Raw genomic sequence first — 56,090 nt, forward strand, 5'->3', positions numbered from 1 at the left:
GTGCCACCGTTGGCCAGCTCGAAACGCCCGGCACGGCTGGTGATGGCACCGGTAAAGGCGCCCTTCTCGTGGCCGAACAGTTCGCTTTCCAGCAGCTCGGCCGGGATCGCGCCGCAGTTGACCGGCACGAACGGCGCATCGCGGCGCTTGGAGTGGTAGTGCAGGTTGCGCGCCACCACCTCTTTGCCGGTGCCCGACTCGCCGAGGATCAACACGCTGGCATCGGTGTCCGCCACTTGCTGCATCATCTGCCGCACATGCTGGATGGCGCGGCTGGTGCCGACCAAGCTGCGGAACAGGTTCGGCTCGCGCTGGCGCCCGCGCTCGCGTGCCTGGTCGTACATCTCGCGATAGACCTGGGCACGGTGCAGCGAATCGAGCAACTGGCTGTAGCTCGGCGGCATTTCGAGGTTGGAGAGGACCCGACGGCGAAGCTCTTCCGGCAACTCTGCAGAAGAAATTTCACCTAAAAGCAGCACCGGAAGGAACTCATCCCACCCGGCCACTGTCTTAAGGAGCCCAAGGAGATTGCCCGGAGCATTCACGGCACCGACAAGTACGCACAGCACTTCCCGGCTCGAAGACAACGATTCCACCGCCTGCTGCCAGTCCTGGCTCGAGCACGCGAGGTTTTCTTCGCCTAGAAAATTCAGGACCACCGCCAGATCGCGGCGGCGGGCGCTGTCGTCATCGATCAGAAGAATCTTGGTTTCACGCCACATGCAATAGCAACTTCCCTAGTCATATCGGCGCCCTGTGGGGCGTGCTCGACATCATTCCGACTGAATGGTCAGTGTTCGGACGTCTGAAATTCGAAAACAGCCACTAGTAAAGTCAAAAACTTAGAAGCAGTCAAATTTATGGCGCCGAGCTTTGCGTTCTGCTCAGCGTCAGCTGAACAGATGGTATACCTTTGTGGCCTGTTTCGCTTGATTGATATTGGACATTTGCTGGACTAAAGATTGACGTTCGTCACTTGCAACGTCGATTAGTTGGCGATAAACGTCCATCAGCGCTTCGAGGTTCACCCGAACCGCCGCCTCATCCTCCACCGCCCCTTGCAGCAATTCGTCCATCTGCGCCCTGCAGGCCAGGTCTAGCTCGCCAATGGCGGCCCAGTCGCGCGCTTGCAGTGCCTCGTTCAGGGCCTGACGGGTGTCTTCGATTCGCTGCAACGCGTTCATGTGGCCTCCTGGCGTGTCACTGCTCGGCTGTGGCGATGGCATCCCAACCGCTTTTCACGGTGATCATCAGCTGGGCGACTTCGTCGATGATGGCGGGATCGCTGTCCAGGTTGGCCTGGATCAGACGGGTGGCCATGTAGGCATACAGGCTATCGAGACGGTCCAGTTCGTCTGGGTTGTCGGTCTTTTCCTTGTCCAGCCCTTCACGCAGGCCACCGATGATGTCGATCGCCTTGCCCAGCATCACACCCTTCTGCGCCACGTCGCCGCGGCTGATCGCGCCCTTGGCCTGGGCCATACGGTCCAGCGAACCTTCCATCAGCATCTGCACCAGGCGGTGCGGGGTCGCTTCGGAGATCTGGGCGTGGGAATTGACCTTCTGGTACTGGCGAAGGGCTCTCATCGGGTGCATGGGGGATCCTCAGTGAACGGGGCAGAACAGTGGCCGTATACCTAGGTAATCGGCCCTGAGCTGGATTTCTTTAGGCGATCAATCGTCGCTGTTGGACTTGTTGAGCGCGTTTAGCGTGGTCATCACGCTGTCGCTGGTCGCCTTGAGCTTGGCCACCAGGGTGTCCATGGCGTTGTACTTCTTGGTCAGGGTGTCGGTCAGCGACTCAATACGGCGATCAAGCGCGGTCTGCGACTCTTCCAACTGCTTGAGCTGGGTGGTCAGGCTCGCCTGGCGCGACGCGAGGATACCCCCTGTCTTGGCGTACTCTTCAGTGGCCGCGGTCATGCGGCTGAGCAGGCCTTCCTTACCGACGAACAGGCCACTGATGTCAGCGCCCATCGTTTTGACTGCGGCATCCCACTTGTCGTTGTTGAGCTCAAGCAACCCCGTCTTCTGTACGGTATTGATGCCTAGCTGCGACAGCGTACGCAGGCCACCGGTACCCACACTGCGGGTGAGCTCGCTACGGATTGAGCTGACCAGCGAACGCATGGTCGCATCCCCTGTCAGCGATGCACCCGAGGCGCTGCTGTCGTCGGCGCCCGTGGTGACCTTGGTCTGCGCATTGATGGTCGTCATCAAGGCGTTATAAGCGGTCACGAAGGACTGCACCGAGGTTTTCAAGGTGTCGTTGTTGCTCGCCACCACAAGGCTCGACTTGCCTTCTTTGACCAGGGTGATGTCCACGCCACTGACCGCACCGGTTACGGTGTTGGAAGCCGATTCCAGCTCGAGGCCGTCGAGCTTGTACTTGGCATTCTGCGGCTCTGCAATGGTCGTCACACCGGTGGCCATGTCGGCGGTGCCACCCAAGGTCAGCTCGGTGCCATCACCCATTTTGGTCGACGAGAAGATCAGCCGCGAACCACTGGCGTCAGTGACGATGTTGGCCGTGATGCCCTTGGATTGCAGCTGATCGTTGATCGAGTCGCGCGCCTGCTGCAGCGTTGCACCCGCAGCGATGGACACGTTGTGCGTGGCATTGCCCTGGCTAATGGTCAAGGTTTGCGACTCGCCGGAATCGTTGACGATGGTCGAGGTGTTCTTGTAAACCTGAGTCGAAATCTTGGATGCCGTTGCCAGCTGGGTCACTTCAAGCGAGTACGTGCCCGACGACGCGCCATCACCCAATTTGATCTTGGCGATAGCTTCGTCAGACGACGACCCAGACAAACCATTGAAGCTCGCTGCGGTATTAAGCTTGGTCAGCGCCGCGCGGTACGTTTCCAGCGCACTTTTGATCGTACCGATGGCCGACAAGGTGGTGGTGGCGGTGGCGGTCTGATTATTGATCTGGGTTTGCTTGGGGGCTTTTTCTGCACCCGCCAACGCCGCAACAAGCTCGTCGATCTTTAGACCCGAACCCAGTCCGGTAATAGTAGAACTCGCCATCTTCACACTCCTTATCGGTGACCGTCGAAAATCCGACGAAAACGCGTCCGTGCGGCTTTACAACAAAAGCCGTGCCAACTCAGGCCTGGGTATCGAACAACAGGCTGTTGGCATCCTTCAGGTTTTCCGCCAGTTTCAGTGCCACTTCGGAGGGCAACTGGCGGATGACTTCGCCGCTCTGGCGGGCGATGACCTTGACGACCACCTGGCCGGTGGAGTCATCGATCGAAAAATCGAGTTGTCGCTCTGAAGCCTTGACGAAGTCCTGGATGGCATTGACTGCGGTTTCCAGGGTTTCTCGGGCTACAGGCTGGGATTCTGGCTTGGCAGGCTCGTTAGCCGCCAGCTCGTTCTCTTGCCGCTTGCTCGCTGTTGCTTCGGGAGCAGCGGAGGCGGGATAGGACAGGCCCAGTTTCACGCTCATATCCATTTCTGGCACCTCTTGTTCTCGGAAAGACGAAAGGGTACGTCACCGTACCCTTCGTCAAACTACTTAGCGATCAGGATCAGCCCAGCAGTTTCAGTACCGACGACGGCAGCTGGTTAGCCTGGGACAGGATCGCGGTGGAAGCCTGTTGCAGGGTTTGCTGCTTGGTCAGCTCGGCGGTTTCCGAAGCGAAGTCGGCGTCCTGCACACGGCTGCGGGCAGCGGTGGAGTTTTCCGAGATGCTGTTCAGGTTGGCAACGGTGCTGTCGAAGCGGTTTTGCACAGCACCCAGCTGAGCGCGCTGGCTGTCGATCTGAGCGATAGCGGCATCCAGAGCCTGGATGGCTTTCTGCGAATCGGCAGCAGTGGTGATGCTCAGGTTGGAAACGGTGGTTTCCTGGGTGATGGCTACGGTGCTGTTGGTGGTAGCCAGGCCCAGAGCGGCCAGACCGGTACCTTGGCTGCCGTCGGCAACGGTGATGTTTTCTTTCGAGAACAGCTTCAGGGTGTTGTCGGCGTTCTTGCTGGCGGTGACGCCGGTGCTCGCGGTGTTGATCGCCGAGATGATGCCGTCCAGGGTATCGCCCTTGGTGAACTTGACTTCAGTGCCGTTCAGGGAGATGGAGGTATCAGCGACCAGTTTGGCTTCGGTAGTACCGGCAGCCAGACCAACCTTGGCCAGCGCGCCTTGGCCAGCGGCACCGGTGCCGTTGGTCAGGTTGATGGCTTTGCCATCAGCGGAGCTCAGTTGCAGACGGCCTTCGGAGCTCAGGGTTGCCGCGACGCCGGTTGTAGCGGTTTCAGCGTTGATGGCAGCGAGCACATCAGACATATCTTGGCCAGCGGTTGCGCCGATTGCGGTGCCATTGATATTGAAGGAAATGTCGCTGTCGAAGCCCGCTGCAACGGTCGCAGTGGCGGCGAAGCCAGCAGTACCGCCACCGGTGGTGGCTGCAGTTGCAGTGAAGGTTGCCGACGAGCTCATGACGATATCGCCGTTGCCATCGATGGCCGCGGTTACGCCAGTGTTGGAGGCGGTGTTGGCAGCGTTGATCTTGCCGACAGTGGTAGCTGCAGTGTCGGTGTCATCGAGCGCAACAGCAGTGCCGTTCAGGGTCAGCGTAACAGTTTCACCAGCAGCAACGGGTGCGAAGGTTACAGGGTCAGCGCGGAAGGTAGAGGCGCTGGTAGCGACTGCACCCGTAACAACTGCGGACAGGTCAGTAGCAACACCATCAGTCTTGGCTTCGCTGAACGAGCCTTTCAGGCCAGTCGAGCTGATGTCGGTCATGCCGAACGAGATGGTTTCGTTAGCGCTGGAACCGATCTGGAAGCTGACGTTCTGGAACGAACCGTCGAGGACTTTACGGCCACCGAAGGTGGTGGTGTTAGCGATACGGGTCAGTTCGCCCGACAGCGCGGTGAATTCTTGTTGCAGGGAAGTACGGTCGTCATCGCTGTTCGAGCCGTTGGCGGACTGCAGGGACAGTTCGCGCATACGCTGCAGGATGCTGGTCGATTCTTGCATCGCGCCTTCAGCGGTCTGGGCGATGGAGATGCCGTCGTTGGCGTTTTTCACGGCAACGCTCAGGCCTTTAATTTGGCTGGTCAGACGGTTGCCGATCTGCAGGCCGGCGGCGTCGTCTTTGGCGCTGTTGATTTTCAGGCCGGAAGACAGGCGGGACATCGAAGTACCCAGCGCGTCGGAAGCACGGTTCAGGTTCTTCTGAACGCCCAAGGAGGTGATGTTAGTGTTAACGGTCAAAGCCATGACGAATTCCTCGTTGAATGGATACAGCGGCTTCCGGCCCTGGCAACCGCCGGGTGTGGCCTAGAGAACCTTCGTAATGGTTATCGTCGGGTGCGCGGGTTGCTTGAGGGGTTTTTCAAAAAAAAAATGGTGGCACGCTGCCAGCCCAGTGAAATCAGGGGGTTGAATTTTTTTTGGCGTCAAATTGTTGTGGGGCGGGAGGAGTTGAGGCAACGAGAGCCCTGTTTTCAGGCAGGCACAAAAAAAGCGCCGGGCGGTGGCCGCCGGGCGCTTTTTTTGAGGCTGCTGAGGGTCAGTCGCGATAGAGAATCGCCGAGCCCCACGACAGGCCCACACCGAACCCGCTGATCGCCACACGCTTCCAGTTACCGTCGAGCATGTGCTTCTGCAGCAGCAGCGGCACGCTGGACGACACGGTATTGCCGGTCTCGAGCATGTCCTTGACGAACTTCTCCGGGTTTTCTCCCTCGAAGCGGCGCGCCACGGCATCGACAATCGCCGCACTGCCCTGGTGGATGCAGAAGGCGTCGATATCCTTCGAGGTCAGCCCGCTGGCATCGAGCAGCTCATGCAGGTGCGCCGGCACTTTGATCAGGGCAAAGTTGAACACCTGGCGGCCGTTCATGAAGAACTTGCCGTCGTTGACCTTCAGGTGCTCCGCGCCGGAACCGTCAGTGCCAAAACGCGCCTGGCCCAGGTTCCACACTGCATTTTCGCCCATCCAGGTTGCCGTGGCGGCATCACCGAACAGCATGGTGGTGTTGCGGTCTTCCGGGTCGACGATTTTCGAGTACGGGTCGGCAGTGATCAGCAGGCCATTCTTCAGCCCTGCCGCTTCCATGAAGCCCTTGATCGCATACAGGCCATACACATAACCCGAGCAGCCCAGCGACACGTCGAACGCCGCCACGCGGGTCGACAGGCCGAGCTTGCTCTGGACGATGGCGGCCGTGTGCGGCAGGCCTTCTTCGTCACCGTTCTGGGTGACCACGATCAACGCATCGATCGATTGCGGATCAAGGTCAGGATTGGCGGCGAACAGGGCCTGGGCCGCTTCGACGCACAGGTCCGAGGTTTCTTGGTCTTCGGCCTTGCGCGGCAGGAAGGACGCGCCGATCTTGCCGAACATGAACTCTTCGTCCTTGCCGAACTTCGCACCCTGAACGTAGTTGTCCAGGCCAGCGGTGGGCACGTAACTCGCGATGCTTTTGATGCCAATCATTCTGGCTTCCCAATGAAAACAGCCAAAGACCACCACTCGATGAATTGAGGGCGCCAAATACCGGAGCGTCACCCCACAGGGGGCAAGCAAGGCCTGGCAGCCTCGCTCGAATGCAAACCGGTAACAAAATGCTGCAACAGCTGCTGCATAGAATACAGGGAAGATGACCGTTTTGACTCATTGGTCACATTGAAATGCTACGAAAGCCTGGCGGGGGGTGTGGAGACTGGAGGGTTTTGCGGGGGGATTGAGGGATTTGGGGGCGCTTTGCGCCCCCAAAATCTCACAGCAAGATCAAAGCTTGTTGAACAGGCTCAACTGCGAAATCCGCGCAAACGCCAGCTGCGAGGCCTCGAGCATCGCCTGTTGCAGGGTCAGCTGGATGGTCGCCGACGCCATGTCGGTGTCGCCAATGGCGCTCTGGGTGGTCTTGTTGGCCAGGCCCAGGCTGATGTTCTCCTGCTCCTGGATCTCCAGCGAGTTACCGCGCGCACCAATCGAACCGCGGGTAATGTCGATACGCTCGCGGGCACTGGCCAGGTTGGAAATCGCCGAGTCGGTGGCCGTCTTGAGCGCTGCCTGCGCCTCCGGGCTGTCGACTGGCTTGCCCAGCGCCGTGCGCAATTGGCCGAGGCTGTCGAGCACGTTCTGCGTGCGGTGCGTGTTGGCCGTCACCGAGAACTGGTCGCCCTCGCCGGGCGCACTGTCGAGCTGGAAGGTCACGCCCGCCACCGTAACCGCATTACCCGCCCCGACCGTACCGGAGGCCACTGGCTTGCTGTCGGCACTGTACGGCTGCGCATACAGCGAATACTCGGTCGCACTGGTGAACTTGATCACCGCGCCATTGCTAGGGAACGTGCTGCGATAGGCATCGGCATCGGTGATGCTGCTACCGGTAACCTGCGCGGTCGATGGGTTACCCGCACTGCGCGTAGCATTCAGGGTGTCGGGCTTGGCTTCGAGGGTGAACACATGGCCCGCCACCGCCGCGTCGGCATCGTCACCTTCCTGCAGGTTCAGGTTGATCTCGAAATCGACACCGCGCAGCGAAATCATCTTGCCGCCTTCGGTGTTGACGTCGAACTTGCCGTTGCTCGCGGTTTCGCTGGTGATGTCCTTGCCGGTGGCATCCTTGACGCTGTACTCGGTGGCACTGGTGAAGGTGATGGTGTACGGCTGGCCGCCGGCGAACTGGTTGTTGTAGGTGTTCGCCGAGGTCATCAGGCCACCGGACAACAGCACCTTGCCGTCATCCGGGGTCGGCGCCTGCAGGCTCGACTGCGTACGGCTGTTGTTGGTCGCCTGGTCAAAGATGCTGAAACCGCTGTCATTGGTCGCCAGGCTCAAGGTATCGGAAACCTGCAGGCTGAGCTGGGTCTGGTCACCCTGGTAGCTGTAGGTACCGTCGCTATTGCGCACGTAGGGCGGCGTTGACGACTTGGAGCCGCCGAACATGTAGTCGCCATTGGCGTCGCGGGAATTGAGCAGGCCGAAGACGTTCGCCTCGATCTCTTTGATCTCGCTGGCGATCGATGCGCGGTCGGCATCGCTCTTGCCACCGTTACCCGCCTCCAGCGCCAGCTCACTGGCACGCTGCAGGGCATCGTTGATGGTCGAGAGCACGCTCTCTTCCTGCAGCAGGGCATTCTTGACCGTGGTCATGTTGCCGTTGTACTGGTCCAGCAGCGCGCTTTGCTGCTGCAGCAACAGCAGGCGCGCGGCACCGACCGGGTCATCGCCCGCCGTCTGGATACGCGACTTGGACGTGATCTGCTCGGTGGTCTTGGCCGTGTCCGAGAAGTTCTTCGAGTAGGTGTTGGCGCTGGTCTCATAAAACTGAGCAGTAGAAATACGCACGGCCAGCACTCCTTAAAGGGCGTTGATCAAGGTCGAAAAGGTTTCTTGCGCCGCCTTGATGATCTGCGACGACGCGGTGTAGTAATGCTGGAACTTCACCAGGCTGGCCGCCTCGTCATCGAGGTTGACCCCCGACACCGCACTGCGGCTTTCGGCGGCGGACTTGAACACGGCCTGGGTCGCGGTGGTGTCGATGGCGGCCTGGCTGGCCTTGGCCCCCACGCGCTCGACCAGCGAGGCGTAGGCCGAGGTGAAGCTGGTGCCACCGCCAGAGCCGGTGGCCACGGTCGATTTGGTCTGCAGCTCCAGCAGCGAGGTAGCGTTGCGGTTGTCGGCCTTGCCGTCGGCATTGAACGACAGGGTAAAGCTGTCGTTGGCAGACGGGCTGCCGCCGATGGTGGTCTCGACATTGAAACTGCGCGGCTTGCCGTCGCCATCAAGGATCGGCTGGCCAGCGGCATCGAGCATTGGCACGGCGACGGACAATTTGTTGTCCTGCCCAGGCACCACGCTGCCGGTGCCGATCTGCGTGCCCTTGGCATCGAACAGCTTGTAGCCTTGGGAACCGCCGTTGGCGGCGTCGAACACCACACGCACCGGCATCGAGTCGCGAATCGCCTGCTGCACCAGCGCTGTATCGGCACCGCCGTAGATGTCCAGCGAGTCGCCCAACACCGGCTGGGTGATGGTGCCGGTGCCCCCGTTGCCGCTGCCCGCCGTGGCGCTGATCGGCCCGGCAAAGGCCAGCTTGTTGGCATCGGTCATGATGGTCGAGATGTTGCCCGCCGCGGAACGGGTCGGGATCACCTTGAAGCTGTCCCCCGCGGCCAGGCCTCCGCCCTTGAGCGCCAGGCTGAAGCCGTCGATCACCGGGGCCGGGTCGGCGTTCAGGTCGAAGCTGCCCATGTCGGTGCCATCGGAGCGGCGCACGCTGTACTGGTTGGCGCTGGTGAACTTCACTTCGTAGTCGTACGTGGTCAGCGCGCCGCTGTCGGCAATGGTCACATCGAGGTTGCCGGACCCGGCACTGTTGCTCGACGAAGCCAGGCTGCGCTGGGCCAATGCACTGGCGCTGTTGATGCTGGAGAACAGCGCGCTGCCGAATTGGGCGTTGGCATCCAGGCCTTGGCCCAGCTGGCTGTTGATGCTGTCAGCAACCACCAGGGCCACGCGGCCGAGCTCGTTCATCGACGGCATCAGCACATCCTGGCGGTAGCGCAGCAGGCCGCCGATCGTGCCACCGGTCACCACCGAGGTCACGTCAGAGCTGAACGACTCGTAGTTGATGCGCAGGCTGGCTTGGCTTTTGTCAGCCACGCCCGGCTGCACCGACAAGGTGTTGGCCTTGACCCCGGTGACCAGTGACTGGCCACTGCCCAAGTAGACGTCGTAGTTGCCGTCGCGCTCCTGCACCGTGACCCCGACCAACTCGTTGAGCTGGCGCACGGCTTCGCTGCGCGCATCCAGCAGGCTGTTAGGGGTATTGCCGGTGGCGGTGGCCGCGACGATCTGCTTGTTGTACTCGGCGATGTTGCTGGTGAGCTTGTTGACCTGGCCTGCGAGCGTGCCGAGCTGAGAGTTGATCGTTTCGTTCTGCTGGGTCAGCTGCGTGCCCACCGCATTGAAGCGGTTGCTCAGGGTTTGCGCCTGGGTCAGCAGCAACTGCCGCGAGGCGACATCACCCGGTGTGGCCGAAGCGGTCTGCAACGCCGAGAAGAACGCGGTCAGCACCGAGCTGATGCCGGTATCACGGTCGGCCAGCAATTTGTCGACGCTGGTGATCTGGTCCTGGAACGCCAGCGAGTCGGCCTGCAACGAGGTCGCGGTCTGCAACTGATTGTCCAGGTAGGCGCTGTAGATCCGGCGCACATCCGACAGCGTGGTGCCCGTACCCAGAAAACCCGCGCCCATATTGTGCGAGGGGCCCGCAACCTGAACCGCTTGCTGGCGCGAATAGCCACTGGTGGCGGCGTTGGCAATGTTGTTACTGGTTACCGACAGTGCCGCCTGGCTGGCACCCAGGCCACTCAGACCGATCGAAATCAGACTCGACATGTTTTAGTCCTTATAGATTCGTAGTTCTGCCAGCCATGGCGTATTGCGGGGTTGCTTGCATTTGCTGGGCGATGCTGATGATCTTCTTCGCATAGCCCGGGTCGGTCGCATAACCTGCTTTTTGCAGCTCTCTTGCAAACTGCTCAGGGTTATCGGCCGCGTCCAGCGCACCTTGATAGCGGGAATTGCCCTGTAACAGGTTCACCAGGTCATGGAAGCTGTCCTGGTAGGAATCGTACGAGCGGAACGCTGCGGTTTCCTTGACGAACTGGCCATCGCGGAACTCGCTGGTGATCGCCCTCGCCTGCTCGCCCTGCCAGTTGCCACTGGCCTTGATGCCGAACAAGTTGTGGCTGCTGCTGCCATCGGTGTTGCGCATGACCGACTTGCCCCAGCCCGTTTCCAGGGCCGCCTGGGCGACCAAGTAACGCGGGTCGATACCGATGCGCTTGGCGGCCTGCTCGGCCATCGGCAGCATGGTGGCGACAAAGGCGTCGCTGTCGGCGAAGGCCTTGTTCGGCGCCAGCGGCGGCTGGGCCACGGCACGCCCGACAATGCGCAGGCCGTTTTCTGGCACGGCGAAGGCCTTGGCCACTTGCTGGCCGTCACGGGCCGGCACGCTGGCGGTGTTGGTGGTCGCAGCCGACGGCACGATGCCTGCCAGCAGGCGGTCGGTGAGCTTGCTCGGCAAGGCCAGGCGCCGCGCATTGAGGGCCGCGACGTCATTGCGCGTTGCACTGGTCTGGGCGGCATGCGCGGGTTCGGCCACCTTGTTGCCCCACAGCGCCGGGCCACTGCCCTCGCTGCGCGGAAACGGGCTGGTGGCACCAGCCGTGCTCTTGCTCTTGGTCAACTGGCGCACCAGTACGTCCTGCAGGCCGATACCGCCCCCCTCGCGGGACATGCTCACGGCCAACTGCTGGTCATACATGTCGCGGTATTGCTTGACCGTCTCGGTGTTCATCGGGTTGTCGTCGGCCAGCACATCGCTGGCCTTGCGCGAGGCCTTGAGCATTTCGCTGATGAACAGCGACTCGAATTCCTGGGCCACCTTGCGCACGTTGGCTTCGCTGTCGCGGTCGCCGTGCTTGAGCGAACTCAGGCGGTTGAGGTCGGTGTAGGCGCCGCTGTCGGCACTGCCAGACACCAAGCTTTTGCTGTTCATGCGCGGCGTCCTCAGATCACGATCAGGTCGGCCTGCAAGGCGCCGGCCTGTTTCAGGGCTTCAAGGATCGCCATCAGGTCGCCGGGTGCCGCGCCGACCTGGTTCACCGCGCGGACGATTTCATCCAGCGTGGTACCCGGGCCGAACTTGAACATCGGCTTGGCTTCCTGCTCGGCGTTGACCCGCGAACGCGGCACCACGGCGGTCTGGCCGTTGGAGAACGCGCCCGGCTGGCTGACGATCGGGTCTTCGGTAATGGTCACGGTCAGGCTGCCGTGGGTGACCGCCGCCGGCGACACCTTGACGTTCTGGCCGATGACAATGGTGCCGGTACGCGAGTTGATGATGACTTTCGCCACGGCTTGGCCTGGGTCGATATCGAGGTTTTCCAGAATCGACAGGTAGTCCACGCGCTGGCTCGGGTCCATCGGCGCACTGACGCGTACCGACCCGCCATCCACGGCCTGAGCAACACCTGGGCCGAGCAGTTCATTGACCTTGTCGACGATACGCTTGGCCGTGGTGAAGTCCGGGCGGTTGAGGTTCAGGGTCAGGCTGTTGCCCTGGTTGAACCCGCTCGGCACCGACCGCTCAACGCTGGCGCCGCCAGGAATTCGCCCGGCCGACGGAACGTTGACGGTGATCTTCGAGCCGTCACGGCCTTCGGCATCGAAGCCGCCCACCACCAGGTTGCCCTGGGCGATGGCGTAGACGTTGCCATCGATACCCTTGAGCGGGGTCATCAGCAAGCTGCCGCCGCGCAGGCTCTTGGAGTTACCGATCGACGAAACGGTGATGTCCACCACCTGGCCCGGCTTGGCGAACGCCGGCAGGTCGGCATGCACCGACACCGCCGCGACGTTCTTCAACTGCACGTTGCCAGAACCGGCCGGCACCTTGATGCCGAACTGCGACAGCATGTTGTTGAAGGTCTGCAGGGTGAACGGCGTCTGGGTGGTCTGGTCACCCGTGCCGTTGAGCCCCACCACCAGGCCATAGCCGATCAGCTGGTTGGAACGCACGCCAGAGATGCTGGCGATGTCCTTCAAGCGCTCGGCCTGGGCCGCGAAGGCGCAGGACAGTAGCAGGGTTGCGGCAATCAGCTGCCTCACGTTGAACATGGTCATCCGTACTCAGAAAGGCCAAAGCGGGCTGATGAAGAAGCGGTCCAGCCACCCGGGCTGGCTGGCATCGGCAAACGAGCCGGTGCCCGAATAGGTGATGCGCGCATCGGCCACGCGGGTGGACGGCACGGTGTTGTCGGTGGCGATGTCATCGGCGCGGATCATGCCGGCAATGCGCACCAGCTCTTCACCGGTGTTCAGGGTCAGCCACTTCTCGCCGCGCACGGCGATGATGCCGTTGGGCAGCACTTCGGCCACGGTCACGGTGATCGAGCCGGTCAGGGTGTTGCCCTGGGTGGCCTTGCTGTCGCCCTTGGTGGCGCGCTCGCCGTTGTAACCGGCCTCCAGCGACAGGTCACCGCCGCCGAACGGGTTGTTGGTGTTGGGCGTGCTGCCGAACAGCGAGGTCAGGCCGATGTCGGCCTTGCTGTTCTTCTGGATCTGCGAACCGGCGTTCTTGCTGGCCGAGGTCTTCTCGTTAAGGGTGATGGTGATGATGTCACCGACCCGGAAGGCCTTGCGGTCGCTGTACAGGTTCTGTTCGAAACCGGCCTGGTAGATCGAACCGTTGTTGGCCGCCGCCGGCAACGGGGTGCGCGGCAACACCGGCGCATAGTACGGGTCGTTGGGCTTGGGCGTCGGCCCGACGCAACCTGCCAACAACACCGCTCCCCCCAGGGCGAAGACGGACAACAGACGATTCATGACGCTTACCTCACGGTGTATCTGGGCTACGGGGCCGGGATCAGGGGCTTACAGCTGCTGGGTGACGAACGACAGCATCTGGTCGGCGGTAGAGATGACTTTCGAGTTCATCTCGTAGGCACGCTGGGTGGTGATCATGTTCACCAGCTCTTCCACGGTGCTGACGTTGGAGTTTTCCAAGGTCTGCTGCAGGGTGGTGCCAAAGCCGTTCAGGCCTGGGGTGCCGACTTGCGGCGCGCCGCTGGCGGCGGTTTCCAGGAACAGGTTGTTGCCGATTGCCTGAAGGCCAGCAGGGTTGATGAAGTCGGCAGTCTGGAGATTGCCAATGACCTGAGCAGCCGGGTTACCGGCAGTGGTGATCGATACGGTACCGTCCTGGCCAACGGTGAACGTCTGTGCGTCATTCGGCACGACGATCGCAGGCTCCAACGCCAACCCATCGGCATTGACGATCTGGCCATCGGAATTCAGGTGAAAGGTGCCGTCACGGGTGTAGGAAACGGTGCCATCCGGCTGCAGAATCTGGAAGAAGCCACGCCCATTGACCGCCATGTCCAGCGGGTTTTCGGTGGTCTGCAGGCTGCCGGCGGTGAAGTTTTTCTGGGTGCCGACAATGCGCACACCGGTACCCACCTGCAGGCCCGAAGGCAGCTCGCTGTCTTGGGTCGACTGGGCGCCGGGTTGACGCTTGATCTGGTAGAGCAGGTCCTGGAATTCGGCGCGATCACGTTTGAAGCCGGTGGTCGAGACGTTGGCCAGGTTGTTGGAAATGACCGTCAGGTTGGTGTCCTGGGCGGACAGGCCGGTTTTAGCGACCCAAAGAGCCGGAAGCATGCTGTTCTCCTCGTGCGCCTGTTTTACGGCACCCGTTCAAATGTGATTAGCCGATTTGCAAAACCCGAGCCATGGCTTCGTCGCCTTCCTTGGCCGTGTTCATCATCTTGACGTGCAGTTCGAACTGACGGGACAACGCCAGCACCGAGGTCATTTCCTCGACGGCGTTGACGTTGCTGCCTTCCAGGAAGCCCGACACCACGCGCACGTTGACGTCGGCATCCGCCGGTTGGCCATTGGTGGTGTGGATCATGCCGTCCAGGCCCTTGGTCAGGCCTTTGATGTCGGGGTTGACCAGCTTGATGCGGTCGACCTCGGCCATCATGCGCGGGTCTTCGCCCATGGCGCGGATGCTGATGGTGCCGTCTTCACCTACTTCCACCTTTTGCTCCGGCGGAATGGCAATCGGGCCGCCGTTGCCGATCACCGGCATGCCGTTGCCAGCACGCAGCACGCCCAGGGCGTCGATGTTAAGGCTGCCGGTGCGCACGTAGGCTTCGCTGCCATCCGGTGCCTGTACAGCGATGAAACCTTTGCCGGTCACAGTCACGTCCAGCTCGCGGCCGGTCTCGACCATCGGGCCTTCGCTGAAGTCGGTGGCCGGGCGCTCGGTCATGGCAAAGGCGCGCGCCGGAAAGCTGTCGCCAAACACCGGCATCGAGCGCGCCTGCTCCAGGTCGCGCTGAAAGCCGTTGGTGGAAATGTTCGCCAGGTTGTTGGCATGGGCCTTCTGCGCCAGCGCGTTCTGGCTGGCGCCGGTCATGGCCACGTAAAGCATCTTGTCCACAGCATCTCCTATGCGCGTACCTGCCGCGCTGTCACTGAGCAGGGATAAGCAATAATCGAACCAGATCCGCAAACCAACGAATTCAGGGGTTGCAGCGCGCCGAGAGGCAAAAACCGTCAGTTTGTCGGCGGATGTTTGCCGCGAGCGGCAAGGCAGTGTTCAGTACGCGCGGCAACCGGCGTTGTTGTAGGGGCCGGAAAAGCGCATCCAGCCTTGGCCTGGATTGGTGGCCGAGCACATGAAACGGCCGGTGGTCAGGCTTTGCCATTGGTAGAAGGGGGCGGGGGCGGCGGCGAGTAAGGGGGCCATGGCGAGGATGGGGAGAATCGCTAGTAGCAGCAGCCTTTTCATGGGGTAAACCTTTGAAAAATCTGGGGCCGCTTTGCGGCCCATCGCCGGCAAGCCGGCTCCTACAGGGATCGCGTGGCCTGTAGGCGCTGGCTTGCCTGCGATGGGCTGCAAAGCAGCCCCAATTACAGAAAACAACACACCACACTAACCACCATCAGCTCATCTGGATGATGGTCTGCATGATGGTGCTTTCAGTGGAAATGGTCTTGGCGTTTGCCTGGTAGTTGCTCTGCGCCTTGATCAGGTTGACCAGCTCGCCGGTCAGGTCGACGTTCGAGTCTTCCAGCGCGCCGCCGGTGATCTGCCCCAGCGTCCCGGTATCCGGCTGGCCGACAACAGGCACGCCCGATGTGTAGGACTCTTTCCAGGCAGTGCCGCCCACCGGCGTCAGGCCTTGGAGGTTGGCGAAGTTGACCAGCGCGACCTGGCCGATCACCTTGTTCTCACCGTTGGTGAAGTTGGCGAACATGTTGCCGCTGGCATCGATGCTCAGGCCAGACAACTCACCCGTCGCAAAGCCATCCCCGCTCTTGGCGGTAGTCGCGGACGCGGCGTTGTATTGCGTGGTGGCGATCATGTCCAGCTTGACCCCGGAGGCATGCGCGTTGGCGCCGTTGGCCGCCCACACACCTGCAACTGTCTTCTGCGCCGGCACCCAGCCGTCCAAGTTGAAGGTCTTGTCGGCGTTGATGCTGAGCCCACCTGCCACTGCACCTTCGTTCATGAGCGCCGTGTCCAAGGTGCCGTCACTCTTGAATGGCAGCGTGTTTGCCAGCGGGGTGGTCGACGTCGGGTCGGCTGGGTTGCGGCCGTCGATGGTGGTGTACATGGTCCAGGAGTTAGTACCCTCATCCTTCATGAAGTACTGGTTCATCTGGTGCAGGTTGCCCTGGCTGTCATACACATCGGTGTTGAAGGTGTAGTTGTAGGTCTTGACGTTGCCCGGGTCGAACGGCGACTCGGCCGGGGCGGTATCGCTGGACTTGAGGTTGAGCGTCTCCGTGATGCGCCCGGTAGGGTTGGGCGTCAGGTTGGACGTGTCGATCTTCAGGTCAGTCAGCGCGCCTGGGACGACATTGCCATTGCCATCTACACCATACCCTTGCAGCTTGGCGCCCGACGAGCTGATGACATTGCCTTCCTTGTCGCTGTAGAACATGCCGGCACGGGTGTAGATCTTCGAGCCATTGTCATTCAGGGCGAAGAAGCCGTTGCCGTCGATCGCCATGTCCAGGGCTTGGCCGGTGCCGTTGATATTGCCCGGCGTGAACATCTGCGACACCGATGCGGTTCTCACACCAGTGCCGACGACCGTCTTGCCGCCACTGGTGCCGCGAATGGAGTTGGAGTACTGATCCGCGAACTCGGCGCGCGAAGCTTTGAAGCCGGTAGTGGCGACGTTGGCAATGTTGTTGCCAGTGACGTTCAGGGCCTTATTTGCTGCATTGAGGCCGCTAAGGCCGGTATTGAAAGACATGTGCTACTCCTGTCGTTAACTTAGGCCCTAGATGCCAATGGTTTGAACTTTGGACAGCGCGACGCTGCCCAGCCCGGCGAGGTTGAGCGTCATTTCGGCGCCGTTGGTACCCATGGTCACACTGGTGACCGTGGCCGGCAGGTTGGTGGTCATGGCCGTGGACGTGCCATCGATACTGGCGGTCGCCTTGAAGGTGTAGGTACCCGCCTCCAACGCCTCGCCGTCGTCGTCCAGGCCATCCCAGGTGAAGTCGGCCTTGCCGGCGGCCTGGGAGCCCAGGTCCAGGGTGCGCACCAGCTTGTCGTCTTTGTCATAAATGCCGACAGACGTGGCGGTACTCGACGAGGTCAGGTTGACCGACCCTTTCATCTCTTTGCTGGTGTCGACCAAGGCCTTGTCGGTCTGGACGATCACATTGCGCCCAACCAGCGACGAGGCCTGCAACGCCTGCGAAGACTGGAACGACCCGGCGATGTAGTTCACCGTGTCGTTCAGCGTCTGCATGCTTTCAAGGCTGCTGAACTGCGCCAGCTGCGCAACGAACTCGCCGTTTTCCTGCGGGTCGAGCGGGTTCTGGTTTTTCATCTGCGTTACCAGCAACTGCAGGAACGCATCCTTGCCCAGTGCACTGCCGGCAGCGCCGGTGCTGCTGTCGGTTTTGCTGGTCTGCTTTTGCAGCGAGGTCAGGTACGCGCTGCCGACGTCACTGGTGGAATTGGTCGTGGTCATGTCGGCTTCCTATCACTGACCCAAGGTCAAGACTTTCTGCATCATGCTTTTAGCGGTGTTCATCAGTTCGGCGTTGGTCTGGAACGCACGGCTGGCAGAGATCATGTCAGCCATCTCTTCAACCACGTTGACGTTCGGGTAGTAGACGTAGCCGTCCTTGTTCGCCGCGGGGTGGTTAGGCTCGTAGCGCGCCTCCAGATTGCTCTGGTCTTCGACGATGCCTTTGACCTGCACGCCCTGCCCCGCTTCTCCCTGGTCCTCGAACAGCGACTGGCTGGCGCCGCCCTGTGCGTTCTGGAAGGTGGTGGCGAACACCGGGTGGCGGGCGCGGTAGGTCTGGTCGATGCTCGACGACACGGTCTCGGCGTTGGCGATGTTCGAGGCCACGGTGTTGAGGCGGGTGTTCTGCGCGCTCATGCCGCTGCCGGCAATGTTGAAAACACTGGAAAGGGACATGGTTACTCTCCGCGCAGGGCCGAAACCAGCCCTTTGAATTTACTGTTGAGCAAGGTGAAGCTGGCCTGGAAACCGATGGCGTTTTCCGCGTAGTTCGATTGCTCGATCTGGGCATCCACGGTGTTCTGGTCGATCGACGGCTGCAACGGCGTGCGGTACTTGAGCGCCTCGTCGCTGAGGGCCAGGCCGTCGGCCTCGATGTGCCGGCTGTTGGTGCGGTCCAGGGCGAAGCGGCCGCTTTGCTGCTTTTCACTCTCGGCGGCGAGCACCGAAGAGAAGTCCATGTCACGCGCCTTGTAGTTGGGCGTGTCGGCGTTGGCGATGTTGTTGGCCAGCACTTCAGCGCGCTGGGCGCGGAAGCCCAGGGCCTTTTCGTGAATGCCAAGCGCCTTGTCGAAACTGATGCTCATGTCGGGGAAACCTTCGGAGGTTGACCGGAGTGTCGTTGGTCAAGGTATAGCAAGGGCTGTGCCAACCGGCTTAAAGGCCGGAAACACGGGGTTGCAAGGGGGATGCTGGCAGACGGGATGCCAGAAAAGCGGCAAAGTGCTTCCGCTTGGGGAAAGAAAAGCGGCAATCGCCGGGCGGCAAAAGCGGCAAAACAAAATATTGACGTCAGACCATCACAGCCGAATCCAGGCCCGTGTAGGAGCAGCCTTGTGCTGCGAAGAGGCCGGTGATAACAGCGGAGATCTTCGCTGCAGTCACCGGCCTCTTCGCAGCGCAAGGCTGCTCCTACAGGAATCGCGTCTGGCTTTACTTGGCCTGGTAGATGATCCCTGGGCTGCACTGCACCATCTGGTAATGGTCCGGCAACCCGTTCAGCGCCTCCGAGGCGCCCAGGAAAAGGTACCCGCCAGGCTTGAGCGTGCTGTGGATGCGCAACAGGATGTCCTTCTTCACCTGGGCCGAAAAATAGATCAGCACGTTGCGGCAGAACACGATGTCGAACTTGCCCAGGCTCGCGTAGCTGTCGAGCAGGTTGAACGAGCGGAACTCGACGCGGCTGCGAATGGCCGGCTTGACCGCCCAACGCCCCGGCCCTTTGGGGTCGAAGTAGCGCTGCAGGCGCTCTTGCGACAGGCCGCGGGCGATGGCCAGGCTGTCGTACTCACCGGTTTTGCAGTTGTTCAGCATGGTCCCGGACAGGTCGGTGGCAACGATCTGCGCGCCCATCTTCAACTGGCCCAGGTTGCTGCGCTCGAACTCGTCGATGGCCATCGAGATCGAGTAAGGCTCCTGCCCTGACGAGCACGCCGCCGACCACATGCGCAGGCGCTGGCCTGGGTTGTTCTTGATGAACTCGGGGATGACCTTGTTCTTCAACACCTCGAAGGGGTAGCTATCGCGGAACCACAGGGTTTCGTTGGTCGTCATCGCATCGACCACCTGTTCGCGCAAACCGCTGCGCGGCTGGGCCTGGATGCGCTGCACCAGCTCGCCCAGGCTCTTGATGCCCTGTTGCTCCATCAGCTTGTTGAGACGGCTGGAGACCAGGTACTGCTTATTCTCGCCCAGCAGGATGCCACAGGCTTTCTCCAGGAAGACCCGGAACTGTTCGAAATCCAAATTACCCGTAGACACTCTTGCCGCCTCTTTTCAATCGCTGGTGCCGGGAGCGGGCTCCCGGCTGCTTCAATGCGTTGCCTTGATCCGGTCGACCACGCGCTGGGCCAGGTCGTCCGGCTTGAACTTGGCCAGGAAATCATCGGCGCCGACTTTCTTGACCATCGCCTGGTTAAATACCCCGGAGAGCGAAGTATGCAGGACGATGTGCAATTTTTGCATGCGCGGATCGCTGCGGATCTCTGCGGTGAGCGTATAGCCGTCCATTTCTGGCATTTCAATGTCCGAGATCATCATCAGGAACTCTTCTTCCGGCCGCTTGCCCTCCTCCACCAACTGGCGCAGGTAATTGAGCGCCTGGCGGCCGTCGTTGAGCGCCACCACCTCGACACCGACGGTTTGCAGGCAGCGGCTGACCTGCTTGCGCGCCACCGACGAATCGTCGACGGTCAGCACCCGCAGCAGCACAGCCTTGTCCTGCACCTCGGCATCGACCACCCCGGCAGACACCTGCTCGGACGACGGCGCCACTTCCGCCAACACCTTCTCCACGTCGATGATCTCGACCATGCGGTTGTCCACACGGGTGACGGCGGTCAGGTAATGGTCGCGGCCGGTGCCCTTGGGTGGCGGGTGGATTTCTTCCCAGTTCATGTTGACGATGCGCTCGACCGAGTGCACCAGGAAGCCCTGGGTCTTGGTGTTGTATTCGGTGATGATCACAAAACTGTTGCACGTGTCTTCCTGCAGGGGCGCCAACCCGGTGGCCATCGACAGGTCGAGGATCGGGATGGTCGCCCCGCGAATGTTGGCCACGCCGCGCACCACCGGATGTGACTTGGGCAGCAAGGTCAGCGCCGGGCACTGCAGCACCTCTCTGACCTTGAACACGTTGATGCCATAGAGCTGACCGCCATTGAGGCGAAACAGCAACAATTCCAGGCGATTCTGCCCCACCAGCTGAGTGCGCTGGTTGACCGAATCCATAACACCCGCCATGCCAGACTCCTTAACGTTTCAGCCTTTCGTTGCAACTCAGGTACCGAGTCGGCACGGGCTTTGCTTTTTTGAGCGCCATGTACACGAAAACGACATTTTTCCGACGACTGACGCACCTGCTGACTGGCTCGCTGGCCACGCTGTGCCTGCTGGCGCCCAGCGTTCGCACGCTGGCGGACGCTTTTACCTTGCCTGAACAGCTTATCGGTGTCACCCAAGGGTTTCTTGAATTCACCGTAGAAGATTATCTGGCCAGCACCCAAACCGCCGGCCGTTACGAAATCCAGGTCAGCACCCTCGACCCGCGCTTGCGCATGCCGCTATGCAGCCAGCCGCTGGACGCGTCGCTGGAAAGCCCCGCGCAGCCGCTGGGTCGGGTCACGGTGCGGGTCCGCTGCGACAGTGCCGCGCCGTGGACCGTGTTCGTGCCGGCAACGGTGCGGCTGTTCCGCGACGTGGTGGTGGTCACCCGCCCGCTCAAGCGTGACAACGTGGTAGGCGAAGGCGACGTGGCACTGCGCGAGCGCGATGTCGGCACCCTCGGCCAAGGTTTTCTCAGCGAACTGGACCAGGCGGTGGGCATGAAGATGCTGCGCCCCACAGTCATCGACCAGGTCCTTACCCCGCAGCACCTTGAGCAAGCCGAAGTGGTGCGCAAGGGCGACCAGGTGGTGATCATCGCCCGCAGCGGCAGCTTGAGCGTGCGCATGCCCGGCGAAGCGTTGAGCAAGGGCGGCCTGAGCGAACAGATCCGGGTGCGCAACCTGAATTCCAAACGGGTGATCAAGGCCAGGGTGACCGGCCCCGGCCAGGTCGAGGTGACAATGTAGCGGCATTGTGCTGGCGGTGTGGAACCGCTTTTCCTAAACTGTGTCAGAAAACGGGTTCGCGAGCTTGCTGACAGGCGGCTACGCAATTGGGCCTAAAGTTTCTTTCGGGTTGGCCGAAAACAAGGCAAGCGTCCAAATACCCAGGGGTTTCTGATCATGGTCATCGACTTCAGTCGTTTGAATAACTCTCCGTCCGTTACGGGCGGCGTTCGCGGCAATGCTGCGGCCGGTACCGCCGAAAAGGCCGCTGCCAGCCCGGAAGCGCCAAAAGGCACCACCGCCAGCGGAGAGGCAGTACACCTCAGCCAAGAGGCACAGCAGTTGCAGAAGGTCAGCGATACGCTGCGCGACCAGCCCGTCGTCAACAGCGCCCGCGTGGCCCAGTTGAAACAAGCCGTTGCCGATGGCAGCTACCAGGTCGATGCCGGCCGGGTTGCCAGCAAACTGCTCGATTTCGAAGCCCAGCGCTGACCGTTCGGCGCGCTGACTTCACGGACGCTTACTAAAGCCAAGAGTTAGCCATGCACGACACCACCTTGCTGCAACTGATCGAAGATGACATCGCCCCGATGCAGGAACTGCTCGAGCTTCTTCAAAAAGAAGCGATTGCCCTGCATGGCCGCGACATGACGCTGCTGGAACAGATCCTGGCCCGCAAGCAGTCATTGATCATCTTGCTCGAGCAGCATGGGCAGCGGCGCAGCCACTTGCTCACCAGCCTCGGCCTCAGCGCCGACCGCGCCGGTGTGCAGGCAGTGGCCGCGCAGTCACAGCATGGCGACGCGATGCTGCAACGGCTGGACATGCTCTCGCAGCTGATGGACACCTGCCAGCAGGTCAACGAGACCAACGGCCGGATCATCCAGGTGCAGCAACACATCACCAACAATCAGGTCAGAATCCTCATGGGTGGCGATTCTCCGTCGCTCTACGACAGCCGCGGCAGCACCTCGCTGCTGGCCAAGCCGCGCGCCCTCAGCCAAGTGTGATACTTCTATCAAGCCACGTCACATACTGGCAAAATGCCGTTACTTGCGTGTGTCGTTTTTGCCTGGAGAGTGATTAGCCGTGTTCAATGAAGCCGATGCCCCGCAGCCGCCAAAGGTGCTCAGTACGCCTTTGGAGATCGCGGCCAACCTGCGACAACTGCAGGAAAGCCATGACCCCCTGATCATCACCTTCCCTGATCGCAGCCAGCGCTTCCAGAGCTACGTGGTGCATGTCGACCGCGACAGCAATACCCTGGCACTGGACGAGATGATCCCCCGCGACGGCGAAAAATTCATCGAGAACGGCGAACCCTTCCGCGTCGAGGGCTTCCACGATGGCGTGCGCATCGCCTGGGAATGCAATGCCCCACTCACCATCAGTGAAGTCGACGGCCACCGCTGCTACCGCGGCGCGATGCCTGACGAAATGACCTACCATCAGCGCCGCAATGCCTTCCGGGCTGCGCTGAAGCTGTCGCAACTGGTCGACATCATCCTCGACGGCACCCACCTCAAAGGCAACGGCGCCCTGCGCGGCAAACTGCTGGACATCTCCGCTACCGGCTGCAAATTGCGTTTCGACGGCAACGTCGAGGATCGCCTGCAACTGGGCCAGGTGTACGAGCGCTTCAAGGCTGGCAACCCGTTGGGCCTGGTCGACACCATGGTCGAATTGCGCCACCTGCACTTCGAAGAGCGTATCAACACCACCTTCGCAGGCGTGCGCTTCCATAACCTCAGCGGCCAGGCGCAGCGCAAGATCGAGAGTTTCGTCTACCAGCTGCAGCGCGAAGCGCGTCGGTTCGATAAAGACGATTACTGATCCGCCTGCCTGGCTTACAGCAAAGGCCGAAGGGGCTGCTGCGCGGCCCCATCGCTGTAGCCAGAAGGGATTCCCCGTTACCGTTATTTGACCGACTGCATAGTGTGGCTTGCGCCGCGCCGACTTCAGGCGCCTTCAGGAGCCGGACACTATGATTCGTTCAACATTCACAGCCGCGCTGCATTGCCAATACGGCCAGGTCGGGGTGGTCGATACGCCTCGATGGGCCCATCCGTTGTTTTCCGCCGACCAGGACGGCTGGTTGTGCACCGATGACAAGCGAGGCTTCACCGCCAGCTTCAAGCCGATCGAATTCACCTTCACGTTTGTCAACGCAACGAAGAACCGTCTCTATTACAGGATCAATAGCGCGACTGGCCCGAAGTTTCTCAGCGGCCGGTTCGAGCAGAACTCAAACGGCTGGCTGGGCTTGTATGGGTATGCGTGGGGGGATGATCTTGCCAACTGTATTTTCCCACCCAGCCTGCTGGCCCGGCTGCCCGCCTTGCAGGACACGTGGAAAATGGAATTGCTCGACGCCTGGGATGGCGACCTGGAGAGCGCTGAGCATGTCGAGTTCTACCTGCGCGACGAAAAGGGCCACAGAGTCGCTCAAGTTGAAGCGAGGTATACGCGGAATAAGCCACCCCTACGTCACTGGTTCCTGCACGCCGGCAACAAAGCGGGGGAAATACTGAGATTCCACCTGCGCGACATCAAGGTTGCATGACTGCCGCGTGGCCCACCGATGAAGCGAGCAGCGCCCCTTCATCGGTGCCCACACCGCATCACACCGACCTGTCGACCTCGACCTCAGGCTTGACCCCACGCTCACTCGCCGCCTGCTCTTCTTCGGTATCCTCGGCCGCCACCGGCGTCTGCATCACATCCTGCACGGTCTGCTCATCGACCCGCGGGTCGAGCGCCGCCGACAACGGCGAGCCGGCCGCCGGCATCGCCACGTGACCCAACGGAGCGTCCTGCACCTGGTGCAGCCCGGTGACCGCTTTCGGCCGAATGCGCCACACCAGCACCAGCGCGAAGAACACGAAGAAGGCATAGAGCATCTGCGCGCCCAGCACCTTCATCAAGACCCCCGCTGCCAGCGGCCCGATACAGGCACCCACACCATAGGTGACCAGCAGCATGGCCGTCAGCGAGACGCGGCGCTCGCTCTCCACATGGTCATTGGAAAACGCCACGGCCAACGGATACAGGCAAAACTGCAGCAACGAGATGACAAAGCCGATGCCGAACAGCAGCTCCAGCGGCACGCTGGGCAAGATTGCCAACGGCGCAGAGGCCAGCGCCAGCCCCACCGCAGCACTGCGGATCAGTACCGCGCGGTCGTAGCGATCGGACAACCAGCCCAATGGCCACTGCACCACCAGCCCGGCAAAGATGCAGCTACCCATGAACAGACCGATCTGCTCGGTGCTCAACCCCTGGCTGGAGGCGTACAGCGGCGCCAGGCCGTAGAACGAACCGACGATCAAGCCCGAGCCCAGTACCGTACTGAGTGACTGCGGCACGCGCTTGATGAAAAACTTCGGCTCCATCGGCGCCGGCCGCAAAGGCGCCGGGTGGATGCGCCGGGTCATTGCCACCGGCACCAGGCACAGGGCGAAGCACATGGCGACCAGCATCAGCAGCTCAGGGCCGAGTTCAGGGTGCACCACCAGGATCAGCTGGCCGAGTACCAACCCGAGGTAGGAGGCGATCATGTAGCCACTGAACACCGCACCCCGGTGCTTGGCGTCGGCTTGTTCGTTGAGCCAGCTCTCGATGACCATGTACTGGCACATCATCCCCAAGCCGACCACCATCCGCAGCCCGACCCAGGCCGGTAGCCAGTTGGTCATGCCATGGCCAAGCACCGCGGCACAGACGATGCCGGCGCAGGTCGCATAGGCGCGGATGTGCCCTACCCGGCCGATCAGCCGGTGGCCGACCTTGCCGCCCACGGCCAGGCCAAAGTAGTTGGCGGCCATCAACGCACCGACCCACAAGCTGTCGACATGATCGGCTGCCAGGCGCAGCGCCAAGTAGGTACTGAGCAGGCCCGAGCCGATAAGCATCATCAAGGCAGCGAAATACAGCGACTGAAACGGCTTCCAGATGTTTCGCATACGTCCCGTCGGGCTCCCTGGTCAGGTGGCGTTGGCTTGCTGGCTAGCATAAAAGCAATTTTGCCGCGGCGCAGTCCCCTGCCAGCGAAATAGCCAACGGGGGACGCGTCCAGTAGTGGTTGTGTCGCGATCAGGCCTGTGCCGCCAGCACACGCCGCTCCCAGGGTGTGATCTCGTCGTAGAAATCGCTCAGCTCCAGGGTCTTGGTGGCGACGTAGCCTTCGATGAACTCAGCCCCGAACAGTTCCCGCGCCAGTGCACTGCGCTTCAGTCGTTCGAGTGCCGCGTGCAGCGTGCATGGCAGGCTCAGGTGCTCTGGCACAGCGAACTCACCCTGAATCGCCGGGGTCGGCTGCAGGCGTTGCTCGATGCCATGCAGCCCGGCAGCCAGGCTGGCGGCGATGGCTAGGTAGGGGTTGGCGTCGGCGCCCGGCAGGCGGTTCTCGACACGCCGGGCCACCGGCGCACTGGCCGGGATGCGCAGCCCTGCGGCGCGGTTGTCCTCGGACCAACAGGCATTGTTGGGCGAGGCGTAGGGGTGACAAAGCCGCTGATATGAATTGACGTTGGGCGCGAACAGCGCGGTGAAGTCGGCCATGCACGCCTGCTGGCCGCCGATGAAGTGGTAGAAGGTCTCGGTCGGCTGCCCCTGGTCATCGCTGAACACATTTCGGCCGCTGTCGATGTCCACCAGGCTCTGGTGGATGTGCATGGAACTGCCCGGCGTATGCGCCAATGGCTTGGCCATGCACACCACGGTCAGCCCATGCTTGAGCGCCACTTCCTTGAGCAGGTGTTTGAACAGGAACGTCTGGTCGGCCAGCAGCAGCGGGTCACCGTGCAAGAGGTTGATCTCGAACTGGCTGATGCCCATCTCGTGCATGAAGGTGTCACGCGGCAGGCCAAGCGCCGCCATGCAGCGGTAGACCTCATTGAAGAACGGCCGCAGGCCATTGTTGGAGCTGACACTGAACGCCGAATGGCCCAGCTCCCGACGGCCATCCTTGCCCAGTGGCGGCAAGAACGGCTGCAGGGGGTCGGTGTTAGGGGCGAAAACAAAAAACTCGAGCTCTGTCGCCACCACCGGCGCCATGCCCAACGCCGCATAGCGGGCGATGACCGCCTTGAGCTGACCGCGGGTGGACAACGCCGAAGACCTGCCATCCAGTTCGTTGGCATCGCAGATCGCCAAGGCCCGGCCGTCTTCGCTCCAGGGCAGGCGGTGAATGTGAGCGGGCTCGGCCACCAGCGCCAGGTCGCCATCATCACTGCCGTAGAACCTTGCTGGCGGGTACCCCCCCATGATGCATTGCAGCAGTACACCGCGCGCCATCTGCAGGCGCCGGCCTTCGAGGAAGCCCTCGGCGGTCATCACCTTGCCGCGCGGTACACCATTGAGGTCGGGGGTGACGCATTCGATTTCATCGATGCCCTGGAGGTGCTCGGCGAGGGTGCTCAGGCCTGGGGTGGTCATGACGCTTGTCCTTGTTGTTATAGGCTGGCAACAACATAGGCTGGGGGTGTTTAAAATATCAAGCACCTGATTCTGGATGGCCCCCATTCTGTAGGAGCAGCCTTGTGCTGCGAAGAGGCCGGTTATCGCGCTGCACATTTTGCAGTCATTACCGGCCTCTTCGCAGCGCAAGGCTGCTCCTACAGGTGTGTGTAATTCCGCTTCCCTTATTCGCGCAGGGTCATCCCATTCGCGGGCAACGGCAGCGCCGTTTTATAGCGCACCTGCTTCAAGGCAAAACTCGACCGGATATTCGCCACGCCCGGCAACCGCGTCAGGTAATCGAGAAACCGCTCCAGCGCTTGAATACTGGGTAGCAGCACCCGCAGCAGGTAATCCGGGTCGCCCGTCATCAGGTAGCACTCCATCACCTCGGGGCGCTCGGCGATCTCTTCCTCAAAGCGGTGCAGCGACTGCTCGACCTGTTTTTCCAGGCTCACATGGATGAACACATTCACGTCCAGCCCCAACGCCTCCGGCGACAACAAGGTCACCTGCTGGCGGATCACCCCCAGCTCTTCCATCGCTTTGACCCGATTAAAACAGGGGGTCGGCGACAAGTTGACCGAGCGCGCCAGCTCCGCGTTGGTGATGCGGGCGTTTTCCTGAAGGCTGTTGAGAATACCGATATCGGTACGATCGAGTTTGCGCATGAGACAAATTCACCGGTTTTTTGTGTTTATGCGGAATGTTTATCTGCGCCCGTCAGCAAAGGCAACCAACTTGAGAGAAAAATTCTCCTGCCGTGCCACTAAGATGTAGGTGACGCTGACTTACCAGTCACAAGCCGGTACTCAGCGGCGGCCGCTTCAGAGCTCACAAAAACAACATTCGAGCGAGCGTAAAAAGCATGAACGAGTACGCCCCCCTGCGTTTGCATGTGCCCGAGCCCACCGGCCGGCCAGGCTGCCAGACCGATTTTTCCTACCTGCGTCTGAACGATGCAGGTGTTGTCCGCAAACCGTCCATCGACGTCGACGCTGCCGACACCGCAGAGCTGTCCAACAGCCTGATCCGCGTGTTGGACGCGCACGGTGACGCCCTCGGCCCATGGGCCGAAGACATCGACCCGCAGGTGCTGCGCCAAGGCATGCGCGCCATGCTCAAGACGCGCATCTTCGACAGCCGCATGGTGGTTGCCCAGCGCCAGAAAAAGATGTCCTTCTACATGCAGAGCCTGGGCGAGGAAGCCATCGGCAGCGCCCAGGCCCTGGCCCTGAACCGCACCGACATGTGCTTCCCCACCTACCGCCAGCAGAGCATCCTGATGGCCCGCGACGTGTCGCTGGTGGAGATGATCTGCCAGTTGCTGTCCAACGAGCGCGACCCGCTCAAGGGGCGCCAGCTGCCGATCATGTATTCGGTACGCGAGGCCGGCTTCTTCACCATCAGCGGCAACCTGGCGACCCAGTTCGTGCAGGCGGTTGGCTGGGCCATGGCTTCGGCGATCAAGGGCGATACCAAGATCGCCTCGGCCTGGATCGGCGACGGCGCCACCGCCGAATCGGACTTCCACACCGCCCTGACCTTTGCCCACGTGTACCGCGCGCCGGTGATCCTCAACGTGGTCAACAACCAGTGGGCGATCTCCACCTTCCAAGCCATTGCTGGCGGTGAATCGACCACCTTCGCCGGCCGTGGCGTGGGCTGCGGTATCGCCTCCCTGCGCGTCGACGGCAACGACTTCGTCGCTGTGTACGCCGCCTCGCGCTGGGCCGCCGAACGCGCCCGCCGTGGCCTGGGCCCGTGCCTGATCGAATGGGTCACCTACCGTGCCGGCCCGCACTCCACCTCCGACGACCCGTCAAAGTACCGCCCTGCCGATGACTGGAGCCACTTCCCGCTGGGCGACCCGATCGCCCGCCTGAAGCAGCACCTGATCAAGATCGGTCATTGGTCCGAAGAAGAACACCAGGCGGTCACCGCCGAGTTCGAGGCTGCGGTCATCGCCGCGCAGAAGGAAGCTGAACAGTACGGCACCCTGGCCAACGGCCATATCCCGAGCGCGGCCTCGATGTTCGAGGACGTGTACAAGGAAATGCCCGAACACCTGCGCCGTCAACGCCAGGAACTGGGGGTTTGAGATGAACGACCATAACAACAGCATCAACCCGGAAACCGCCATGGCCACCACTACCATGACCATGATCCAGGCCCTGCGCTCGGCCATGGATATCATGCTCGAGCGTGACGACAATGTCGTGATCTACGGCCAGGACGTCGGCTACTTCGGTGGCGTGTTCCGCTGCACCGAAGGCTTGCAGACCAAGTACGGCAAGTCGCGCGTGTTCGACGCCCCGATCTCGGAAAGCGGCATCGTCGGCACTGCCGTGGGCATGGGCGCCTACGGCCTGCGCCCGGTGGTGGAAATCCAGTTTGCCGACTACTTCTACCCGGCCTCCGACCAGATCGTGTCGGAAATGGCCCGCCTGCGCTATCGCTCGGCCGGCGAGTTCATCTCCCCGCTGACCCTGCGCATGCCCTGCGGTGGCGGCATCTATGGCGGCCAAACGCACAGCCAGAGCCCCGAAGCGATGTTCACCCAGGTGTGCGGGCTACGTACCGTCATGCCGTCCAACCCCTATGACGCCAAGGGCCTGCTGATCGCCTCGATCGAATGCGACGACCCGGTCATCTTCCTTGAGCCAAAACGCCTCTACAACGGCCCGTTCGACGGCCACCACGACCGCCCTGTGACGCCGTGGTCCAAGCACCCGCACAGCGCCGTACCGGATGGCTATTACACCGTGCCGCTGGACAAGGCGGCAATCACCCGCCCCGGCAGCGACGTTACCGTGCTGACGTATGGCACCACGGTCTACGTGGCCCAAGTGGCCGCCGAGGAAACCGGCGTCGATGCCGAAGTCATCGACCTGCGCAGCCTGTGGCCGCTGGACCTGGAGACCATCGTCGAGTCGGTGAAAAAGACCGGCCGCTGCGTGGTGGTGCACGAGGCTACCCGTACCTGCGGTTTCGGTGCCGAGCTGGTGGCGCTGGTTCAGGAGCACTGCTTCCATCACCTCGAAGCGCCGATCGAGCGCGTCACCGGTTGGGACACCCCCTACCCTCACGCACAGGAATGGGCTTACTTCCCAGGGCCTTCGCGGGTAGGTGCGGCATTGAAACGGGTCATGGAGGTCTGAATGGGCACGCACGTCATCAAGATGCCGGACATTGGCGAAGGCATCGCGCAAGTCGAGTTGGTCGAGTGGTTCGTCAAGGTCGGTGATGTGATCGCCGAAGACCAGGTGGTGGCCGATGTCATGACCGACAAGGCGACCGTGGAAATCCCTTCGCCGGTCAGCGGCAAGGTATTGGCCCTGGGTGGCCAGCCGGGTGAAGTGATGGCAGTCGGCAGCGAGCTGATCCGCATCGAAGTGGAAGGCAGCGGCAACCATGTCGACGCGCCGCAGGGCAAGCCCGCTGAAGCCAAGCCCGTCGAGCCAGTGGCCGCGCCTGTAGCCAACACACCGCCAGCGCGTGCCGCAGTCGCAGCACCAGCCTGCCAGGCCGCAGCCACCGCCACAGCCGCGCCCATCGTACCGCGCCAGGCGGGCGACAAGCCGCTGGCCTCCCCGGCTGTGCGCAAGCGTGCGCTGGATGCCGGCATCGAGCTGCGCTACGTGCATGGCAGCGGCCCAGCCGGGCGCATCCTGCACGAAGACCTCGATGCGTTCATGAGCAAGCCACAGACCGCCGCCGGGCAAGCGCCCAGTGGCTACGCCAAGCGTACCGACAGCGAGCAGGTGCAAGTCATCGGCCTGCGCCGCAAAATCGCCCAGCGCATGCAGGACGCCAAGCGCCGGGTCGCGCATTTCAGCTACGTCGAAGAGATCGACGTCACGGCCCTGGAAGCCCTGCGCCAGCAGCTCAACCAGAAGCACGGCGACAGCCGCGGCAAGCTGACCCTGCTGCCGTTTTTGGTCCGCGCGTTGGTCGTGGCCCTGCGCGACTTCCCGCAGATCAACGCCACCTATGACGACGAAGCGCAAGTCATCACCCGCCATGGCGCGGTGCATGTGGGCATCGCCACCCAAGGCGACAATGGCCTGATGGTACCGGTGCTGCGCCATGCCGAAGCCGGCAGCCTGTGGGGCAATGCCAGCGAGATCGGCCGTTTGGCGACCGCCGCGCGCAGCAACAAGGCCAGCCGCGAGGAACTGTCCGGCTCAACCATCACCCTGACCAGCCTCGGCGCGTTGGGCGGCATCGTCAGCACACCGGTGGTCAACACCCCGGAAGTGGCGATCGTCGGCGTCAACCGCATGGTCGAGCGGCCGATGGTGATCGACGGCCAGATCGTCATACGCAAGATGATGAACCTGTCCAGCTCGTTCGACCACCGGGTGGTCGACGGCATGGATGCTGCGCTGTTCATCCAGGCCGTGCGTGGCCTGCTTGAGCAACCCGCCTGCCTGTTCGTGGAGTGAGCATGCAACAGACTATCGAAACCACCCTGCTGATCATCGGCGGCGGCCCTGGCGGCTATGTGGCCGCCATCCGCGCCGGGCAATTGGGTATTCCCACCGTGCTGGTGGAAGGCCAGGCGTTGGGCGGCACTTGCCTCAACGTTGGCTGCATTCCGTCCAAGGCGCTTATTCATGTCGCCGAGCAGTTCCACCAGACCTCGCGCTACACCGAGCCATCGGCACTGGGCATCAGTGTCAGCTCACCGCGCCTGGACATCACCCGCAGCGTGGCCTGGAAAGACGGCATCGTCGACCGTCTGACCACCGGGGTGGCTGCCTTGCTGAAGAAGCACGGGGTCAAGGTGATCCATGGCTGGGCGAAGGTCCTCGACGGCAAGCATGTCGACGTCGACGGCCAACGCATCCAGTGCGAGCACCTGTTGCTGGCCACAGGTTCCAACAGCGTTGAACTGCCGATGCTGCCGCTGGGCGGGCCGATCATTTCCTCGACCGAAGCGCTGGCACCCGAAACCTTGCCGCAGCATCTGGTTGTGGTGGGCGGTGGTTATATCGGCCTGGAGCTGGGTATCGCCTACCGCAAGCTGGGCGCGCAGGTGAGCGTGGTGGAAGCGCGCGAGCGCATCCTGCCGACCTACGACAGCGAACTAACCGCCCCAGTGGCCGAGGCGCTGAAGAAGCTGGGCATCGCCGTGCACCTGGGCCATAGCGTCGAGGGATACGAGAACGGTTGCCTGCTGGCCCGTGACGGCCAGGGCCAGCCACTGCGCCTGGAGGCCGACCGGGTGCTGGTGGCTGTAGGCCGGCGCCCGCGTACTCAAGGCTTCAACCTTGAATCGCTGGAACTGAAGATGAACGGCGCCGCCATCGCCATCGACGAACGCTGCCAGACCAGCATGCGCAATGTCTGGGCCATCGGCGACGTGGCGGGTGAACCGATGCTCGCACACCGGGCCATGGCCCAGGGCGAGATGGTTGCCGAGATCATCGCTGGCAAGGCACGGCGTTTCGAGCCGAATGCGATCGCCGCGGTGTGCTTCACCGACCCGGAAATCGTGGTGGTCGGCAAGACGCCGGAGCAAGCCAGCCAACAAGGCCTGGACTGCATCGTTGCGCAGTTCCCGTTCGCGGCCAATGGGCGGGCCATGAGCCTTGAGTCGAAAGCCGGCTTCGTACGCGTGGTGGCGCGGCGCGACAATCACCTGATCTTAGGTTGGCAGGCGGTTGGCGTGGCGGTCTCGGAACTGTCCACGGCGTTTGCCCAATCGCTGGAAATGGGCGCTTGCCTTGAGGACATCGCCGGTACCATCCACGCCCACCCGACGCTGGGTGAAGCGGTACAGGAAGCTGCGTTGCGCGCACTGGGCCACGCCTTGCATATCTGACACTGAAGCGGCTGAGGCCGATTTGGCCCGCTGCGCCGCAAGGCGCCGCGGGTCTTTTTTCTTTCGCTAAGCGGGGACCTGTGGCGGCCAAAGGGGCCGCTGCGCGACCCCAATTCACCCATCGTCAGCTCATTCAGCTATCGCGTTCTTACCCACGCCTTTGGCGCGATACAGGGCCTTGTCGGCACGGGCCAACAAATCATCCGGGTCTTCACCCTCCTGCCACTGCACCACCCCATAGCTCATGGTCAGGCGACACTCGCCAACCGGCTCCACCTGTTCCATTACCTGACGCAACCGTGCGGCCACTTCAAGCGCATCGTCCAGCGCCGTCTGCGGCAGCACGATGACGAACTCGTCACCGCCCCAGCGCGCCAGCAGGTCATGCTCGCGCAGGCAAGTACGCAGGTTGTCGACCACCTGCACCAGCGCCGCATCGCCACGGGCATGGCCGTAGTGGTCGTTGATCGGCTTGAAGTCATCCACGTCCATGGCAATCAGCGACAAGGGCTGGCGGAAGCGCTGGGCGCGCTCGCACTCTTGCTGCAACACCTGTTCCAACCGGTACCGATTGGCGATGCGGGTCAACGCATCGCGCTCGGCCAGTTCGCGGTTTTCATCCAGCTGACGCTGCAATTGCTGATTGACCCAGGACAGCTCGCGGGTGCGCTCGGCCACCAGGGTTTCCAGCGACAGGTTCTGCTGCTCAAGCTGGGCCACCCGCCGCTTGCCGGCATCGATATTGCGGTGGGCGCCAAGCATGCGGGCCACCGAGCCGTCGTCGTTGCGGGCGATGATGTAGCCGCTGTCTTCGATCCACAGGTAGCTGCCATCCTGGCAACGGCAGCGGTACTCGATCAGGTAGCGCTCGTTGCGGTGATTGATGTAGGCCTCGAAATGCGCCATGACCCGCGGGTAGTCCTCCGGGTGAATCACGCTTTCCCAGGTCAGCACCGAGTTGGCCATGGAATGGCTGGCATAGCCGAGCATGGCGTACCAGCCTGGGTTGCGGTAGACGTAGCCGGTGTTGGCATTCCAGTCCCAGATGCCGTCACTGACCAACTCGAACAAGGTCTGCAGCTGCTGCTCACTGAAACCGGCGGGTGCCGGCATGGTTTCCTGACTCATGGACGCTCTCCCTGATGCCCAGCAACTGCGCTCCGTTCAAGGGGCTGCCGACAGTATTGATGGTTGCCGCATGCGGCAAGGCAATGCCTCTGACGGGCAAGCATATGCCCAGCGGGAAGTAACCGGAATAGGCCCAAAGCCCTATTTTGCGCCTGTTCAGTGCTGGCATGGCTTTTGCGCGTAATGCCTGCCAATGAGATTTCCAAGGAGGAAACATGATAATCGCCCACAACGGCGTCAGCTGGCAGCCCACCGCCCACCAACCCCAGCGCGTCACTGATGAACAGGCCGTTGCCCAGGCCGCGCAACTGCGCGCGCCGGTGGCTACCGGCAACGCCGCAGCGCAACAGCACAGCCACGGCAACACCTCACAGCAAAACGCCGAGGATGCACGCGAAGAAGCCTTTGCCAAACTCAAGGTGGCGCTGCAAAACCCTGAAGCCGCTGCGCGCCAGCAAGCCGGTGCTGAAACAGAGACGACCAGCAACGCCCTTCAGGACTTTCGCGATTTCATGGCCAAATCGCCTGGCGAGTTGATCAAGGAAAAGCTGCTGCTCGAAATGGGCCTGACCGAGGAGGAGTACAACGCCTTGCCGCCTGAGGCGAGGGCGAAGGTCGACGAACTGATCGCCCAGCGTATGAAGGAAGACATTGAGCGCAAGCTCCATGCGAAGGTCGAGGAGCAACTCACCCAGCAGCAAGCCACTGCGAGTAACGAGGAACAGGCAGCCAGCTAAGCGTGAAACAACGCAGGCGGTTGGTTTGGATAACCCTGCATTTCGTATAAAATATCCGCCAAGCCCGCCTGCTGGAAAATCCCGTGCCGCTGCCGTCGTTCAAAGCCACCAACCTGGGGGCAACCCCTTCAATGTCCGAAATCATCGCCAAGCACCTGCGCGAGGCGATCATTTCAGGCCAACTCGCCGAAGGCGAACCCGTGCGCCAGGACGAGGTGGCGCAAGCCTTCAATGTCAGCAAGATTCCCGTACGTGAAGCCTTGAAACGCCTTGAAGCGGAAGGCCTGGTGGACTTTCATCGTAACCGCGGCGCACTGGTCACGCGCATCTCGGAGCCCGAACTGGCGCAGATGTTCGAAGTAAGGGTGCTGCTGGAAGTGAAGGCGATCCGCCTGGCGATCCCCAACATGACCGAAGAACACTTTGCCCGTGCCGAAGCCATCTGCGCAGAGTTCATCGGCGAGGATGACATCGGCCGTTGGGCCGACCTCAACTGGGCGTTGCACGCTTGTTTGTACGAGCCGGCGAAACGCCCCTACCTGATCGGCCTGATTCGCTCCATCCATGACAAGGTCGAACGTTATTTGCGCATGCAGATGAGTTTGTCGGCGGGCAAGGACCGGGCCGATCACGAGCATCGCGATATCGTCGCCGCCTGCCGTGCACGGGATGTAGAGCTGGCCGCTCGGCTGATCGAAGCGCACATCAATGGTGTGTGCCAAAGCCTTTACGATCACCTGCCCCATAACTAACTCTCTCACCCACCGCGCGCTCGTTGTAGGAGCAGCCTTGTGCTGCGAAGAGGCCCGTAATAACCCCGTAAATCTCCGCCGACAGCACCGACCGCTTCGCAGCACAAGGCTGCTCCTACACGCCATACCGAGAACGGCCTGTTTGGCTTCGTTTTTGCTTATCTAGATATCGTATACGAAATACCATATAAGGAATGCACGGCACCCAATCGATGCCGAACTGCCTACTCCTTCTTCCAATAATACGTATCGGAGTGCAAAACGATGGCCACACCCTCAACGGCGGCATCAGTGAATGCCGTGAACACAGCAGACAAGGCGCCTGCGGGCATCAAACGTGTGGTGGCAGCCGCGATGGCGGGCGCTGTTGCCGAGTGGTACGAGTTCTTTCTCTATGGCACAGCATCGGCCTTGGTGTTCGGCCAGCTGTTCTTCCGCCAGACCGGCAGTGCGATGGACGGCATCATCGCGGCTTTCGCCCTTTACGCCGTGGGCTTTCTCGCACGCCCCATCGGCGGTTTGGTGTTTGGCCACTACGGCGACAAGGTCGGCCGCAAGCACCTGCTGCAGATCAGCCTGATCGTCGTCGGGGTGACCACCTTCCTGATGGGCTGCTTGCCCACCTTCGAACGCATCGGCTACGCCGCCCCCATCCTGCTGGTGGTACTGAGGTTGATCCAGGGCTTTGCCTTTGGCGGTGAATGGGGCGGCGCGGTATTGCTGGTGTCCGAACACAGCCCGGACAACCGCCGCGGCTTCTGGGCCAGCTGGCCGCAAGCCGGCGTGCCAGCAGGCAACCTGATTGCCACGGTCATCCTCTTGCTGCTCTCCACCAACCTGAGCGAAGCGCAGTTCCTGGACTGGGGTTGGCGCGTTGCGTTCTGGTTCTCGGCGGTGGTCGTGCTGATTGGCTACTGGATCCGTACCCGGGTCGACGATGCGCCCATCTTCAAAGAAGCCCAGGCCCGCCAGCAGTTGATGGAAAGCCAGCAACTGGGCGTGGTCGAGGTGGTCACCAAATACTGGCGCGAGGTGCTGATCGGCATTGGTGCGCGGTTTGCCGAAAACATTCTGTACTACATCGTCGTCACCTTCTCCATCACCTACCTCAAACTGGTGGTGCACAAGGACACGTCACAGATCCTGCTGCTGATGTTTGGCGCTCACCTGCTGCACTTCTTCATGATCCCGTTCATGGGCTACCTCTCGGACATCATCGGGCGCAAGCCTGTGTACTTGATCGGCGCCGTGCTCACCGCGTTCTGGGGGTTCATCGGCTTCCCGATGATGGACACCGGCAACAACTGGCTGATCATGGCCGCCATCACCCTGGGGCTGGCCATCGAGTCGATGACCTACGCGCCCTACTCCGCCCTGATGGCCGAGCTGTTCCCCACCCATGTGCGCTACACCGCCCTGTCGCTGTGCTACCAGGTCGCGCCAATCCTCGCCGGCTCGCTGGCCCCGCTGATCGCGGTGACCCTGCTCAAGGAATACAACAGCTCCACACCGATCGCCTGGTACCTGGTGGCCTCCGCCGTGATCTCGATCATTGCCGTCGCCGGTGCCAGGGAGACACGCGGCAAATCGCTGCGGGCGGTGGACGAAGAATCCGTGGCGCGCACTGCCAAGCGCTGACAGACCAACAAGAACGACAACTCTCGAGGTAATGACCATGAGCAACATCTTCACCGGCACCATCCCTGCACTGATGACCCCTTGCACACCGGACCGTAAACCGGACTTCGACGCGCTGGTACGCAAAGGCCGCAAGTTGATCGACGCCGGCATGAGCGCCGTGGTGTATTGCGGCTCCATGGGCGACTGGCCGCTGCTGACCGAGGCCGAACGCCAGGAAGGCGTGGCCCGCCTGGTCGCCGCCGGCATCCCGACCATCGTTGGCACCGGTGCGGTCAATTCCCGCGAAGCCGTGGCCCATGCCGCCCATGCCGCCAAAGTCGGCGCCCAGGGCTTGATGGTGATCCCTCGCGTGCTGTCCCGCGGCGCCTCGGCAGTGGCCCAAAAGGCCCACTTCAAGGCCATTCTCGACGCTGCCCCTCAGCTGCCGGCGGTGATCTACAACAGCCCGTACTATGGTTTCGCGACCCGCGCCGACCTGTTTTTCGACCTGCGCCGCGAACACCCGAACCTGATCGGCTTCAAGGAATTCGGCGGCGGTGCCGACCTGCGCTATGCCGCAGAATTCATCACCTCCAAAGATGACGACGTGACCTTGATGGTGGGCGTCGATACCCAGGTGGTGCACGGTTTCGTCAACTGCAATGCCACCGGCGCCATCACCGGCATCGGCAATGCCCTGCCGCGCGAAGTGCTGCACCTGGTCGCACTGGCCAAACGCGCAGCCAAAGGCGATGCAAAAGCGCGCCGGCTGGCCGCCGAGCTGGAAGCGGCCCTGGCCGTGCTGTCGTCGTTCGATGAAGGCTGCGACCTGGTCCTGTACTACAAGCACCTGATGGTGCTCAATGGCGACCAGGAATACACCCTGCACTTCAACGAAAGCGATGCGTTGAGCGACGCCCAACGCCGCTATGCCGAACAGCAGTACGCGTTGTTCCGCACCTGGTACGCCGATTGGTCGGCGGCCAACAACATAGACTGACCGCGCGGATCCATCGCTGAGCCATGCCCCCTTCCTCTGGCAGGGGGCGACACCTTGAACACGCAGCCATTGCGGGCAACTTTCACGCGCATTACCTTGGGAGCGAGCATCCCCCTCCCGTACACCGTCAAGGAATTCAAATGCCGTACCCCAGCGCGACCCAAGCGTTCAGACAGGGCGCCCACAGCGTCCTGCCATTGACCTCCGGGGTCGTACCCTTTGGTTTGATCACGGGGGTCACGGCCATCGGCATGGGCCTGTCGCCCGCCGATGCCATCGGCATGACGTTACTGTTCTATTCAGGCTCCGCGCAGATGGTGGTGATGCAATTGATGCAAAGCGGCGCCCTGCCGGTGACGATGGTGGTTACGGCGCTGGTGATCAACCTGCGCTTTCTGATGTACAGCGCCAGCCTCGCCCCGCACCTGAGCCACCTGCCACGGCGCCATAAATGGCCGATGGCCTACCTGCTTTCCGACCAATCCTTTGCCTTGTGCTCATTGAAGATGTCTTCAGGCGAGCTCGGGCGCTTCGCCTTTCACTACTACGCTGGCACGGCGATTACCATGTGGTTTGGCTGGAACCTTTCGGTGCTGGCCGGCATGTACCTGGGCGCAGGCATCCCCGAAGACTGGTCGCTGGGCTTTGCCATCCCTTTGTCGTTCCTGGCGCTGCTGATCCCCAGCATCCGTAACCGGGCGACACTCGGCGCCGCGCTGACCGGCGGGCTGCTCGCGGTGCTGGCGGTCGACCTGCCTTATAACCTGGGCCTGTTGGCGGGTGCATTGGGTGGGATCATCGCCGGCTTGACCCTCGAGAACCTGCAGAAAACAAAACCCGTACAGCCCGTGGCGGATGAACACATCGAGCAGGACGCATGATGAGCGAAATGAGCCAGTGGATTACCTTCCTGCTGATCGGCCTGGGTACCTTCGCGGTCCGCTTGTCGTTCATCGAGTTCTACACCGTGCTGCGCATCCCGCCGCTGTTTCGCCGCGCGCTGGCCTACGTGCCAGCCAGCGTGCTGGCCGCACTGGTGCTGCCGGCCGTGGTGCTCCCTGACCGGCACGCCGACTTCGATTGGATGAACCCGCAAATTCCCGCCGCGATACTGGCGGGCCTGGTGGCCTGGCGTACGCGCAGCACGCTGTTGACGCTGGGCGTGGGCATGGGCGCGCTGTGGGCATTGAAGCACTGGGGGCTGTAGGCAAAGCGCGCGCACGTCTGCCGACAAAAGCGTCGGAGGGCGATGAAGGTGTGGGATCGTTTTGAAGAATGGCGTCCCAGGCAGGAATTGAACCTGCAACCTTCCCCTTAGGAGGGGGATGCTCTATCCAATTGAGCTACTGAGACGCAAGAACCGGCAGTGAACACTGCACGGTTGGACGGCCAGCATGTTAACCAGCATGCTGCCGTTTGTCATGCTGCAACAGGCCTTTTTCACGTAATCCTTTTCTGCGGTTCCGTGGCTGGTTGGGCCAGGTACGGGATCACGCCTTCATCATGAAGCAGTTTGAACAACCCAGTCACCGCTGCGTCGAGCGTAGTGGAATTGTCCAGCACATGCACGGCAGGCTCGTTGAAGGCTTGCAGCCCCGCATTACGCGCCAGCCGCTGTTCGATCTCGTCCGGGGTTTCCCTGCCTCTGGCCAGCAAGCGCTGGCGCAATACCTGGGGCTTCACATCAATGAGCACTGCCAGAAGATCCGGGTAGCGCCGCCGCGCTTCAGCCAGATAGGCACGAGAGCCGTTCACCAGCACCGCGCTGCCCGCTTCCAGCCATTGATCAACGTACTGCGCGATCCCGTAGCTCAGCCCATTGGCTTGCCAATGCATGGCAAAGGCACCCTGCGCACGCATCGCTTCGAACTGTTGGGTAGTGACGCCTTGGGCTGCTTCGCCCTTGGCTTCGGCCGAGCGCGTGATGATGCGGCGAGCAATTTTCACCCCGGCAGCAGTGAGTTGCTCGCGCGCGGCATCGATCAGGGAATCTTTCCCTGAACCCGACGGTCCTATCAGAAATATCAGGCGGCCTGTCGCTGATCGCCGTGCGCTTGCGTCATGTTGCATAGCCACTATGCTCTATGGAAGGAAACCCGCGCATTCTAGGAGTTTTCTTGGCCTTTTGCTGCGTTTTACCAGTTTTTGACGGCAGAAGACTGACGGCGGGACAAGTCGGAGCATGTAAAACTTTTCAAACCAGTGCTCATTTCTGATAATTGGTACTGGCATAAAGCCTTTACCGGGCTCACTATTTGTCACAGAATTGACGCCAAGGAAACGGCGACCATGAGGCAAGATGAGCATCCAATTTTCCACGAGGGTTGAACATTTTGTTGTCGCCACGGTCGTATTTCCACCCCGTGCGGCCAATTTGAGAACCGCGTCCCCTGAACCAGTAAATCCGGTCAATTTATATGCGCCCAATGAAACAGGCTATTTACTCCAGCCGCACTGCTGACAAGTTTGTCGTCCGCCTGCCAGATGGGATGCGTGAGCGCATTGCCGAGGTAGCGCGCAACCATCACCGCAGCATGAACTCCGAGATCATCGCGCGCCTGGAACAGAGCCTTATCCAGGAAGGCGCGTTGGGTGACGAGCTGAGCATGCGCCTGGACAGCCCTGAACTGTCCCTGCATGAGCGCGAGTTGCTGCAACGCTTCCGCCAACTGTCCCACCGCCAGCAGAACGCTCTGGTCGCCCTCATCGCTCACGATGTAGAAATGGCCGCCGATGCTTCCTGAAGGTTGCCAGCGAACACAAAAAAGCCAGCGTAAGCTGGCTTTTTTATTGTCCGTCACATCATTAGCAATCGCCTGTAGGAGCAGCCTTGCGCTGCGAAGAGGCCAGTGACAACACCATGAATGTTGGCTGCTATCAGCGGCCTCTTCGCAGCACAAGGCTGCTCCTACAGGCCATAGGCTGGCCCCCAATAATCAGAGCAGGAACAGCGTCGCCAAGCCCAGGAAGATGAAGAACCCGCCGCTGTCGGTCACTGCCGTGATCATCACGCTGGAGCCCATCGCCGGATCGCGCCCCAGGCGTGTCAGGGTCATCGGGATCAACACCCCCATCAACGCTGCCAACAGCAGGTTCAAGGTCATTGCCGCGGTCATCACCAGGCCCAACGACCAACTGCCATACAGCCAGAACGCCACCGCACCGATCACGCCACCCCAGATCAAGCCGTTGAGCAACGATACAGCCAGCTCCTTGCGCATCAGGCGGCTGGTATTGCCCGGCGACACCTGGTCCAGCGCCATCGCACGCACGATCATGGTGATGGTCTGGTTGCCAGAGTTGCCACCGATACCTGCCACGATTGGCATCAAGGCGGCCAGTGCCACCAGCTTCTCGATCGACCCCTCGAACAGGCCGATCACCCGCGAAGCCAGGAATGCAGTAATCAGGTTGATGGCCAGCCACGCCCAACGGTTGCGCAGCGAACGCCAGACCGAGGCGAAGATGTCTTCTTCTTCGCGCAGGCCGGCCATGTTCAGCACTTCGCTCTCGCTCTCTTCACGGATCAGGTCGACCATTTCGTCAATGGTCAGACGGCCGATCAGGCGATCGCTCTTGTCCACCACCGGGGCGGATACCAAGTCGTAACGCTCGAAAGCTTGAGCCGCGTCGTAGGCATCTTCCTCGGGGTGGAAGGACACAGGGTCGGTCGCCATGACCTCTGCCACCTTCTTGTCCGGGTCGTTGACCAGCAAGCGCTTGATGGGCAGCACGCCCTTGAGAATGCCGTCATAGTCGACCACGAACAGTTTGTCGGTGTGGTTCGGCAGCTCTTTCAGGCGGCGCAGGTAGCGCAATACAACTTCGAGGCTGACGTCTTCGCGGATGGTGACCATCTCGAAGTCCATCAACGCACCGACCTGCTCCTCGTCGTAGCTCAGCGCCGAACGCACACGCTCGCGTTGCTGGGCATCGAGGGTTTCCATCAACTCGTGAACGACGTCGCGCGGCAGCTCGGGTGCCAGGTCGGCCAGTTCGTCGGCGTCCATTTCCTTGGCAGCGGCGAGCAGCTCGTGATCGTCCATGTCGGCGATCAGCGATTGGCGAACCGAATCGGATACTTCAAGCAGGATGTCGCCGTCGCGGTCCGAGCGCACCAGCTGCCAGACCGTCAGGCGGTCTTCCAGGGGCAATGCTTCGAGGATGTAGGCGACGTCGGCGGGGTGCAGGTCATCGAGCTTGCGCTGCAGCTCAACGAGGTTCTGGCGGTGGACGAGGTTTTCGACCAGGTCGTGATGAGCACCCTCCTGGCGGTGGGTGAGGTCTTCGACCACGCGCTGGCGCTGCAGCAGTTCGACCACCTGAGCCAGGCGATCCTGCAGGCTCTCTTGCGCTTTCTTTACTTCTACTTCAGTCATAGGCGAACTCCACTCCCAGCAGCGGAGCACGCCGGGGGAATCAATCGGTCAGATCTTTCTGTATGAATCTTGTTAGGGAGTAACTACTGGGTAAGTCCATGGTGGTATTCCACAAGCCCCGGCGGGGCTGACGGGCGCAATCATACACTGCCTAAGCTGTCAGATCGCTTAAATTTTTGGCCAGAACAATCGTTTGCGAGATAAAGCTAGGACAACGCTCGAAGCTATGTGTGCGACGGCGCAAGCAAAAGAAAAAACACAGATGCCGCGCAAAAGATTATCGGGCCGGTTTATGTGCAGTCTAGCGGGCATCACTGAGAAACAGTGAACGGGAGAAAACAAAAAGCCCGCTCATTTGAGCGGGCTTCTTGATTGTATGGCGGACTCAGCAGGATTCGAACCTGCGACCGCTCGGTTCGTAGCCGAGTACTCTATCCAGCTGAGCTATGAGTCCGTGTCTTGCCGCGCATTATAGGTCGCTGAAACATTTTTGCAAGAACTTTTTTCGTTTAATTTCAACTACTTAGCGTTCTTACTGTTTACAGCGGCCTAAGCGAATAATGGCGGTGAAGGGGGGATTCGAACCCCCGATACCCTTATGAGGTATACTCCCTTAGCAGGGGAGCGCCTTCGGCCACTCGGCCACCTCACCGCAACACGAGGCGAATATTAAAGAACCTCTTTCACCTTTGCAACCCTTTTTTTGAAAAAAACTTCAAAAGAATTAAAGGCTTGGCTCCTCGTCCTTCTCTTTCTTGATCCGCAGGTAGATTTCCTCGCGGTGCACAGCCACTTCTTTCGGGGCGCTGACGCCAATACGCACCTGGTTGCCTTTGACGCCAAGCACCGTCACGGTGATCTCGCCGTCTCCAATGATCAGGCTCTCGGCGCACCGGCGAGTCAGAATCAACATAGCTTTCTCCTTACGCAAAACATTCAGGGATAACAGTCTTTGGTATCGGGGGCCTGGTCGTGGACGACGACCCAGCCCTGGTTGCCCACCCCGCAGCAGCGCGTGCGTGGCGAGCAGAAACGCGAAGGGCGCGGCAAGCCGCGCCCTTCCAGGCAGCGCCTTACTCGCCCTGTCGGGCAGGAGCGTCCAGTTCGAACGCGGTGTGCAGCGCGCGTACGGCCAGCTCCAGGTACTTCTCTTCGATCACGACCGAAACCTTGATCTCGGAGGTGGAGATCATCTGGATGTTGATGCTCTCCTTGGCCAGGGCTTCGAACATGCGGCTGGCAACACCTGCGTGGGAGCGCATGCCAACGCCAACGATCGAGACCTTGGCGATCTTGGTGTCGCCGATCACTTCACGGGCACCGATTTCGCGGGCGGTGTTTTCCAGCACGTTCTGCGCCTTCTCGTACTCGTTGCGGTGTACGGTGAAGGTGAAGTCGGTGGTGTTATCGTGCGCCACGTTCTGCACGATCATGTCGACCTCGATGTTCGAGGCGCTGATCGGGCCGAGGATCTTGAAGGCCACGCCCGGGGTGTCCGGCACGCCGCGAATGGTCAGCTTGGCTTCATCACGGTTGAAGGCGATACCGGAAATGATCGGCTGTTCCATGGATTCCTCTTCATCAATGGTAATGAGGGTACCCGGACCCTCCTTGAAGCTGTGCAGCACGCGCAGCGGGACGTTGTACTTGCCAGCGAACTCCACCGAACGGATCTGCAGCACCTTGGAACCGAGGCTGGCCATTTCCAGCATCTCTTCGAAGGTGATCTTCTCCAGGCGCTGTGCCTGCGGCACCACACGCGGGTCAGTGGTGTAGACGCCATCGACATCGGTGTAGATCTGGCACTCGTCAGCCTTGAGCGCCGCCGCCAGGGCTACGCCGGTGGTGTCGGAGCCGCCACGGCCGAGGGTGGTGATGCTGCCGTGCTCGTCGACCCCCTGGAAACCTGCAACCACGACCACACGCCCTTCCTTGAGGTCGGCGCGAATCTTCTGGTCGTCGATCTGCAGGATGCGGGCTTTGTTGTGCGAGCTGTCGGTCAGAATGCGCACCTGGTTACCGGTGTAGGACACCGCTGGCACACCACGCTTGATCAAGGCCATGGTCAGCAGGGCAATGGTGACCTGCTCACCGGTCGACACGATCACATCCAGTTCACGCGGAACCGGCTGATCGGTGATCTGCTTGGCCAGATCGATCAGGCGATTGGTTTCACCGCTCATGGCCGACAGCACGACCACCAGGTCGTCGCCCGCCTCACGGTGTTTCTTGACCTTTTCGGCTACCTGCTCGATCCGCTCGATGGAACCGACAGAGGTGCCGCCAAATTTCTGTACGATCAACGCCATTTCAATGGTGCCTCAGCCCATACAGGGCCCCAAAAAACAATCCAACATGAAGGAGCCGGCGACTAGACCGCCGGCCCCCTCATCTCAAAGTCCCTGCTCTGCGAACGGCACGGCCAGCGCCAGGGCCTGGTCCAGCGCAGCGACGTCGACGCCGCCACCCTGTGCCATGTCCGGACGGCCACCGCCCTTGCCACCCACTGCCGCAGCGGCTTGTTTCATCAGATCGCCAGCCTTGAGTTGGCTGGAGAGGTCCTTGGTCACGCCGGCCACCAGCACGACCTTGCCCTCATGCTCACTGCCCAGCAGGATCACTGCGTGGCCGAGCTTGTTCTTCAGCTGATCGACCAGGGCCAGCAAGGCCTTGCCATCTTGCCCATCCAGGCGAGCGGCAAGCACCTTGGCACCCTTGACCTCAACGGCCGCGTTGGAGAGATCATCCCCGGCGGCGCTGGCGGCCTTGGCCTGCAGCTGTTCCAGCTGCTTCTCCAGCTGACGGTTGCGCTCGAGCACCGCCGACAGCTTGTCGATCAGGTTGTCACGGTTACCCTTGACCAGTTGCGCGGCTTCCTTCACCTGCTCTTCGGCAGCGTTCAGGTAGGCCAGCGCAGCCGCGCCGGTAACCGCTTCGATACGACGTACCCCAGAGGCCACGCCGCCTTCGCTGATGATCTTGAACAGGCTGATATCGCCAGTGCGCTTGGCATGGATACCCCCGCACAGCTCCACCGAGAAGTCGCCACCCATGCTCAGCACGCGCACGGTATCGCCGTACTTCTCGCCGAACAAGGCCATGGCGCCTTTGCGCTTGGCGGTCTCGATGTCGGTCACCTCGGTCAGCACCTCGGTGTTGCGGCGCACTTCACGGTTGACGATGTCTTCCAGGGCCTTGATCTGCTCTGGCTTGACCGCCTCGAAGTGGCTGAAGTCGAAACGCAGGCGCTGGCTGTCGACCAGCGAGCCTTTCTGCTGTACGTGATCGCCCAGCACCTGGCGCAGCGCTTCGTGCAGCAGGTGAGTGGCCGAGTGGTTCAGCGAGGTGGCGTGCTGCACGTCGGCGTCGACCTTGGCCTCGACCTCGGCACCCACGCTCAATGCACCGCTGGCAACCACACCGTGGTGCAGGAAGGCACCGCCGGTCTTGGTGGTATCGCGCACGTCAAAGCGCACGGCGCCGGCCTGCAAGAAGCCGCTGTCACCCACCTGGCCGCCGGACTCGGCGTAGAACGGCGTGCGGTCGAGGATCACCACGCCCTGCTCGCCTTCGCCCAACTGCTCGACGGCCTGGCCGTCCTTGTACAGGGCAATGACCTTGGCCTGGCCTTCGGTGGTGGTGTAGCCCAGGAAGTCCGTGGCAGTGTCGACCTTGACCAAGCTGTTGTAGTCCATGCCGAAGGCGCTGGCAGAGCGCGCACGCTCACGCTGAGCGTCCATTTCACGCTCGAAACCGGCTTCGTCGATGGTCAGCTCGCGCTCGCGGGCGATGTCGGCGGTCAGGTCCATGGGGAAGCCGTAGGTGTCGTACAGTTTGAACACCACGTCACCCGGCACCACGTCACCCTGCAGTTGCGCCAGGTCCTGCTCAAGGATGCGCAGGCCTTGCTCCAAGGTCTTGGCGAATTGCTCTTCTTCAGCCTTGAGCACGCGCTCGATATGCGCCTGCTGGCTCTTCAGCTCTGGGAAGGCTTCGCCCATCTCGGCCACCAGTGCGGCAACGACTTGGTAGAAGAAGCTGCCCTTGGCGCCCAGCTTGTTGCCGTGGCGGCAAGCGCGGCGAATGATGCGGCGCAGCACGTAGCCACGGCCTTCGTTGGACGGCAGCACGCCGTCTGCGATCAGGAAGCCGCACGAACGGATATGGTCGGCGACCACTTTCAGCGACGCCTGGCTGTCATTGCTGCAACCGATGGCCTTGGCCGCGGCGCTGAGCAGGTTCTGGAACAGGTCGATCTCGTAATTCGAGTGAACATGCTGCAGTACCGCACTGACACGCTCCAGGCCCATGCCGGTGTCTACCGAGGGGGCAGGCAGCGGGTGCAGGACGCCATCGGCGGTGCGGTTGAACTGCATGAAGACGTTGTTCCAGATCTCGATGTAGCGGTCGCCGTCTTCTTCCGGCGAGCCGGGTGGGCCGCCCCAGATGTCGGCGCCGTGGTCGTAGAAGATCTCGGTGCAAGGGCCGCACGGGCCGGTATCGCCCATGGTCCAGAAGTTGTCGGACGCGTACGGGGCGCCTTTGTTGTCACCGATGCGCACCATGCGCTCGGCCGGCACGCCGATTTCCTTGGTCCAGATGTCGTACGCTTCGTCATCGGTGGCGTAGACGGTGACCCAGAGCTTTTCCTTCGGCAGGTTCAGCCACTTGTCCGAGGTCAGGAAGGTCCAGGCGTAGGTGATCGCGTCGCGCTTGAAATAGTCGCCGAAGCTGAAGTTGCCCAGCATCTCGAAGAACGTATGGTGACGCGCGGTGTAGCCGACGTTTTCCAGGTCGTTGTGCTTGCCACCGGCGCGTACGCATTTCTGGCTGCTGACGGCGCGGGTGTAGGCGCGCTTTTCCTGGCCGAGGAAGCAGTCCTTGAACTGGTTCATGCCGGCGTTGGTAAACAGCAGGGTCGGGTCATTGCCCGGGATCAGGGAGCTGGAGGCAACTCGGGTGTGTCCCTGCTCTTCGAAGAAGCGAAGGAAGGCTTCACGGATTTCTGCGCTTTTCATAGGTTCTTCCACGGAAACGGCGGCCCTGATGGGCAAACGCGTCGACGAAACGACGGCAAAGGGCCGCATTATATCGGTCCTGCAAACTCGGTGCAGTGTGTTTATGCGATGGAAAACGTCGAATAGACGGTTTTCAGGCGGTTGCAAACGAAAATGACATGATCGGATGCTAATTGCAGCCTTTCGCCACTGGCAAGCCCATTACGGCCGAAGGGAAGGGAAAATGGAATAGACGGTGAATTAAAAGGTTTTCATGGTGAAACAGGATCCAATAATCCTGCATTTCCGGTAGGCGCAGCCTTGTGCTGCGAAGCGGCCAGTGTAATCAGCGAGCATTCATTGTGCTTGCACTGGCCGCTTCGCAGCACAAGGCTGCTCTTACAAGGGCGGTATTCAGCCTAGGCGCTGGCCCGAATCCGGTACTACCAGAATTCCCGCGCGCAGCCCGTTTTTTACCTTGGGGTTGGGGAAGATGATCCGCGCGCCCTCCTCCTCGACCACCCAGCGCATTTCGGCCAGGTCTTCGGCCAGCAGGTAACCCTTGCTCAGCTCGGAGAAGTTTTCGATATCCGCCGGCAAGTGCAGGCGGAAGCCCTCGCTGTGCTTGATGATCTCGCGGGCGACGCTGAACAGTTTCAAGCCCTCCAGCGAGTCTTCAGTCTCAGGCTCGGTGCCTTCGATGATCTGGATCAGGCGCTCTTCCAGCTTGTCGAGGTTGACCTGCTCGTTCTGCCCAAACGGCCGCGCCTTGCCAAGCTCCAGGGTGAACGCCTCGGCGTCGAGCTGCTCGTAGGTGAAGGCGCTGAAGGTAATGGACGACTTGCTCTGCAACAGCACGGCCTCCATACCCGCTGCGGCCAGGCGCGCCAGCTCCCGGCGGGAATGCTTGCGCCCTTCCTTGTAGGGGTACAGGGCAAACTGCTCGATCTTCGAGCCACGGATTGCGGTATGCAGGTCGTAATGCAGGCGGGGGCGGCCCGGCTTGCTGAAGAACACCCGGGCAAACTGTTCAAGTTCGGCGGCGCGCAGCGCCTCGAAACCACTGGACAGCTCGTGGCGACCATTGAACAGGCGGTTGATGTCCTGCTCGACGAAGCGCTCGCCCTTGCGGATGGCCGCCGGGTTGCCGAACAGGAACAACACCCGCGAACGCGGCTTGATCTTGCCATTGGCCACGCCATGCAACAGGCGCTCGAGCAACTCGATCGGCGCCGTTTCGTTACCATGGATACCGGCCGACAGCAGCAGGTCGAGCCCACTGTCCTCATGCTCGGGCGGGCGCACCTCAAGGGCGCCCTCCCCCAGCCAGCGCAAACGCACGCCCTTGGGTGTAACTTGGGTCTTCTCGGCCGGTTCGTGATCGGTCAAGGTCAGCTCAAGCAATTTGCCGAGGGCGAGCATAGGCACTTCCTTAGTGGTGGTGGCCGCAATCAGGGCCATGGACGTGATCGTCGCCATCAGCGGCTTCAGCCAGCTCCATTTCCAGCTGCAGGCTGACCAGGTTGGTGGCCATCGGGCGCAGCAGCAGGTTGGCATACTCGGTGTCGTTTTCATCGACATCCACGCCAATCAGCAACTGGCCGCGGCCGTCCTGCTGAATCCACACTTCCTTGCCTTGCCAGACCACAGCAAAACGGGTGCAGGAGGTTTCCAGCTGGGTGCCGTCTTCGTCTTCGAGGATCAGGCGCAGGGCATCGGTCATTACTTAGTCTCTCTTCAAGGTTGGCGTTGGAACGGATAGACCGAACCCAATTTCAGAATCTGGGTCAACTCATCCAGTGCCGTACGGCATTCGACCAGCAGTTGCGGATCGGCCAGCTCCGCTTCGCCAAGGCGATCGCGGTAATGCTTGTCGACCCATTGCAGCAGGGTGTCGTACAGCGGCGCGGTCATGATAACGCCTGGATTCACCGCCGCCAGTTCCGATTCCTTCAATGCCACGCGCAGACGCAGGCAAGCAGGGCCTCCGCCGTTCTGCATGCTCTGCTTGAGGTCGAACACTTTGACCTCTTTGACCGGGCCGCCCTGCTGGGTCAGTTGTTCCAGGTAGGCCCAGACGCGCTCGTTACTGCGGCACTCTTCCGGCACTACCAGCAGCATGGAGCCGTCGTCACGGCTGAGCAGCTGGCTGTTGAACAGGTACGAACGCACGGCGTCGTCTACTGCCACCGCCGCACGCGGCACACGGATGGCCTGGAAGTTGCCGCCCTTGTTGGCCAGTTTAGCTTGCAGCTGGCCAAGCACCGCATCGGTCTCGAGGAAGGCGTCCTCGTGGTAGAACAGCACCTCGCCGTTGCCCACCGAAATCACGTCGTTGTGGAACACGCCCTGGTCGATCACTGCCGGGTTCTGTTGAGCGTAGACCACGCCGTCGTCGCGCAGGCCGTGCAGCCGCACCACGGCCTGGGACGCCTCCAGGGTTTGCCGCGCCGGGTACTTCTGCGGCGCAGGGTAGCGGCTGTCGAAGGCGCTGCGGCCGTAGACGAAGAATTCAACGCCCGCCTCGCCATAGCTGCGGCAGAAGCGAGTGTGGTTGGCCGCGCCCTCGTCACCGAACTGCGCCACCGCCGGCAATGCCTCGTGGTGGGCGAAGTGTTTGTCATCGGCGAACATCGCCCCCAGCACACGGCTGGTGGTCGGGTGCTCGATGCTGCGGTGGTATTTGCAGTTGAGGTTGGCAGCGGTGAAATGCACGCGGCCATCGGCGGTGTCGGCACTGGGGCTGACCGTGGCAGCGTTGGCCACCCACATGCTCGAGGCCGAGCAGCTGGCCACCAGCAACGGCATGGCCTCCTTGGCGGCGCGCTGGATCACTTCGGCATCGTTGCCGGAGAAGCCCAGGCGGCGCAGCGCAGCCACGTCCGGGCGCTCCTGCGGGGCCAGCACGCCCTGCTTGAAGCCCATGTCGGCCAAGGCCTTCATCTTTGCCAGGCCCTGGCGCGCCGCTTCCCGCGGGTTGGACGCCTGCTGGCTGTTGCTTTGCGAAGCCACATTGCCGTAAGACAAGCCGCCATAGTTGTGGGTAGGCCCCACCAGGCCATCAAAATTCACTTCATAGGATTTCATCGGCTAGGCTCCGAGACCGTTTGTTATAGGGTGACGCCCGGCGTCAAGGTTGCCGGCAAGGCGAGGCTGGCGGTCTCCAGCGAAGCCACGGGGTAAGCGCAGTAGTCGGCCGCGTAATAAGCGCTGGCGCGGTGGTTGCCGCTGTTGCCGACACCCCCGAACGGGGCGCTGCTGGCAGCGCCGGTCAACTGTTTGTTCCAGTTGACGATGCCCGCCCGGCTGCGCAGCCAGAAGTACTGGTAACGGGCGCGGGAGTCGGACAGCAGCCCGGCGGCCAGGCCGTACTGGGTGTTGTTGGCCTCATCGATGGCGGCCTCGAAATCGGCGTAGCGAATCACCTGCAGCAACGGGCCGAAGAACTCTTCGTCCGGGCGGTCGGCAACGGCGCTGACATCGAGAATGCCCGGTGTCAGCAACGCGGCATCAGCCTCGGGCTGGGTCATTTCCAGCAACTTCACGGCGCCCTTGCCCACCAGCTCGGCCTGGGCTGCGATCAGCGCCTGTGCTGCCTGCAGCGAAATCACCGAACCCATGAACGGCGCTGGCTGCTGGTCGAAAGCGCCAACGGTGATGCTTTTGCACACCTCGACCAGCCGTGTGATCAACGAATCGCCCCACACCCCTTGCGGCACCAGCAGGCGTCGTGCACAGGTGCAGCGCTGGCCAGCAGAAATGAAGGCCGACTGGATGATGGTGTACACCGCAGCGTCCAGGTCCTTGACCTCGTCCACCAGCAACGGGTTGTTACCGCCCATTTCCAGCGCGAGGATCTTGTCCGGGCGCCCGGCGAACTGCTGGTGCAACAGGTTGCCAGTGCGGCTGGAGCCGGTGAAGAACAACCCGTCGATACCCGGGTTGGCCGCCAGCGCCACGCCTGTTTCACGCGCGCCCTGGACCAGGTTGAGCACTCCGGCAGGCAGGCCAGCGGCGATCCAGCAGTTGACCGTCAGTTCGGCCACCTTGGGCGTCAGCTCGCTGGGCTTGAAGACCACGCAGTTGCCCGCCAGCAGTGCCGGCACAATGTGCCCATTGGGCAAGTGGCCGGGGAAGTTGTAGGGCCCGAACACCGCCACCACACCGTGGGGCTTGTGCCGCAGCACGGCCGTGGCATCGGCCAGTGGGCCGCTTTTTTCACCGGTGCGCTCACGGTAGCTCTGTACCGAAATCGCCACCTTGTTGATCATGCTGGTGACTTCGGTCGCCGATTCCCACAGCGGCTTGCCGGTTTCTTCGCCGATGCAATGCGCCAGCGCTTCAGCATGCTGCTTCAGCTGTTCGGCAAACTTTTCCAGCACATCGATACGTGCCTCCAGGCTCAACTGCGCCCAGGCCGGAAAGGTCTGGCGCGCAGCCTTCACGGCGGCGTCAACCTGGCTGGCGTCGGCGCCCTGCCCGCCCCAGACAACGGCCTGGGTCACGGGATTGAGCGATTGCAGGGGTGCTCCCTGGCCGGCCTGCCAGTGGCCGGCGATGTAATGCGTAGTCATTTACTGGGCCTCCCGGCTTGCCGACAGCGGCACGGCACGCACGTTGTCGCCAGCCCCCATGCGCAGGCGCTTGGCGGTCAGCGGGTCGACCACCAGGGTGCCAGCCGCCAGGCGTGCAGGCGCGGCCGTGATGCGGCAGTCGTCGCGTTTGCGGTTGTGGATGATGTAAGGGGTGGCGTCATCGCCCGGGGTACCGACCGCCAGCACCAGGGTCTGGCTTTCGCGCACGGCACGAATCTTCGCGGTCTCGCACTCGATGGCGGGGCCTGCGTCGAAGATGTCGACATAGCCCTGGTAGTTGAAACCTTCCTGCTTGAGCATGGCCAGCGCAGGCTCGGTGTCGGTGTGTACACGCCCGATCACGTTGCGCGCGGCTTCGGAGAGGAAGCAGGTGTACAGCGGGAACTTGGGCATCAGCTCGGCGATGAACGACTTGTTGCCCACCCCGGTCAGGTAGTCGGCCTGGCTGAACTCCATCTTGAAGAAGTGGCGGCCCAGGCTTTCCCAGAACGGCGAGCGGCCCTGCTCGTCGGACATGCCGCGCATCTCGGCAATGATCTTCTTGCCGAACAGCTCCGGGAACTCGGCGATGAACAACATCCGCGCCCGCGACAGCAAGCGGCCATTGAGGCCGGAACGGTAGTCACTGCGCAAAAACAACGAGCACAGCTCGGAGTTGCCGGTCAGGTCGTTGGCCAGGAACAGGGTGGGGATCTCGCGGTAGATGTTCAGCTCCTGCGAGGCGCTGACGGTGAGCCCGACCCGGTAGTTGTACCAAGGCTCACGCAGGCCAACGGCCCCGGCGATGGCACTGATGCCCACCACCAGGCCCTCGTCGTTTTCCAGCACGAACAGGTAGTCGGTATCGCCCCGCTCGGCTTCGCCACGGAAGCTCTTCTCGGCCCAGCCCACGCGATGCCCAAGGCGCTCTTCGTTGGCTGGCAGCGTGGTCAGCCCGGTGGTACCAGTGCTGCGAGCCAATTCGATCAGCGCGGGTAAATCGCTGCTGCGTACGGGACGAACGATCATGCTATCTCCTTGAGCGGCGACCTCTGCCACCGCGAAACGCTTCGTTTCGAGCTTGCTGTTTCGAGCTGCCTGCGCAGGCTCACGCCTTACACGGCAACCAGCCGCACGCTTGCACCCTCACCGACACCCAGGGCCTCGGCCGCGTCGCGCCCCAGGCTGACCGGTTTGCCGGGCACCCAGTCGAGCTCCAGCAACACCGCGCGGTAGTCCTGCAACTGGCCGTTGCACACCAGGTACGGGCGCCCACCCTTGGCCGGGGCTTCCTCCAGCTTGACCGGTACTACACGGCTCTGGGCAATCGAGCGGATGCCCGAAGCCCGTGCGTGCAAGGTCGGCCCGCCGTCGAAGATGTCGATGTAGTGCTCGGTCTCAAAGCCTTCACGCATCAGGATGTCGAAGGTGATCTGCGCCCGCGGATGCACTTGGCCCATGGCCTCCTGGGCTTCGTCGGGCAGCAGCGGCACGTAGATCGGGTAGTGCGGCATCAGTTCGGCCAGGAAGGTACGGCTCTTCAGCCCGCACAGGCGCTCGGCATGGGCGTAGTTGAGGTCGAAGAAGTTGCGGCCTATGGCATCCCAGAAGGGCGACTCGCCCTGATCGTCGCTGTAACCCACGATCTCGGTCACCACCGAATCGGCAAAGCGCTCCGGGTGCGAGGCCATGAACAGCAGGCGGCCGCGCGAGTTGAGCTCGGCCCAGCCGCTGCCGACCAATTCGGGCAGCACGTAGAAGCTGGTCAGCAAGCTGTTGCCAGTCAGGTCGTGGCACAGCGAGAGAACGTGGATCTTGTTGTGGATCTTCAGCTCGCGCGAGGCGTGCACGAAGGTCTCGTTACGGAAACTGTAGAACGGCTCGGAGTAACCGGCCGAGGCGACGATGGCCGAGCAGCCGGCAAGCTTGCCGGTGTCGCTGTCTTCGAGTACGAAGAAGTAGCTTTCTTCGCCATTGAAGCTTACCTCGGCGGCGAAGGAGGTTTCCGACGCGGCGATCTTGTCGCCCAGACGGGCAGTATCGTCCGGCAGCGAGGTGACACCAATGGGGCTGTCGGCAGCCATGCGCTGCACTTCGTTCAGGTCAGCCATTTGCGCGGGGCGCATCACCAGCATGGTGTCACTCCTTTGGTAAAGCGGGCCGTTCGTGACGGCACGAAAAAACGGCGGGCGCGTGATTGAAACGGCAAGCACGCGCCCGCACTGGAATTCAGCTATCGCCGGCCCGCTAAGGGCCGGCGAAGGGACCGCAGGCGAATCAGCCTTGGGTCAGTTTGGCCACGGCGCGCTCGAAGCGGTCCAGGCCTTCATCGATGTCGGCGTCTTCGACCACCAGGCTAGGCGCGAAACGCACCACGTCCGGGCCGGCCTGCAGCACCATCACACCTTCTTTCTCGGCGGCGTTGAGCACGTCCTTGGCCTTGCCTTGCCAGGCGTCGGTCAGCACGCAACCGATCAACAGGCCGACGCCACGCACCTGGGAGAACAGGCCGTACTGCTGGCCGATCTGCTCCAGGCGGGTTTTAAAACGCGTGTGCTTGGCCTTGATGCCGGCCAAGGTTTCAGGGGTGTTGATCACGTCCAGCACGGCGCAGGCAACGGCGCAACCCAGCGGGTTACCGCCATAGGTGGTGCCGTGGGTGCCGACGGCCAGGTGTTTTGCCAGCTCCGTGGTAGTCAGCATGGCGCCGATTGGGAAGCCGCCACCCAGGCTTTTGGCGCTGGTCAGGATATCCGGGGTTACACCGTAGTGCTGGTAGGCGTACAGCGAACCGGTACGGCCAACGCCGGTCTGCACTTCGTCGAAGATCAGCAGGGCATTGTGCTCATCGCACAGCTTGCGTGCGCCTTCCAGGTACGCCTTGTCGGCCGGGACCACACCACTTTCGCCCTGGATCGGTTCGATCACCACGGCGCAGGTCTTGTCGGAAATCTGTGCTTTCAGTGCTTCCAGGTCGTTGTACGGCACATGGCTGATGCCGGTGATCTTCGGCCCGAAGCCATCGGAGTACTTCGGCTGGCCACCGACGCTGACGGTGAACAGAGTACGCCCGTGGAAGCTGTTCACGGTGGCGATGATTTCGTGCTTTTCAGGGCCGAAGCGGTCATGGGCCACGCGACGGGCCAGCTTGAAGGCGGCCTCGTTGGCCTCGGCGCCAGAGTTACAGAAGAAGGCACGGTCGGCAAAGGTCGCGTCTACCAGCTTGTGCGCCAGGCGCAGGGCCGGCTCGTTGGTGAAGACGTTGGACACGTGCCAGAGGGTGTTGGCCTGCTCGGTCAGCGCCTTGACCAGTGCCGGATGGCAGTGACCCAGGGCATTGACGGCGATACCGCCAGCAAAGTCGATCAGCTCGCGACCCGACTGGTCCCAAACCCGGGAACCCTCGCCTCGGACAGGAATGAAGGCCGCCGGCGAATAGTTGGGAACCATGACCTGGTCGAAATCGGCACGTTGCACCGGGGCTTGCTCAACGGACATCTGAGTCTCCTGAAGAGGAACGCTGGCCTGGAAGTGGCGAGCGATGGGGGGATTGTAAGGACTGATCAGCGCCTGTCCTTGCGGCCAAGCGACAACTTGTTACAGCGCAAAACCCTGTTTTACCCAGGCTTTCGGCAATGCGACAAACACTGTCGCAATCGCGCAGTGTAACGGGAGTGGATGGCTGGGTGAACGGGTGTTCACAAGGGATTCGGTGCCTTTGGGCGTACGCCGATAGTTTAGCGGCGCCTGGGAGATCGAGCGCCACCCTCACCCCCAAGGCATTCGCCCGAACCCAACCAGAATCTCAGCCCTTTTCCGCCGGCGCCGAGCTCAACTCGAACGGGCTGCTGTTACGCCGCTGGTTGCGATCTTCCCGCGGCGTCGCGCCAAAGAAGTTACGGTAGGCACTGGAAAAATGCGGCCCCGAAGAGAACCCGCACGACAAGCCGATCTGGATGATCGACTTGCTGGTCTGCATCAGCATCTGCCGCGCCTTGTTCAGCCGCAGCTCAAGGTAATACTGGCTAGGCACGCGGTTCAGGTACTGCTTGAAGATTCGCTCCAACTGCCGACGCGACACGCACACATGCTGGGCGATCTCGTCGGTGGTCAGCGGCTCTTCGATGTTGGCTTCCATCAGCAGCACAGCCTGGGTCAGTTTGGGGTGGCTGGAGCCCAAGCGGTTTTGCAACGGAATGCGCTGACGCTCGCCGCCCTCGCGAATGCGCTCGACCACCAGCTCCTCGGA

At 61.8% G+C, this 56,090-nt stretch carries 54 protein-coding genes and 3 tRNA genes (2 of these 57 only partly in view); 16 read left to right on the top strand and 41 right to left on the bottom strand.

The window, feature by feature from the left end:
* The 21 genes from fleQ to D886_RS0106140 all read right to left on the bottom strand — a co-directional run.
* Positions 1–722, bottom strand: the 5' end (the start) of a protein-coding gene (gene fleQ / locus D886_RS0106040) for a transcriptional regulator FleQ (RefSeq protein ID WP_027593036.1). 754 nt of this gene lie to the left of the window's left edge; the window shows 722 of its 1,476 coding nt (coding positions 1–722); the start codon lies at positions 720–722; its stop codon lies off the left edge, out of view.
* A 168-nt stretch (positions 723–890) separates the two neighbouring features.
* On the bottom strand, positions 891–1,184 hold the full coding sequence (locus D886_RS0106045; RefSeq protein ID WP_027593037.1) for a hypothetical protein: 294 nt from the start codon (positions 1,182–1,184) through the stop codon (positions 891–893).
* Between the two features lie 16 nt (positions 1,185–1,200).
* Positions 1,201–1,596, bottom strand: coding sequence for a flagellar export chaperone FliS (gene fliS, locus D886_RS0106050; RefSeq protein ID WP_027593038.1), 396 nt, complete (start codon positions 1,594–1,596; stop codon positions 1,201–1,203).
* 78 nt (positions 1,597–1,674) lie between these two features.
* Positions 1,675–3,030 carry a flagellar filament capping protein FliD gene (gene fliD / locus D886_RS0106055; protein ID WP_027593039.1) on the bottom strand — a complete coding sequence of 452 codons (1,356 nt, stop codon included), beginning with the start codon at positions 3,028–3,030 and terminating at the stop codon, positions 1,675–1,677.
* Positions 3,031–3,109: 79 nt separating this feature from the next.
* Entirely contained in the window at positions 3,110–3,460 is a 351-nt protein-coding gene (locus D886_RS0106060) for a flagellar protein FlaG (RefSeq protein WP_027593040.1), read from the bottom strand.
* A gap of 76 nt (positions 3,461–3,536) precedes the next feature.
* Positions 3,537–5,228: a flagellin gene (locus D886_RS0106065; protein WP_027593041.1), complete on the bottom strand. Its 1,692-nt coding sequence runs from the start codon at positions 5,226–5,228 to the stop codon at positions 3,537–3,539.
* 292 nt (positions 5,229–5,520) lie between these two features.
* Complete coding sequence (locus D886_RS0106070; RefSeq protein WP_027593042.1) at positions 5,521–6,450, bottom strand: ketoacyl-ACP synthase III; 930 nt, start codon at positions 6,448–6,450, stop codon at positions 5,521–5,523.
* A 294-nt stretch (positions 6,451–6,744) separates the two neighbouring features.
* Entirely contained in the window at positions 6,745–8,310 is a 1,566-nt protein-coding gene (locus tag D886_RS0106075; RefSeq protein ID WP_027593043.1) for a flagellar hook-associated protein 3, read from the bottom strand.
* A gap of 12 nt (positions 8,311–8,322) precedes the next feature.
* Complete coding sequence (flgK, locus tag D886_RS0106080) at positions 8,323–10,365, bottom strand: flagellar hook-associated protein FlgK (RefSeq protein WP_027593044.1); 2,043 nt, start codon at positions 10,363–10,365, stop codon at positions 8,323–8,325.
* Between the two features lie 10 nt (positions 10,366–10,375).
* The gene (gene flgJ / locus D886_RS0106085; RefSeq protein ID WP_027593045.1) at positions 10,376–11,530 is read right to left on the bottom strand and encodes a flagellar assembly peptidoglycan hydrolase FlgJ; all 1,155 of its coding nucleotides are present in this window, start codon (positions 11,528–11,530) and stop codon (positions 10,376–10,378) included.
* A gap of 11 nt (positions 11,531–11,541) precedes the next feature.
* Complete coding sequence (locus tag D886_RS0106090; protein WP_027593046.1) at positions 11,542–12,651, bottom strand: flagellar basal body P-ring protein FlgI; 1,110 nt, start codon at positions 12,649–12,651, stop codon at positions 11,542–11,544.
* A gap of 12 nt (positions 12,652–12,663) precedes the next feature.
* Positions 12,664–13,359 carry a flagellar basal body L-ring protein FlgH gene (gene flgH / locus D886_RS0106095; RefSeq protein WP_016488460.1) on the bottom strand — a complete coding sequence of 232 codons (696 nt, stop codon included), beginning with the start codon at positions 13,357–13,359 and terminating at the stop codon, positions 12,664–12,666.
* 48 nt (positions 13,360–13,407) lie between these two features.
* On the bottom strand, positions 13,408–14,193 hold the full coding sequence (flgG, locus tag D886_RS0106100) for a flagellar basal-body rod protein FlgG (RefSeq protein WP_027593047.1): 786 nt from the start codon (positions 14,191–14,193) through the stop codon (positions 13,408–13,410).
* A 46-nt stretch (positions 14,194–14,239) separates the two neighbouring features.
* On the bottom strand, positions 14,240–14,980 hold the full coding sequence (locus D886_RS0106105) for a flagellar basal body rod protein FlgF (RefSeq protein WP_027593048.1): 741 nt from the start codon (positions 14,978–14,980) through the stop codon (positions 14,240–14,242).
* A 159-nt stretch (positions 14,981–15,139) separates the two neighbouring features.
* Complete coding sequence (locus tag D886_RS0106110) at positions 15,140–15,331, bottom strand: hypothetical protein (protein WP_027593049.1); 192 nt, start codon at positions 15,329–15,331, stop codon at positions 15,140–15,142.
* A 154-nt stretch (positions 15,332–15,485) separates the two neighbouring features.
* Complete coding sequence (gene flgE / locus D886_RS0106115; RefSeq protein ID WP_027593050.1) at positions 15,486–16,808, bottom strand: flagellar hook protein FlgE; 1,323 nt, start codon at positions 16,806–16,808, stop codon at positions 15,486–15,488.
* Positions 16,809–16,835: 27 nt separating this feature from the next.
* On the bottom strand, positions 16,836–17,537 hold the full coding sequence (gene flgD, locus D886_RS0106120; RefSeq protein ID WP_027593051.1) for a flagellar hook assembly protein FlgD: 702 nt from the start codon (positions 17,535–17,537) through the stop codon (positions 16,836–16,838).
* Between the two features lie 12 nt (positions 17,538–17,549).
* Positions 17,550–17,993, bottom strand: coding sequence for a flagellar basal body rod protein FlgC (gene flgC / locus D886_RS0106125; RefSeq protein WP_027593052.1), 444 nt, complete (start codon positions 17,991–17,993; stop codon positions 17,550–17,552).
* A gap of 2 nt (positions 17,994–17,995) precedes the next feature.
* Positions 17,996–18,403, bottom strand: coding sequence for a flagellar basal body rod protein FlgB (flgB, locus tag D886_RS0106130; protein WP_027593053.1), 408 nt, complete (start codon positions 18,401–18,403; stop codon positions 17,996–17,998).
* Between the two features lie 346 nt (positions 18,404–18,749).
* Positions 18,750–19,577 carry a protein-glutamate O-methyltransferase CheR gene (gene cheR / locus D886_RS0106135; protein ID WP_027593054.1) on the bottom strand — a complete coding sequence of 276 codons (828 nt, stop codon included), beginning with the start codon at positions 19,575–19,577 and terminating at the stop codon, positions 18,750–18,752.
* 51 nt (positions 19,578–19,628) lie between these two features.
* Complete coding sequence (locus tag D886_RS0106140; RefSeq protein ID WP_027593055.1) at positions 19,629–20,558, bottom strand: chemotaxis protein CheV; 930 nt, start codon at positions 20,556–20,558, stop codon at positions 19,629–19,631.
* Between the two features lie 77 nt (positions 20,559–20,635).
* On the opposite strand from D886_RS0106140, the gene flgA reads away from it, so the two are divergent.
* The 5 genes from flgA to D886_RS0106165 all read left to right on the top strand — a co-directional run bounded on the left by flgA (position 20,636) and on the right by D886_RS0106165 (position 23,930).
* On the top strand, positions 20,636–21,388 hold the full coding sequence (gene flgA / locus D886_RS0106145) for a flagellar basal body P-ring formation chaperone FlgA (protein ID WP_027593056.1): 753 nt from the start codon (positions 20,636–20,638) through the stop codon (positions 21,386–21,388).
* A 156-nt stretch (positions 21,389–21,544) separates the two neighbouring features.
* Positions 21,545–21,859, top strand: coding sequence for a flagellar biosynthesis anti-sigma factor FlgM (gene flgM, locus D886_RS0106150; RefSeq protein ID WP_027593057.1), 315 nt, complete (start codon positions 21,545–21,547; stop codon positions 21,857–21,859).
* A 50-nt stretch (positions 21,860–21,909) separates the two neighbouring features.
* Complete coding sequence (locus tag D886_RS0106155; RefSeq protein WP_027593058.1) at positions 21,910–22,377, top strand: flagella synthesis protein FlgN; 468 nt, start codon at positions 21,910–21,912, stop codon at positions 22,375–22,377.
* A gap of 79 nt (positions 22,378–22,456) precedes the next feature.
* A complete protein-coding gene (locus D886_RS0106160) occupies positions 22,457–23,200 on the top strand; it encodes a flagellar brake protein (protein WP_027593059.1) in 744 nt (247 codons plus the stop codon).
* Between the two features lie 151 nt (positions 23,201–23,351).
* Entirely contained in the window at positions 23,352–23,930 is a 579-nt protein-coding gene (locus D886_RS0106165) for a hypothetical protein (RefSeq protein WP_027593060.1), read from the top strand.
* A 58-nt stretch (positions 23,931–23,988) separates the two neighbouring features.
* On the opposite strand, the gene D886_RS0106170 is transcribed toward D886_RS0106165, so the two are convergent.
* The 3 genes from D886_RS0106170 to bkdR all read right to left on the bottom strand — a co-directional run bounded on the left by D886_RS0106170 (position 23,989) and on the right by bkdR (position 27,495).
* A complete protein-coding gene (locus D886_RS0106170; RefSeq protein WP_027593061.1) occupies positions 23,989–25,329 on the bottom strand; it encodes an MFS transporter in 1,341 nt (446 codons plus the stop codon).
* A 130-nt stretch (positions 25,330–25,459) separates the two neighbouring features.
* A complete protein-coding gene (locus D886_RS0106175) occupies positions 25,460–26,701 on the bottom strand; it encodes a glutamine synthetase family protein (protein ID WP_177323880.1) in 1,242 nt (413 codons plus the stop codon).
* Positions 26,702–27,009: 308 nt separating this feature from the next.
* Complete coding sequence (bkdR, locus tag D886_RS0106180; protein ID WP_027593063.1) at positions 27,010–27,495, bottom strand: Bkd operon transcriptional regulator BkdR; 486 nt, start codon at positions 27,493–27,495, stop codon at positions 27,010–27,012.
* Between the two features lie 197 nt (positions 27,496–27,692).
* Between bkdR and D886_RS0106185 the strand changes: the two genes are divergently transcribed.
* From D886_RS0106185 to lpdA, 4 genes are read left to right on the top strand one after another with little or no spacing between them, the layout of a single operon-like run.
* A complete protein-coding gene (locus tag D886_RS0106185) occupies positions 27,693–28,925 on the top strand; it encodes a 3-methyl-2-oxobutanoate dehydrogenase (2-methylpropanoyl-transferring) subunit alpha (protein ID WP_027593064.1) in 1,233 nt (410 codons plus the stop codon).
* 1 nt (position 28,926) lies between these two features.
* Entirely contained in the window at positions 28,927–29,985 is a 1,059-nt protein-coding gene (locus tag D886_RS0106190; RefSeq protein WP_027593065.1) for an alpha-ketoacid dehydrogenase subunit beta, read from the top strand.
* Positions 29,986–31,272, top strand: coding sequence for a dihydrolipoamide acetyltransferase family protein (locus D886_RS0106195; protein ID WP_027593066.1), 1,287 nt, complete (start codon positions 29,986–29,988; stop codon positions 31,270–31,272).
* Between the two features lie 2 nt (positions 31,273–31,274).
* Positions 31,275–32,654 (top strand): dihydrolipoyl dehydrogenase, encoded by a 1,380-nt coding sequence (lpdA, locus tag D886_RS0106200; RefSeq protein WP_027593067.1) that lies wholly within the window; start codon positions 31,275–31,277, stop codon positions 32,652–32,654.
* 129 nt (positions 32,655–32,783) lie between these two features.
* Here lpdA and D886_RS0106205 read toward each other — a convergent pair whose 3' ends face one another.
* Positions 32,784–33,782 (bottom strand): sensor domain-containing diguanylate cyclase, encoded by a 999-nt coding sequence (locus tag D886_RS0106205; RefSeq protein WP_027593068.1) that lies wholly within the window; start codon positions 33,780–33,782, stop codon positions 32,784–32,786.
* 215 nt (positions 33,783–33,997) lie between these two features.
* Here D886_RS0106205 and D886_RS0106210 point away from each other — a divergent pair, with 215 nt between their 5' ends.
* The 6 genes from D886_RS0106210 (at position 33,998) to D886_RS0106235 (ending at position 39,098) form a co-directional block, all read left to right on the top strand.
* Positions 33,998–34,519, top strand: coding sequence for a hypothetical protein (locus D886_RS0106210; RefSeq protein WP_027593069.1), 522 nt, complete (start codon positions 33,998–34,000; stop codon positions 34,517–34,519).
* A 131-nt stretch (positions 34,520–34,650) separates the two neighbouring features.
* Positions 34,651–35,271, top strand: coding sequence for a GntR family transcriptional regulator (locus tag D886_RS0106215; protein ID WP_097151317.1), 621 nt, complete (start codon positions 34,651–34,653; stop codon positions 35,269–35,271).
* A gap of 264 nt (positions 35,272–35,535) precedes the next feature.
* A complete protein-coding gene (abaF, locus tag D886_RS0106220; RefSeq protein WP_027593071.1) occupies positions 35,536–36,909 on the top strand; it encodes a fosfomycin efflux MFS transporter AbaF in 1,374 nt (457 codons plus the stop codon).
* Between the two features lie 37 nt (positions 36,910–36,946).
* A complete protein-coding gene (locus D886_RS0106225; protein WP_371097234.1) occupies positions 36,947–37,891 on the top strand; it encodes a dihydrodipicolinate synthase family protein in 945 nt (314 codons plus the stop codon).
* A 140-nt stretch (positions 37,892–38,031) separates the two neighbouring features.
* The gene (locus tag D886_RS0106230; RefSeq protein WP_027593073.1) at positions 38,032–38,772 is read left to right on the top strand and encodes an AzlC family ABC transporter permease; all 741 of its coding nucleotides are present in this window, start codon (positions 38,032–38,034) and stop codon (positions 38,770–38,772) included.
* The gene (locus D886_RS0106235) at positions 38,772–39,098 is read left to right on the top strand and encodes an AzlD domain-containing protein (protein WP_027593074.1); all 327 of its coding nucleotides are present in this window, start codon (positions 38,772–38,774) and stop codon (positions 39,096–39,098) included. Before D886_RS0106230 ends, D886_RS0106235 begins: the two co-directional genes overlap by 1 nt.
* A gap of 69 nt (positions 39,099–39,167) precedes the next feature.
* Here the strand turns inward: D886_RS0106235 and D886_RS0106240 are convergent.
* Together D886_RS0106240 and phnN are read right to left on the bottom strand one after the other, a co-directional pair.
* Positions 39,168–39,244, bottom strand: a tRNA-Arg gene (locus D886_RS0106240).
* An 87-nt stretch (positions 39,245–39,331) separates the two neighbouring features.
* Entirely contained in the window at positions 39,332–39,961 is a 630-nt protein-coding gene (phnN, locus tag D886_RS26775; RefSeq protein WP_050580725.1) for a phosphonate metabolism protein/1,5-bisphosphokinase (PRPP-forming) PhnN, read from the bottom strand.
* Between the two features lie 347 nt (positions 39,962–40,308).
* Between phnN and D886_RS0106250 the strand changes: the two genes are divergently transcribed.
* Complete coding sequence (locus D886_RS0106250) at positions 40,309–40,635, top strand: Arc family DNA-binding protein (RefSeq protein ID WP_003254499.1); 327 nt, start codon at positions 40,309–40,311, stop codon at positions 40,633–40,635.
* 192 nt (positions 40,636–40,827) lie between these two features.
* On the opposite strand, the gene mgtE is transcribed toward D886_RS0106250, so the two are convergent.
* The 14 genes from mgtE to argR form a co-directional block, all read right to left on the bottom strand.
* Complete coding sequence (mgtE, locus tag D886_RS0106255) at positions 40,828–42,270, bottom strand: magnesium transporter (protein ID WP_027593075.1); 1,443 nt, start codon at positions 42,268–42,270, stop codon at positions 40,828–40,830.
* A 377-nt stretch (positions 42,271–42,647) separates the two neighbouring features.
* Positions 42,648–42,724, bottom strand: a tRNA-Arg gene (locus tag D886_RS0106260).
* A 107-nt stretch (positions 42,725–42,831) separates the two neighbouring features.
* A tRNA-Ser gene (locus D886_RS0106265) sits at positions 42,832–42,922 on the bottom strand.
* Positions 42,923–42,994: 72 nt separating this feature from the next.
* A complete protein-coding gene (gene csrA / locus D886_RS0106270) occupies positions 42,995–43,183 on the bottom strand; it encodes a carbon storage regulator CsrA (protein ID WP_003254503.1) in 189 nt (62 codons plus the stop codon).
* 160 nt (positions 43,184–43,343) lie between these two features.
* Positions 43,344–44,579, bottom strand: a complete 1,236-nt coding sequence (locus tag D886_RS0106275) for an aspartate kinase (protein ID WP_027593076.1) — start codon at positions 44,577–44,579, stop codon at positions 43,344–43,346.
* Positions 44,580–44,663: 84 nt separating this feature from the next.
* Complete coding sequence (alaS, locus tag D886_RS0106280; RefSeq protein ID WP_027593077.1) at positions 44,664–47,288, bottom strand: alanine--tRNA ligase; 2,625 nt, start codon at positions 47,286–47,288, stop codon at positions 44,664–44,666.
* A 393-nt stretch (positions 47,289–47,681) separates the two neighbouring features.
* Positions 47,682–48,689, bottom strand: coding sequence for a succinylglutamate desuccinylase (astE, locus tag D886_RS0106285; protein ID WP_027593078.1), 1,008 nt, complete (start codon positions 48,687–48,689; stop codon positions 47,682–47,684).
* Between the two features lie 10 nt (positions 48,690–48,699).
* Positions 48,700–48,990 (bottom strand): hypothetical protein, encoded by a 291-nt coding sequence (locus D886_RS0106290; RefSeq protein ID WP_027593079.1) that lies wholly within the window; start codon positions 48,988–48,990, stop codon positions 48,700–48,702.
* A 14-nt stretch (positions 48,991–49,004) separates the two neighbouring features.
* On the bottom strand, positions 49,005–50,354 hold the full coding sequence (gene astB / locus D886_RS0106295) for an N-succinylarginine dihydrolase (RefSeq protein ID WP_027593080.1): 1,350 nt from the start codon (positions 50,352–50,354) through the stop codon (positions 49,005–49,007).
* A gap of 23 nt (positions 50,355–50,377) precedes the next feature.
* Positions 50,378–51,841: a succinylglutamate-semialdehyde dehydrogenase gene (astD, locus tag D886_RS0106300; protein WP_027593081.1), complete on the bottom strand. Its 1,464-nt coding sequence runs from the start codon at positions 51,839–51,841 to the stop codon at positions 50,378–50,380.
* Positions 51,842–52,870, bottom strand: coding sequence for an arginine N-succinyltransferase (gene astA, locus D886_RS0106305; RefSeq protein ID WP_027593082.1), 1,029 nt, complete (start codon positions 52,868–52,870; stop codon positions 51,842–51,844). It lies immediately after the preceding gene.
* 86 nt (positions 52,871–52,956) lie between these two features.
* The gene (gene aruF / locus D886_RS0106310) at positions 52,957–53,976 is read right to left on the bottom strand and encodes an arginine/ornithine succinyltransferase subunit alpha (RefSeq protein WP_027593083.1); all 1,020 of its coding nucleotides are present in this window, start codon (positions 53,974–53,976) and stop codon (positions 52,957–52,959) included.
* 142 nt (positions 53,977–54,118) lie between these two features.
* On the bottom strand, positions 54,119–55,339 hold the full coding sequence (locus D886_RS0106315) for an aspartate aminotransferase family protein (RefSeq protein WP_027593084.1): 1,221 nt from the start codon (positions 55,337–55,339) through the stop codon (positions 54,119–54,121).
* A gap of 307 nt (positions 55,340–55,646) precedes the next feature.
* Positions 55,647–56,090: the 3' end of a transcriptional regulator ArgR gene (gene argR, locus D886_RS0106320; RefSeq protein ID WP_027593085.1), read on the bottom strand. 537 nt of this gene lie beyond the right edge of the window; the window shows 444 of its 981 coding nt (coding positions 538–981); the start codon falls outside the window, past its right edge — the gene reads right to left on this strand; it ends in the stop codon at positions 55,647–55,649.

This window comes from Pseudomonas sp. LAIL14HWK12:I7 (assembly GCF_000483465.1).
GTDB lineage: Bacteria > Pseudomonadota > Gammaproteobacteria > Pseudomonadales > Pseudomonadaceae > Aquipseudomonas > Aquipseudomonas kermanshahensis.

Excerpts from the sequence above, each read along its gene's own strand:
- D886_RS0106045 (WP_027593037.1), bottom strand. The coding sequence starts at position 1,184 with ATGAACGCGTTGCAGCGAATCGAAGACACCCGTCAGGCCCTGAACGAG.
- fliS (WP_027593038.1), bottom strand. The coding sequence starts at position 1,596 with ATGCACCCGATGAGAGCCCTTCGCCAGTACCAGAAGGTCAATTCCCAC.
- fliD (WP_027593039.1), bottom strand. The coding sequence starts at position 3,030 with ATGGCGAGTTCTACTATTACCGGACTGGGTTCGGGTCTAAAGATCGAC.
- D886_RS0106060 (WP_027593040.1), bottom strand. The coding sequence starts at position 3,460 with ATGGATATGAGCGTGAAACTGGGCCTGTCCTATCCCGCCTCCGCTGCT.
- D886_RS0106065 (WP_027593041.1), bottom strand. The coding sequence starts at position 5,228 with ATGGCTTTGACCGTTAACACTAACATCACCTCCTTGGGCGTTCAGAAG.
- D886_RS0106070 (WP_027593042.1), bottom strand. The coding sequence starts at position 6,450 with ATGATTGGCATCAAAAGCATCGCGAGTTACGTGCCCACCGCTGGCCTG.
- flgK (WP_027593044.1), bottom strand. The coding sequence starts at position 10,365 with ATGTCGAGTCTGATTTCGATCGGTCTGAGTGGCCTGGGTGCCAGCCAG.
- flgJ (WP_027593045.1), bottom strand. The coding sequence starts at position 11,530 with ATGAACAGCAAAAGCTTGGTGTCTGGCAGTGCCGACAGCGGCGCCTAC.
- D886_RS0106090 (WP_027593046.1), bottom strand. The coding sequence starts at position 12,651 with ATGTTCAACGTGAGGCAGCTGATTGCCGCAACCCTGCTACTGTCCTGC.
- flgH (WP_016488460.1), bottom strand. The coding sequence starts at position 13,359 with ATGAATCGTCTGTTGTCCGTCTTCGCCCTGGGGGGAGCGGTGTTGTTG.
- flgG (WP_027593047.1), bottom strand. The coding sequence starts at position 14,193 with ATGCTTCCGGCTCTTTGGGTCGCTAAAACCGGCCTGTCCGCCCAGGAC.
- D886_RS0106110 (WP_027593049.1), bottom strand. The coding sequence starts at position 15,331 with ATGAAAAGGCTGCTGCTACTAGCGATTCTCCCCATCCTCGCCATGGCC.
- flgE (WP_027593050.1), bottom strand. The coding sequence starts at position 16,808 with ATGTCTTTCAATACCGGCCTTAGCGGCCTCAATGCAGCAAATAAGGCC.
- flgD (WP_027593051.1), bottom strand. The coding sequence starts at position 17,537 with ATGACCACGACCAATTCCACCAGTGACGTCGGCAGCGCGTACCTGACC.
- flgC (WP_027593052.1), bottom strand. The coding sequence starts at position 17,993 with ATGTCCCTTTCCAGTGTTTTCAACATTGCCGGCAGCGGCATGAGCGCG.
- flgB (WP_027593053.1), bottom strand. The coding sequence starts at position 18,403 with ATGAGCATCAGTTTCGACAAGGCGCTTGGCATTCACGAAAAGGCCCTG.
- D886_RS0106140 (WP_027593055.1), bottom strand. The coding sequence starts at position 20,558 with ATGGCGGGTGTTATGGATTCGGTCAACCAGCGCACTCAGCTGGTGGGG.
- flgA (WP_027593056.1), top strand. The coding sequence starts at position 20,636 with ATGTACACGAAAACGACATTTTTCCGACGACTGACGCACCTGCTGACT.
- flgM (WP_027593057.1), top strand. The coding sequence starts at position 21,545 with ATGGTCATCGACTTCAGTCGTTTGAATAACTCTCCGTCCGTTACGGGC.
- D886_RS0106155 (WP_027593058.1), top strand. The coding sequence starts at position 21,910 with ATGCACGACACCACCTTGCTGCAACTGATCGAAGATGACATCGCCCCG.
- D886_RS0106165 (WP_027593060.1), top strand. The coding sequence starts at position 23,352 with ATGATTCGTTCAACATTCACAGCCGCGCTGCATTGCCAATACGGCCAG.
- D886_RS0106170 (WP_027593061.1), bottom strand. The coding sequence starts at position 25,329 with ATGCGAAACATCTGGAAGCCGTTTCAGTCGCTGTATTTCGCTGCCTTG.
- D886_RS0106175 (WP_177323880.1), bottom strand. The coding sequence starts at position 26,701 with ATGACCGCCGAGGGCTTCCTCGAAGGCCGGCGCCTGCAGATGGCGCGC.
- bkdR (WP_027593063.1), bottom strand. The coding sequence starts at position 27,495 with ATGCGCAAACTCGATCGTACCGATATCGGTATTCTCAACAGCCTTCAG.
- D886_RS0106185 (WP_027593064.1), top strand. The coding sequence starts at position 27,693 with ATGAACGAGTACGCCCCCCTGCGTTTGCATGTGCCCGAGCCCACCGGC.
- D886_RS0106190 (WP_027593065.1), top strand. The coding sequence starts at position 28,927 with ATGAACGACCATAACAACAGCATCAACCCGGAAACCGCCATGGCCACC.
- D886_RS0106195 (WP_027593066.1), top strand. The coding sequence starts at position 29,986 with ATGGGCACGCACGTCATCAAGATGCCGGACATTGGCGAAGGCATCGCG.
- lpdA (WP_027593067.1), top strand. The coding sequence starts at position 31,275 with ATGCAACAGACTATCGAAACCACCCTGCTGATCATCGGCGGCGGCCCT.
- D886_RS0106205 (WP_027593068.1), bottom strand. The coding sequence starts at position 33,782 with ATGAGTCAGGAAACCATGCCGGCACCCGCCGGTTTCAGTGAGCAGCAG.
- D886_RS0106210 (WP_027593069.1), top strand. The coding sequence starts at position 33,998 with ATGATAATCGCCCACAACGGCGTCAGCTGGCAGCCCACCGCCCACCAA.
- D886_RS0106215 (WP_097151317.1), top strand. The coding sequence starts at position 34,651 with ATGTCCGAAATCATCGCCAAGCACCTGCGCGAGGCGATCATTTCAGGC.
- abaF (WP_027593071.1), top strand. The coding sequence starts at position 35,536 with ATGGCCACACCCTCAACGGCGGCATCAGTGAATGCCGTGAACACAGCA.
- D886_RS0106225 (WP_371097234.1), top strand. The coding sequence starts at position 36,947 with ATGAGCAACATCTTCACCGGCACCATCCCTGCACTGATGACCCCTTGC.
- D886_RS0106230 (WP_027593073.1), top strand. The coding sequence starts at position 38,032 with ATGCCGTACCCCAGCGCGACCCAAGCGTTCAGACAGGGCGCCCACAGC.
- D886_RS0106235 (WP_027593074.1), top strand. The coding sequence starts at position 38,772 with ATGAGCGAAATGAGCCAGTGGATTACCTTCCTGCTGATCGGCCTGGGT.
- phnN (WP_050580725.1), bottom strand. The coding sequence starts at position 39,961 with ATGCAACATGACGCAAGCGCACGGCGATCAGCGACAGGCCGCCTGATA.
- D886_RS0106250 (WP_003254499.1), top strand. The coding sequence starts at position 40,309 with ATGCGCCCAATGAAACAGGCTATTTACTCCAGCCGCACTGCTGACAAG.
- mgtE (WP_027593075.1), bottom strand. The coding sequence starts at position 42,270 with ATGACTGAAGTAGAAGTAAAGAAAGCGCAAGAGAGCCTGCAGGATCGC.
- csrA (WP_003254503.1), bottom strand. The coding sequence starts at position 43,183 with ATGTTGATTCTGACTCGCCGGTGCGCCGAGAGCCTGATCATTGGAGAC.
- D886_RS0106275 (WP_027593076.1), bottom strand. The coding sequence starts at position 44,579 with ATGGCGTTGATCGTACAGAAATTTGGCGGCACCTCTGTCGGTTCCATC.
- alaS (WP_027593077.1), bottom strand. The coding sequence starts at position 47,288 with ATGAAAAGCGCAGAAATCCGTGAAGCCTTCCTTCGCTTCTTCGAAGAG.
- astE (WP_027593078.1), bottom strand. The coding sequence starts at position 48,689 with ATGCTCGCCCTCGGCAAATTGCTTGAGCTGACCTTGACCGATCACGAA.
- D886_RS0106290 (WP_027593079.1), bottom strand. The coding sequence starts at position 48,990 with ATGACCGATGCCCTGCGCCTGATCCTCGAAGACGAAGACGGCACCCAG.
- astB (WP_027593080.1), bottom strand. The coding sequence starts at position 50,354 with ATGAAATCCTATGAAGTGAATTTTGATGGCCTGGTGGGGCCTACCCAC.
- astD (WP_027593081.1), bottom strand. The coding sequence starts at position 51,841 with ATGACTACGCATTACATCGCCGGCCACTGGCAGGCCGGCCAGGGAGCA.
- astA (WP_027593082.1), bottom strand. The coding sequence starts at position 52,870 with ATGATCGTTCGTCCCGTACGCAGCAGCGATTTACCCGCGCTGATCGAA.
- aruF (WP_027593083.1), bottom strand. The coding sequence starts at position 53,976 with ATGCTGGTGATGCGCCCCGCGCAAATGGCTGACCTGAACGAAGTGCAG.
- D886_RS0106315 (WP_027593084.1), bottom strand. The coding sequence starts at position 55,339 with ATGTCCGTTGAGCAAGCCCCGGTGCAACGTGCCGATTTCGACCAGGTC.